This is a genomic window from Streptomyces sp. NPDC057486 (genome assembly GCF_042802415.1).
Taxonomy (GTDB): domain Bacteria; phylum Actinomycetota; class Actinomycetes; order Streptomycetales; family Streptomycetaceae; genus Streptomyces; species Streptomyces yanii.
The window spans coordinates 1-51,591 of sequence record NZ_JBHVEE010000064.1; the positions used below are offsets into that span (position 1 = coordinate 1).

At 67.8% G+C, this 51,591-nt stretch carries 46 protein-coding genes and 10 pseudogenes; 29 read left to right on the forward strand and 27 right to left on the reverse strand.

Features of this window, described 5'->3' with window-relative positions; translation table 11 throughout:
* Positions 1–114: 114 nt before the first annotated feature.
* From ACFU6I_RS26810 to ACFU6I_RS26820, 3 genes are all read right to left on the reverse strand, one after another.
* Positions 115–942 carry a carbohydrate ABC transporter permease gene (locus tag ACFU6I_RS26810; protein WP_384371324.1) on the reverse strand — a complete coding sequence of 276 codons (828 nt, stop codon included), beginning with the start codon at positions 940–942 and terminating at the stop codon, positions 115–117.
* Positions 939–1,748: a carbohydrate ABC transporter permease gene (locus ACFU6I_RS26815; protein ID WP_384371393.1), complete on the reverse strand. Its 810-nt coding sequence runs from the start codon at positions 1,746–1,748 to the stop codon at positions 939–941. Before ACFU6I_RS26815 ends, ACFU6I_RS26810 begins: the two co-directional genes overlap by 4 nt.
* A 185-nt stretch (positions 1,749–1,933) precedes the next feature.
* A complete protein-coding gene (locus tag ACFU6I_RS26820; protein ID WP_384371326.1) occupies positions 1,934–3,223 on the reverse strand; it encodes an ABC transporter substrate-binding protein in 1,290 nt (429 codons plus the stop codon).
* A gap of 129 nt (positions 3,224–3,352) precedes the next feature.
* Here ACFU6I_RS26820 and ACFU6I_RS26825 point away from each other — a divergent pair, with 129 nt between their 5' ends.
* The gene (locus ACFU6I_RS26825; RefSeq protein WP_384371328.1) at positions 3,353–4,564 is read left to right on the forward strand and encodes an ROK family protein; all 1,212 of its coding nucleotides are present in this window, start codon (positions 3,353–3,355) and stop codon (positions 4,562–4,564) included.
* A 34-nt stretch (positions 4,565–4,598) separates the two neighbouring features.
* On the forward strand, positions 4,599–6,752 hold the full coding sequence (locus ACFU6I_RS26830; RefSeq protein WP_384371330.1) for an alpha-galactosidase: 2,154 nt from the start codon (positions 4,599–4,601) through the stop codon (positions 6,750–6,752).
* Between the two features lie 230 nt (positions 6,753–6,982).
* Here the strand turns inward: ACFU6I_RS26830 and ACFU6I_RS26835 are convergent, their stop codons facing one another.
* A complete protein-coding gene (locus ACFU6I_RS26835) occupies positions 6,983–7,474 on the reverse strand; it encodes a hypothetical protein (RefSeq protein ID WP_384371332.1) in 492 nt (163 codons plus the stop codon).
* Between the two features lie 120 nt (positions 7,475–7,594).
* The gene (locus ACFU6I_RS26840) at positions 7,595–8,059 is read right to left on the reverse strand and encodes a phage tail protein (RefSeq protein WP_384371334.1); all 465 of its coding nucleotides are present in this window, start codon (positions 8,057–8,059) and stop codon (positions 7,595–7,597) included.
* Between the two features lie 438 nt (positions 8,060–8,497).
* Here ACFU6I_RS26840 and ACFU6I_RS26845 point away from each other — a divergent pair, with 438 nt between their 5' ends.
* The gene (locus ACFU6I_RS26845) at positions 8,498–9,019 is read left to right on the forward strand and encodes a hypothetical protein (RefSeq protein ID WP_384371336.1); all 522 of its coding nucleotides are present in this window, start codon (positions 8,498–8,500) and stop codon (positions 9,017–9,019) included.
* On the opposite strand, the pseudogene ACFU6I_RS26850 reads toward ACFU6I_RS26845, so the two are convergent.
* Positions 8,981–9,289 (reverse strand): annotated as a pseudogene (locus ACFU6I_RS26850) (transposase); the annotation flags it as partial. The gene ACFU6I_RS26845 and the pseudogene ACFU6I_RS26850 sit on opposite strands and share 39 nt — an antisense overlap.
* A gap of 92 nt (positions 9,290–9,381) precedes the next feature.
* On the opposite strand from ACFU6I_RS26850, the gene ACFU6I_RS26855 reads away from it, so the two are divergent.
* Positions 9,382–9,645 carry a hypothetical protein gene (locus ACFU6I_RS26855; RefSeq protein ID WP_384371338.1) on the forward strand — a complete coding sequence of 88 codons (264 nt, stop codon included), beginning with the start codon at positions 9,382–9,384 and terminating at the stop codon, positions 9,643–9,645.
* A 381-nt stretch (positions 9,646–10,026) separates the two neighbouring features.
* Here ACFU6I_RS26855 and ACFU6I_RS26860 read toward each other — a convergent pair whose 3' ends face one another.
* Both ACFU6I_RS26860 and ACFU6I_RS26865 read right to left on the reverse strand, forming a co-directional pair.
* A complete protein-coding gene (locus tag ACFU6I_RS26860) occupies positions 10,027–10,233 on the reverse strand; it encodes a hypothetical protein (RefSeq protein WP_384371340.1) in 207 nt (68 codons plus the stop codon).
* 115 nt (positions 10,234–10,348) lie between these two features.
* On the reverse strand, positions 10,349–11,029 hold the full coding sequence (locus tag ACFU6I_RS26865; RefSeq protein ID WP_384371342.1) for a transposase: 681 nt from the start codon (positions 11,027–11,029) through the stop codon (positions 10,349–10,351).
* Positions 11,030–11,149: 120 nt separating this feature from the next.
* On the opposite strand from ACFU6I_RS26865, the pseudogene ACFU6I_RS26870 reads away from it, so the two are divergent.
* Positions 11,150–12,574, forward strand: a pseudogene (locus ACFU6I_RS26870) (SpoIIE family protein phosphatase); the annotation flags it as partial.
* A 295-nt stretch (positions 12,575–12,869) separates the two neighbouring features.
* Positions 12,870–13,280 carry an ATP-binding protein gene (locus ACFU6I_RS26875; protein ID WP_384371395.1) on the forward strand — a complete coding sequence of 137 codons (411 nt, stop codon included), beginning with the start codon at positions 12,870–12,872 and terminating at the stop codon, positions 13,278–13,280.
* Between the two features lie 192 nt (positions 13,281–13,472).
* Here the strand turns inward: ACFU6I_RS26875 and ACFU6I_RS26880 are convergent, their stop codons facing one another.
* A complete protein-coding gene (locus tag ACFU6I_RS26880; RefSeq protein ID WP_384371343.1) occupies positions 13,473–14,234 on the reverse strand; it encodes a MerR family transcriptional regulator in 762 nt (253 codons plus the stop codon).
* A gap of 281 nt (positions 14,235–14,515) precedes the next feature.
* Between ACFU6I_RS26880 and ACFU6I_RS26885 the strand changes: the two genes are divergently transcribed.
* Positions 14,516–14,707, forward strand: a complete 192-nt coding sequence (locus ACFU6I_RS26885; RefSeq protein ID WP_345518940.1) for a hypothetical protein — start codon at positions 14,516–14,518, stop codon at positions 14,705–14,707.
* Between the two features lie 170 nt (positions 14,708–14,877).
* On the opposite strand, the gene ACFU6I_RS26890 is transcribed toward ACFU6I_RS26885, so the two are convergent.
* Positions 14,878–15,048, reverse strand: a complete 171-nt coding sequence (locus ACFU6I_RS26890) for a hypothetical protein (protein ID WP_384371345.1) — start codon at positions 15,046–15,048, stop codon at positions 14,878–14,880.
* Between the two features lie 54 nt (positions 15,049–15,102).
* Complete coding sequence (locus tag ACFU6I_RS26895) at positions 15,103–16,398, reverse strand: N-acetylmuramoyl-L-alanine amidase (RefSeq protein ID WP_384371347.1); 1,296 nt, start codon at positions 16,396–16,398, stop codon at positions 15,103–15,105.
* 445 nt (positions 16,399–16,843) lie between these two features.
* On the opposite strand from ACFU6I_RS26895, the gene ACFU6I_RS26900 reads away from it, so the two are divergent.
* The 5 genes from ACFU6I_RS26900 to ACFU6I_RS26920 all read left to right on the forward strand — a co-directional run bounded on the left by ACFU6I_RS26900 (position 16,844) and on the right by ACFU6I_RS26920 (position 20,289).
* A complete protein-coding gene (locus tag ACFU6I_RS26900; RefSeq protein WP_345518944.1) occupies positions 16,844–17,071 on the forward strand; it encodes a hypothetical protein in 228 nt (75 codons plus the stop codon).
* 421 nt (positions 17,072–17,492) lie between these two features.
* On the forward strand, positions 17,493–18,038 hold the full coding sequence (locus ACFU6I_RS26905) for an APC family permease (RefSeq protein ID WP_384371349.1): 546 nt from the start codon (positions 17,493–17,495) through the stop codon (positions 18,036–18,038).
* Positions 18,039–18,191: 153 nt separating this feature from the next.
* On the forward strand, positions 18,192–18,845 hold the full coding sequence (locus tag ACFU6I_RS26910) for an HD domain-containing protein (protein ID WP_384371351.1): 654 nt from the start codon (positions 18,192–18,194) through the stop codon (positions 18,843–18,845).
* Positions 18,833–19,876, forward strand: coding sequence for a GlxA family transcriptional regulator (locus tag ACFU6I_RS26915; RefSeq protein WP_384371352.1), 1,044 nt, complete (start codon positions 18,833–18,835; stop codon positions 19,874–19,876). The genes ACFU6I_RS26910 and ACFU6I_RS26915 overlap by 13 nt, the downstream gene beginning before the upstream one ends.
* Positions 19,870–20,289, forward strand: a complete 420-nt coding sequence (locus tag ACFU6I_RS26920) for a Mov34/MPN/PAD-1 family protein (RefSeq protein WP_384371353.1) — start codon at positions 19,870–19,872, stop codon at positions 20,287–20,289. Before ACFU6I_RS26915 ends, ACFU6I_RS26920 begins: the two co-directional genes overlap by 7 nt.
* A gap of 23 nt (positions 20,290–20,312) precedes the next feature.
* On the opposite strand, the gene ACFU6I_RS26925 is transcribed toward ACFU6I_RS26920, so the two are convergent.
* On the reverse strand, positions 20,313–20,897 hold the full coding sequence (locus ACFU6I_RS26925) for a helix-turn-helix domain-containing protein (RefSeq protein WP_384371355.1): 585 nt from the start codon (positions 20,895–20,897) through the stop codon (positions 20,313–20,315).
* A gap of 122 nt (positions 20,898–21,019) precedes the next feature.
* Between ACFU6I_RS26925 and ACFU6I_RS26930 the strand changes: the two genes are divergently transcribed.
* From ACFU6I_RS26930 to ACFU6I_RS26960, 7 genes and pseudogenes are all read left to right on the forward strand, one after another.
* Positions 21,020–21,856, forward strand: coding sequence for an EamA family transporter (locus ACFU6I_RS26930; protein WP_384371357.1), 837 nt, complete (start codon positions 21,020–21,022; stop codon positions 21,854–21,856).
* A 43-nt stretch (positions 21,857–21,899) separates the two neighbouring features.
* Entirely contained in the window at positions 21,900–22,547 is a 648-nt protein-coding gene (locus tag ACFU6I_RS26935; protein ID WP_384371359.1) for an FMN-binding negative transcriptional regulator, read from the forward strand.
* 41 nt (positions 22,548–22,588) lie between these two features.
* Positions 22,589–23,296 carry a B3/4 domain-containing protein gene (locus tag ACFU6I_RS26940; RefSeq protein ID WP_384371361.1) on the forward strand — a complete coding sequence of 236 codons (708 nt, stop codon included), beginning with the start codon at positions 22,589–22,591 and terminating at the stop codon, positions 23,294–23,296.
* A 257-nt stretch (positions 23,297–23,553) separates the two neighbouring features.
* Positions 23,554–24,078, forward strand: a complete 525-nt coding sequence (locus ACFU6I_RS26945; RefSeq protein WP_384371363.1) for a helix-turn-helix domain-containing protein — start codon at positions 23,554–23,556, stop codon at positions 24,076–24,078.
* A gap of 1,039 nt (positions 24,079–25,117) precedes the next feature.
* Complete coding sequence (locus ACFU6I_RS26950; RefSeq protein ID WP_384371365.1) at positions 25,118–25,627, forward strand: hypothetical protein; 510 nt, start codon at positions 25,118–25,120, stop codon at positions 25,625–25,627.
* Positions 25,628–25,703: 76 nt separating this feature from the next.
* Complete coding sequence (locus ACFU6I_RS26955) at positions 25,704–27,041, forward strand: flavin monoamine oxidase family protein (protein ID WP_384371367.1); 1,338 nt, start codon at positions 25,704–25,706, stop codon at positions 27,039–27,041.
* A 116-nt stretch (positions 27,042–27,157) separates the two neighbouring features.
* Positions 27,158–27,295, forward strand: a pseudogene (locus tag ACFU6I_RS26960) (translocation protein TolB); the annotation flags it as partial.
* Between the two features lie 14 nt (positions 27,296–27,309).
* Here ACFU6I_RS26960 and ACFU6I_RS26965 read toward each other — a convergent pair.
* Together ACFU6I_RS26965 and ACFU6I_RS26970 are read right to left on the reverse strand one after the other, a co-directional pair.
* Positions 27,310–27,654, reverse strand: a complete 345-nt coding sequence (locus ACFU6I_RS26965) for a hypothetical protein (protein ID WP_384371369.1) — start codon at positions 27,652–27,654, stop codon at positions 27,310–27,312.
* A gap of 509 nt (positions 27,655–28,163) precedes the next feature.
* A pseudogene (locus ACFU6I_RS26970) lies at positions 28,164–28,436 on the reverse strand (integrase core domain-containing protein); the annotation flags it as partial.
* Between the two features lie 49 nt (positions 28,437–28,485).
* Between ACFU6I_RS26970 and ACFU6I_RS26975 the strand changes: the two are divergent.
* Positions 28,486–28,659 carry a hypothetical protein gene (locus ACFU6I_RS26975; protein ID WP_384371371.1) on the forward strand — a complete coding sequence of 58 codons (174 nt, stop codon included), beginning with the start codon at positions 28,486–28,488 and terminating at the stop codon, positions 28,657–28,659.
* Positions 28,660–29,501: 842 nt separating this feature from the next.
* Here ACFU6I_RS26975 and ACFU6I_RS26980 read toward each other — a convergent pair.
* Positions 29,502–29,816: pseudogene (locus ACFU6I_RS26980) on the reverse strand (transposase); the annotation flags it as partial.
* A gap of 739 nt (positions 29,817–30,555) precedes the next feature.
* Positions 30,556–30,831 carry a hypothetical protein gene (locus ACFU6I_RS26985; protein WP_384371372.1) on the reverse strand — a complete coding sequence of 92 codons (276 nt, stop codon included), beginning with the start codon at positions 30,829–30,831 and terminating at the stop codon, positions 30,556–30,558.
* 226 nt (positions 30,832–31,057) lie between these two features.
* On the opposite strand from ACFU6I_RS26985, the gene ACFU6I_RS26990 reads away from it, so the two are divergent.
* The 4 genes from ACFU6I_RS26990 to ACFU6I_RS27005 all read left to right on the forward strand — a co-directional run bounded on the left by ACFU6I_RS26990 (position 31,058) and on the right by ACFU6I_RS27005 (position 34,588).
* Positions 31,058–31,447: a transposase gene (locus ACFU6I_RS26990; RefSeq protein WP_384371373.1), complete on the forward strand. Its 390-nt coding sequence runs from the start codon at positions 31,058–31,060 to the stop codon at positions 31,445–31,447.
* Positions 31,448–31,464: 17 nt separating this feature from the next.
* Positions 31,465–32,472 (forward strand): IS3 family transposase, encoded by a 1,008-nt coding sequence (locus ACFU6I_RS26995; RefSeq protein ID WP_384371375.1) that lies wholly within the window; start codon positions 31,465–31,467, stop codon positions 32,470–32,472.
* Positions 32,473–33,059: 587 nt separating this feature from the next.
* Positions 33,060–33,641: an NUDIX domain-containing protein gene (locus ACFU6I_RS27000; protein ID WP_384371377.1), complete on the forward strand. Its 582-nt coding sequence runs from the start codon at positions 33,060–33,062 to the stop codon at positions 33,639–33,641.
* Positions 33,642–33,781: 140 nt separating this feature from the next.
* The gene (locus ACFU6I_RS27005; protein WP_384371397.1) at positions 33,782–34,588 is read left to right on the forward strand and encodes a transposase family protein; all 807 of its coding nucleotides are present in this window, start codon (positions 33,782–33,784) and stop codon (positions 34,586–34,588) included.
* A gap of 34 nt (positions 34,589–34,622) precedes the next feature.
* Here the strand turns inward: ACFU6I_RS27005 and ACFU6I_RS27010 are convergent, their stop codons facing one another.
* The 3 genes and pseudogenes from ACFU6I_RS27010 to ACFU6I_RS27020 form a co-directional block, all read right to left on the reverse strand.
* A complete protein-coding gene (locus tag ACFU6I_RS27010; protein ID WP_384051172.1) occupies positions 34,623–34,787 on the reverse strand; it encodes a hypothetical protein in 165 nt (54 codons plus the stop codon).
* Positions 34,788–34,859: 72 nt separating this feature from the next.
* A pseudogene (locus ACFU6I_RS27015) lies at positions 34,860–35,212 on the reverse strand (transposase); the annotation flags it as partial.
* Between the two features lie 160 nt (positions 35,213–35,372).
* Positions 35,373–36,761, reverse strand: coding sequence for an IS4 family transposase (locus ACFU6I_RS27020; RefSeq protein WP_384371379.1), 1,389 nt, complete (start codon positions 36,759–36,761; stop codon positions 35,373–35,375).
* A 390-nt stretch (positions 36,762–37,151) separates the two neighbouring features.
* On the opposite strand from ACFU6I_RS27020, the gene tcmP reads away from it, so the two are divergent.
* Positions 37,152–38,279 carry a three-Cys-motif partner protein TcmP gene (tcmP, locus tag ACFU6I_RS27025; RefSeq protein ID WP_384371381.1) on the forward strand — a complete coding sequence of 376 codons (1,128 nt, stop codon included), beginning with the start codon at positions 37,152–37,154 and terminating at the stop codon, positions 38,277–38,279.
* 25 nt (positions 38,280–38,304) lie between these two features.
* Here the strand turns inward: tcmP and ACFU6I_RS27030 are convergent, their stop codons facing one another.
* Complete coding sequence (locus ACFU6I_RS27030) at positions 38,305–39,114, reverse strand: DUF5131 family protein (protein WP_384371382.1); 810 nt, start codon at positions 39,112–39,114, stop codon at positions 38,305–38,307.
* Between the two features lie 236 nt (positions 39,115–39,350).
* On the opposite strand from ACFU6I_RS27030, the gene ACFU6I_RS27035 reads away from it, so the two are divergent.
* Entirely contained in the window at positions 39,351–39,776 is a 426-nt protein-coding gene (locus ACFU6I_RS27035) for a hypothetical protein (protein ID WP_384371383.1), read from the forward strand.
* Complete coding sequence (locus tag ACFU6I_RS27040; RefSeq protein WP_384371385.1) at positions 39,724–39,885, forward strand: hypothetical protein; 162 nt, start codon at positions 39,724–39,726, stop codon at positions 39,883–39,885. Before ACFU6I_RS27035 ends, ACFU6I_RS27040 begins: the two co-directional genes overlap by 53 nt.
* A gap of 160 nt (positions 39,886–40,045) precedes the next feature.
* Here ACFU6I_RS27040 and ACFU6I_RS27045 read toward each other — a convergent pair whose 3' ends face one another.
* From ACFU6I_RS27045 to ACFU6I_RS27060, 4 genes and pseudogenes are all read right to left on the reverse strand, one after another.
* On the reverse strand, positions 40,046–40,423 hold the full coding sequence (locus ACFU6I_RS27045) for a zf-HC2 domain-containing protein (protein WP_376669695.1): 378 nt from the start codon (positions 40,421–40,423) through the stop codon (positions 40,046–40,048).
* A gap of 292 nt (positions 40,424–40,715) precedes the next feature.
* A complete protein-coding gene (locus tag ACFU6I_RS27050) occupies positions 40,716–42,851 on the reverse strand; it encodes a SpoIIE family protein phosphatase (RefSeq protein ID WP_384371387.1) in 2,136 nt (711 codons plus the stop codon).
* 722 nt (positions 42,852–43,573) lie between these two features.
* Positions 43,574–44,402, reverse strand: a pseudogene (locus ACFU6I_RS27055) (IS5 family transposase).
* Between the two features lie 191 nt (positions 44,403–44,593).
* Positions 44,594–45,815 (reverse strand): annotated as a pseudogene (locus ACFU6I_RS27060) (IS110 family transposase).
* On the opposite strand from ACFU6I_RS27060, the gene ACFU6I_RS27065 reads away from it, so the two are divergent.
* Positions 45,769–46,284: a hypothetical protein gene (locus ACFU6I_RS27065; protein ID WP_384371389.1), complete on the forward strand. Its 516-nt coding sequence runs from the start codon at positions 45,769–45,771 to the stop codon at positions 46,282–46,284. The pseudogene ACFU6I_RS27060 and the gene ACFU6I_RS27065 overlap by 47 nt on opposite strands.
* Positions 46,285–46,902: 618 nt before the next feature.
* Complete coding sequence (locus tag ACFU6I_RS27070; RefSeq protein ID WP_384371391.1) at positions 46,903–48,930, forward strand: S8 family serine peptidase; 2,028 nt, start codon at positions 46,903–46,905, stop codon at positions 48,928–48,930.
* A gap of 242 nt (positions 48,931–49,172) precedes the next feature.
* On the opposite strand, the gene ACFU6I_RS27075 is transcribed toward ACFU6I_RS27070, so the two are convergent.
* The 3 genes and pseudogenes from ACFU6I_RS27075 to ACFU6I_RS27085 all read right to left on the reverse strand — a co-directional run bounded on the left by ACFU6I_RS27075 (position 49,173) and on the right by ACFU6I_RS27085 (position 50,577).
* Positions 49,173–49,451, reverse strand: coding sequence for a hypothetical protein (locus tag ACFU6I_RS27075; RefSeq protein WP_384371399.1), 279 nt, complete (start codon positions 49,449–49,451; stop codon positions 49,173–49,175).
* 43 nt (positions 49,452–49,494) lie between these two features.
* A pseudogene (locus ACFU6I_RS27080) lies at positions 49,495–49,572 on the reverse strand (transposase); the annotation flags it as partial.
* A 54-nt stretch (positions 49,573–49,626) separates the two neighbouring features.
* A pseudogene (locus ACFU6I_RS27085) lies at positions 49,627–50,577 on the reverse strand (integrase core domain-containing protein).
* Between the last annotated feature and the right edge of the window lie 1,014 nt (positions 50,578–51,591).

Here is a 51,591-nt window from a genome sequence, read left to right on the forward strand (position 1 = left end):
CGCGAAGTACAGCTCTGCGCGGGGTGTGCTGGGAAGCCGTGCTCTTTGAGAACTGCATGATGGTGCTCCTGTCATCTTTGACGGAAACTGCGCTGCACCGGCCGCTTGTGCCGGTCAGCCCTTTGTGGCGCCACCGGTCAGGCCACGGACGAAGTGCTTCTGGAACGCGAGGTAGAAGGCCAGGACGGGCAGTGTGGCCAGCAGCATGAAGGCGAACACCGCCCCGAAGTCCTGCTGGTAGGGGCCGATGGAGCGGAAGATCCCGACGGTGACGGTGTTCCCGGCGCCCGGGCCCAGGACGAGGAGCGGGGTCAGGAAGTCGTTCCAGACCCAGACCCCGACGAAGATCAGCACGCTGGCCGAGGCCGGCCGCAGGAGCGGGAAGACAACCTGCCAGAAGATCCGGATCCGGCCGGCACCGTCGACCGCTGCGGCCTCTTCGAGTTCGCGCGGGATCGAGCGGATGAAGCCCATGAAGACGAACACCGCGAACGGCAGGTAGTACCCGACGTTGACCAGCACCGCGCCCGGCATCGTGTGCATCAGCCCGATGGCGTTGAGGATCCGTGTGATCGGAAGCATGATCACTGCGGGCGGGATCATCAGGCCGGTCAGCATGACGCCGAGGACGGCACGGCTCCACCAGCGGCCCGACCGCACGAGATGGTAGGCCGACATCGCGGCCAGCACGGTGGTGATCAGGATCGACAGGGTGGTCAGTATGACGGAGTTGACGAGGCCGTACCAGAACAGCCCGTCAGGCCGCTGGAGCACCTGCACGATGTTGTCGAGGGTCGGCGGAACCGGGAGCGCGAGCGGCGATCCGACGACCTTGGCACTGGTTTTGAAAGCGTTGACCAGCGCCACGTAGAGCGGCAGACAGAAGACGGCCGCCACGCCAGTGGCCAACAGCGGCCGCATCCACGGCGTTCGGGAGTTCACAGGTTCACCTCTCGTCGTTGCAGGAGCTTGAGCGTGGTCACGCTCGCGACCGAGACGACGACGAGCATGATCCCGGCCATCGCGGACGCCACTCCCGGGCGTTGCTCGGAGAAGGCGGTGCGGATCACCTCGAAAGCGACGGTGGCCGTTCCGTCGGTGCCGGGGCCGCCGTTGGTGAGCACGGCGATCTGGTCGTAGACCTTGAACGCGCTGATCATCAGCATCACGGTGTTGATCGTCAGCGCGGGCGCGAGCATCGGCCAGGTGATCGCGCGGAACTGCTGCCAGGGGCCGGCGCCGTCGAGGCTCGCCGCCTCATCGAGCTCGACAGGGATCCCCGCAAGCCCGGCGAGGTAGACCACGACAGCGAAGCCGAGCAACTGCCAGACCATGATCCCGGAGACGGAGTAGATCGCGTACGACGGATCCGTGAGCCAGCCCGGCGGGCTCTTGACCCCCAGCGAGACGAGGGTGCTGTTCAGCAGGCCGTCGTCCGCCAGGATCGAGCGCCCGATCACCGACACCACCACGGCGGAAAGGATCACCGGTGTGAAGTAGACGCCGCGCAGCAGGCTGTAGAGCCGACCCTGCCGGCGCAGCAGCAGGGCGATCGCGAGACCGAGCAGGTTCGTCAACAGCACCACGATCACCGTGATCACCACGGTGTTCCACAAGGAGTGCCGGAACTCCTCGTCCCCGAGGAGGGAACCGTAGTTGTCCAGGCCCACGAAAGAGGTGTTCGGGCGGGTGGCGCGCTCATCGGTCATCCCGATGCAGAGGGTCCAGAGGATGGGTGCCAGGACCATCGCGGTGAAGACCGTGAGGGTCGGCAGGACGAAGACAGCGAAGGCTCCCACCGACGGCCATGTCCAGGTGCGACGCCTGCGCGGCCCACCCGTGCGTCCGGACGGGGCCGCAGTGGGCTCCTGCCGGCCGGGCCGCGGGATTCCTCCAGCGGCAACGTCCCCCGTCCGGGAGCGCAGGGGGTGCGTCACTTCGAGAGCTCCTTGAACTGCTTGTTCAGCGTCGCGACGAACTTGCCCACGTCCGCACGGCCGTTGAGGAGATCGTTCAGTGCCCCGTCGACCTTGGGTATGAAGCCCGACGGCAGAGCCGGGACGCCGCCCTCGTTACCGAAGCTCGGAGTCACGGTTCCGCTGGACTGGGCCGTGTTGTAGAGATCGAGGGTGGTGTTGTACAGCGGCGGCAGGCCGGACGGCGGCTTGTAGCCCTTGAGGGCGACGAACAAGCCGTCGTACCTCGCCCCGCCGTCGGCGTTCAGCTTGGAGAACGCGATGGCCCACTTCTTGGCCTTGGCGACGTCGGCGGCCTTGGCACTCACCGACAGCCCGCCGCCGGTGTACACAGGCAAGACGAACGAGCCGTCCTGCGTGGGCATGGGGAAGACGCCGATCTGCTTCTGCTGCGCCTTGTCCGGGGCCGCCGGGAACCACGAGCCCATCGGATACATCGCGCCCTTGCCCGCGAGGAACGCCTCCTGCGCCTGTGCGTAGGTGGCCGACAGGTTGTCGACGTTCTCCTTGCCCGCCAGCGCCTTCATCTTGGTCGCCGCGTTGACGAACAGCGGGTCGCTGAAGTCGGTCTTTCCTGCGACCAGCTCGTCGAGCCACTTCGGGTCCTTGGCGTAGACCTCGTCGGCCACCAGCTGGGAGAAGGTCCATCGCGGGCCGAGGCCGTCCGGAGCACCGCCGCCGATGACGAACGGCTTGATCCCCGCCGCCTTCAGCTTGCCGACCGCGGCGAGCAGGTCGTCCCATTTCTTCGGAGGAGTGGTGATGCCCGCCTTCTCGAAGGCCGCCTTGCGGTAGTAGATCTGCCAGGTCTGCGAGTTGGTGGGAAGCTGGTAGATCTTGCCGTTGAAGCTGTTCGCGGTCGGGCTGACCCAGTCCGCCAGTTGCTTCTTGCTGAACTGAGCGAGCTTGCCGCCTTCCGCCAGTCCGGCAGGGTCGATCGCGACCATGATGTCGGGAAGTGCGCCGGTCGAGTCGAGCTGGCGCGCGTACTCGTTGCGCTGCTCGGCACTCGGCGCAACGAGTTTCTTGATCTTCACCCCCGGCACCTTGGCGCTGGTCCTGGCGATGATGTCGTCCCAGTAGGAGGCGGTGAGGTTGGGGGTCTCGAAGGTGAGCAGGCTCAGCGTCACGTCACCGCCCGAACTGTTCCCGTCTCCGCCTTCGCTCCCGCCGCCGACGGCACAGCCTGTCAGTGCGACCAGGCCCAATGCCGCGGCCATCGCGACCCAGTTGGCCCGCTTGCTCATCGAACCCCTGCTTTCCTTGCTGGTCGAACCCACCGGGGGCGTCGTTCGACGCAATTAGGTTAAGTAAGTTTCTTGTCAATATTGCTGTCGGGGCGTCAATTTAGATAGCGTGACGCTGTGAGTCAAGACATGCGTAAAACCCAGCGCAGCGCGGCTCCCGCAGGCCGTGCGGGCGATGCCCACCTGTTGCGCAAGCTCAACCTCGCAGCCACGGTGCGGGCCTTCCTCGACGCCGCGTCGCTGACGGTCAGCGACGTGCGTAAGATCGTCGGAGTCTCCCGCCCCACCGCCGAGGAACTGGTGGCGACGCTGCTGGACCAGGGCTTCGTCCGTGAGGCGCTCGACCGTCCCAACGGCGAGCGGTCCGCGGGACGGCCGGCCCGGCGCTACGAGGTCGTGGCCGAGAACTTCGCCGTCGTCGGAGTCGACATCGGCGCCCACAAGGTGGCCGTGGTCGTCTGCGACCTGCGCGGGAACGTCGTGGCGGTGCGCAGACGCAGCGTCGACTCCGGCCTCGGGCCGGCCGGGCGCATCGGGGCGGCGGCTCGTCTGGTCGAGACGACCGTCCGGCAGACCGGGACAAGCTGGGAACACATCCGCTCGGTGGCCTGCGGCATCACCGGCGTGGCGGCCAACGGCTCGGAGGTCAAGGACATCCGCACCGTTCCTGCGGGCCAGGACCTGGACGTCTACTCGCTCCCGGGCTTCGACAAGATCGACGTGGTCTCGGAGGTATCGAGGCGCTTCAAGCGCGACGTGCTGGTCTCCAACGACATCTACCTCGCAGCGGTGGCCGAGCAGTGGCAGGGCGCCGCCGCCGAGGCGCGCGACCTCGTCTACATGCACGCCGGCCGCCGCCTCGGGGCCGCGATCGTCATCAACGGGCAGATCCACAACGGACGCCACGGCCTAGCGGCGTCCGTCGGCTCCATGAAGATCCTGGGGTGGGCCGACGCGATGGCGCAACTCGACCACGAGAGCCGCAAGCTCGCGGGCTCGACCGCCGAGGAGTCCACCAGCGACGACGTCCGGGCGCTCTTCGAAGCGGCCGCGAACGGCGACCGCACTGCGGTGCGCACCGTCGACCGCGTCGCCGAGGCCCTCGCCCTGGGCGCCTCCGTCCTGGTCCACGCCGTCGACCCCGACCTCGTCGTGCTCGGCGGCGGCCTGACCCGCGCGGGGGACGTGCTCACCGGTCCGTTCGAGCGGCACCTGGCCACGACCTCCCTCAACTCGCCGGAGTTCCGCGTGTCCCTGCTCGGCGACGAGTCCGTCGCCCTCGGCGCCGCCCGGCTGGCCCTCGACGATCTCAAGGCGCGCCTGCTCGCAGTGCAGGCCTGATCCGCCCCCTCTCACCGCACCAAGGAGTCACCGAATGATCGAGCCCGGACGCGTTGCCGTGCCCGCGCCCACCGCCCCCGTGTCCCTCTCCGGCCTCGGCGGGACCGAGACCACAACGATGGTCCTGCTGCCGCGGGCGGACGGCCTGCCCGACATCGGGTGGATGGGGCTTTCCCTGGCGGCGACGGACGTCCGGTCCCTGACGATCCCCGCCTCGGTCGAGACCACGGCCTGGAACTCCTGGCTGATCGGCTCACCGGTCAGCGTGCTCCCGGAGCACGCGCGCGGCTACCTCGGACGGCCCGCACTGCTCGGTCACCGGATCGGCCCCGAAGGCCCGCGGAGCGACTGGTCCACCGCTTTCGGTCCCGGCGCAATGCGGTGCGACGACGGCTCGCTCGTGGTCCAGGCCACCGACAAGGCAGCAGGCCTCGAACTGCGCTTCGAGGCCGAAGCCGTCCCGGGGGGAGGGCTCCGCCTCCGGCACCTGTTGACCAACGCCGGCACCGGCCCCTATGTGGTCGACGCGCTCGACGTGGTAATCCCCGTTCCGACCGGCGCGGGCGAGATCCTCGACTTCACCGGGCGATGGGCCCGCGAGCGGCAGCCCCAGCGCCGTGCCCTCGCGGACGGGCAGTGGGTCCGGGAGCACCGCCGCGGCATGCGCATCCTCGACGGCACCGGCCTGATCGTGGTCGGCACCCCTGGCTTCGGATACGGCGACGGCGAGGTGCTCGGTGTCCACCTCGCCTGGAGCGGCAACCACCGGTATACCGTCGAGCAGCTCAGCTCCGGCACCGCCGTCGTCCGGGCCGGCGAGTTGCTGCACCCGGGCGAGTTGGTGCTCGCTGAGGGCGAAACGTACGCGATGCCCTGGGTGCACGTGGCCGCGTCCGCGCGCGGGCTCGACGGCCTGGCGGACGCGACCCATCAGTACATCCGGTCGCTCGCCGCCCATCCGTCCTCGCCCGCACCCGTCATGTTCAACCCGTGGGAGGCGGTCTACCTCGACCACGACCTCGACACACTGACCGCGCTGGTCGACATCTCGGCCAGGTTGGGCGCCGAGCGCTTCGTGCTCGACGACGGGTGGTTCGCGGGCCGCACCTCCCTCGACGACGGCCTGGGCGACTGGACCCCCGACCCGGCGGTGTGGCCGGACGGGCTGGCACCCCTTGTGGACCGGGTGCACGAGAAGGGGATGGAGTTCGGACTCTGGTGGGAGCCCGAGGCCGTCAATCCGAACTCCGCGGTCTACCGCGACCACCCCGACTGGATCCTGCGCACGGGCGACCGGTCGCCCGTGCTGGAACGCAACTGCTACCTGCTCGATCTCAGCCGGGAGGAGGTGCGGACACACCTGCTCGACGCATTCGGCCGCCTTGCGGCGGCGCACCGGATCGACTTCGTCAAGTGGGACCACAACCGCGACCAGATCGACGGCGGTGACTCACACGGCTCCGGCCGGCCCGCGTCACGGCGGCAGACCCTCGCCTTCCGCGAACTCCTCGACGAACTGGCCCGCCGCCATCCCGGCATCTCGTGGGAGAGCTGTGCCTCGGGAGGCGGCAGGATCGACCTGGACGTACTCGAACGCGTCCAGAGCACCTGGACCTCCGACGTCACCGATCCGCTGTCCCGCCAGCCGATCCAGCACTGGACCGCCCAGCTCGCCCCGCTGGAGTACCTCGGCGCTCATGTCGCCGCGCCGGTCTCCCACCAGACCGGCCGGACCAGCACTCTGGACCTGCGCGCGGCCACGGCCTTCTTCGGCCAGTTCGGCGTCCAGTGGGACCTCACAAAGGTGCCGGCCCACGAGGTGGACCGCCTCGCGTGCTGGATCGACCTCTACAAGCAGCACCGCACACTCCTGCACACAGGCCGACTGACACGCGTCGAACTGCCCGACGGCCTGCTCGCCCACGGAGTGGTCGCCCGCGACCGGTCGGAGGCGCTCTTCTCCTACGCCCAGCTCGACGAGATCGTGCCCGTGCCACCACGGCTCCGCATCCCAGGACTCGACCCGGACCGCACCTACCGCGCCTCGCTCGTCACTCCAACCGACCCGTCAGTGACCTGGGAAATCACGGGCATCCAGGCCTCCGGCGCCGCGCTGGGAGCACTCGGGCTACCGGGTCCCGCGCGAGCACCCCAGAGCGCGGCACTGGTCCACCTGCGCGCCCTCTGATCGGGCCATCGCACCTCGGGACCGCATGACGTTGCGCATGCGCCACCCGCTTCACAAGTCGTGGTGCTGACCCGGCTCCCGGATGCCATCCGGGAGCCGGGCCAGATCCGAGAACTGCAGCTCGATCCTCATCCGAGGGCGCGTGTGTACTGCTCACGCCCGCATCGGCCGCCGTCGGATCACCCCGCAGCACCGCAGGATGCTGCAGAACCGGGTCCCCTCCCCCTCGGTCAGTGCTTGTAGCCGGCGCCCTGCTTGGCATAGCCGTGGGTGCGGCGGATCGTTTCGTCGATGTCCAGGTAGGCCACCGTTGCCGCTCCGGGGAGGAGCGGGGTGTGGGAGGCGAGTTGCGGCAGCAACCGGCGGGCGACCGCGTGCAGTTGCTTCACATGCCCGTGCGTGAATGCGCGCAGGAACGACCCGAGGGTGGAGGGTGCGCGGACCCCGCCGAAGAGGCGTTCCATCGCGCCGTGCCGCAACCGGTCCATATCCGCGATGCTGTCCGCACCCGCCACCATCCCCGTGACCAAGGCCATGACCTTCGCGGCGGGAAACGCCCCCACCCCGTCGGCCGTGACCGGCATACGCACCCGCTCAGCGATCAGGCTCGGCAGCCCGCACCGTTCGGCCAGGCGCACCAGCGGCTCCAGGGAGCCGTACGCCACCAGAGTCGGGTCATCGAACGCGGACAGGACCGCTGCGGGGGCATGGGAAGATTGCATGTAGATGCCTTGCTGTACTTGCCGGATGGAACCCTAGAGAAGTCCCATCCTCGCAGGTCACGAGGCATCTTTTTGTTTCCGGGCGTCACGTTCCGCAGACGTCAACCGGTGCATCCGAGCTCAGTATTCGCCCTTGATCACGAAGAAGGAGCCGCGGATCACGCCGGCCAGCTTTGACTTTTGACGCGCGAACTTGAAGCGCGAAGCCAACTCCTCGGGAACCTCCATGCCCTCTGAGAGCTTGAACCCGACTGCGCGCTTCGCCCCTTCTTCGATGCCGTACATCACGTTGACTGACAGGCCGGACTCGTAGAACACGTAGGCCATCCGAAAACCGTCCACCTCGAAGGAAGTCACCTCGAGCGGGCGGGCGGAGAAGACGATCTCGCGCTCCTGGGCGAGGATGCGGTTCACCCAGTCGAGCGTCTCGGGTGCCTCGCTTGCCGGGCTGACGGTGAAGACGTGATCGTACTTGTTCTTGTAATAGCGCGCCTCGTTGGCGCGTAGCCCAGCGAGAGACTCCGCGATCGGGGACGATTCCAAGCCGACGGTGGACACATTCACGAAGTCGACGACGTACGGCATGGACCCCTCCTGATGACGATCTATCAAGCCAACTGTAGTGCCACTCTCGTCGGGCGCACCTGGGGGACACGATGTCTGGAGGGGGACGAGAAGGGGACCAGAGGATCTACCGCTGAACCCATCGGCAACAGCCTCTCCCGGCCCGCATACGCGTCCCGCACGGCACATCGCTCCGTGCGGGACGCCACCGGCTCCCAGGTATCCCTCGCCCGCAGCACGGCTGTGCCTGGCAGTACCAACTCCCTGCAATTGCTCCGCCGTCGCGACCTTCACCACCCCAGCGCCAGCAACGCCAGACCCCGCGCCCTAGCCCTGTCTGATAAATGATCAAGCTGTGGGCGAGCGAAGTCGTCAGCTGCGTGGCCACAACGGCAGCCGCAGCCGCGAAAGGTCAGGCCCGTCAAACGGACGACATCGGCGCGTGAAAGGCTGAGCCGCATGACCAGTGAAGCCGATGAACAACGTCGAGACCTGTTCCTCCGAGACGGCCTGGAGGCAGCAGACGTGGTACGTGTTCACCGTGAGGCGCTTCGTGTCCTGCGAGACAGCATCGAGACGGCTCACGTTGATGCCTACAGCGATATCGCCTGGCCACGGGAAGTGGCGCCCGCGTACGAGCAGGTGTTGTCGATGGCCGCCAACGAGGTGGCCGAGGGCGTCCGGTCTGCGAAAGGTGATCCTGGCATGGGGATTGACGTCGATGTTCGCGACGACGTGCAGTTCGACGTGCTTCTGGCCTTGGCTCCCTACACGATTCATGCCGAGGCGTGGCAACAGGGTCGAGAAATCTTCAGCGCCAGCGACACGGGCACAGCCCTGTGGATCGCTGTCACATCAGAGCAAGAGGTTCGGCTCATGTCACGGCTCGATGCGCTGGGAGTCTCGCAAACGGCGTTCACGACTCAACCTCGCAGGCGGCGAAGTCTGTTCGCCCGGTGGTCGCGGCACCAGATCGCGTAGCCACAAGATGAGCGAACTCAGCTGCAGTCCCGCCTGGTAGCGGGTGGCGAGCTTGTCGAACCGTGTGGCGACGGCCCTGAACTGTTTGAGCCGGTTGAAGCAGCGTTCCACGACGTTTCGGTGCTTGCATGCCTCCCGGTCGAAGGCGGGGCGGCGGCCGCCGGCGCTGCCCTTTCGACGCCGGTTGCCGACCTGGTCGGAGCGTTCGGGGATGGTGGCCTTGATGCCACGGTGCCTGAGCGCGGCCCGGATAGCCCGGGAGGAGTACGCCTACTAACGACTCCTTCACCGTGTGCGTTGACACCTTGCCCTGCGCGGGGATTGCCGCCGACGGGGTCGCCTGGACCAATCGCTCCGCGACCGTGCAAGGCTACGTGGAAGACCTCGACGACGACGGCTCCAGCACGACCGTCTACTTCGAGGCCTACGCCGGAACCACCAAGATCGCCAGCACAACCAGGACCGCCTCCACCCACAACAGGGTGTCCTACAGTTTCCCTATCGGTGATCCTGACCTGGTCGGCGGCTTCGACCGCCTGAAGATCCAGATCTGCCTGCGCTCCACCTTCGCGTGTAGCAACCCCGTCGACGCGCACCGGGACTACTACGCCGAGCAGCTGAGCTGACCACCTAGGAACACCAGGGCCGAGTGGACACCGAATCCGCAAGGCAGGTCCGGGCAACCTCGCCGTCCACCGTCCGGACCTACCTTGCAGATCGCAGGTCAGCATCCGACTCACCCGCAGGGTTCGAACAGGACGGACACCAGACACCAGCAGGCTGCGGGCCATCCAGGTGACGAACACGCCGCCCGCTCGCGCGTCACCGCCCGGGCACCCCACCCGGCACGGAGAGTGAGTCAGCAGCGCCCAGGCCGACCCTGAAGGGCGCCAGCGTCCTGAAGCTTCCGGGACGGCGCCGTGTCACCGCCCTCCCGGAAGCGACGGCACCCACGACCGGCAGGCGGGCGACCTTCGCCAGCCGCACCGCCGACCGGCCGTGGTTTCTCAGCCCGACTGCGAGATGCCCTGCACGAGCTGGGTCAGGACGCTCAGAATTCCCTGACCGAGGTCTGTCGGGGCAATCAGCACCCCGAGGGCCAGCACGATGACCACGGTGAACTTCTCGTCCAGTCGGCTCCTGGCCTCTGTCCGACGGCGCAGCCGCAGGACAACAATGACTGCGAGCAGTACCGCCACGTTGATCGTCAGCACTCGACCAGTCCTCCAGTCACAGGCAGGCTCCACTCCCAACTCTCTGGTGTAGCCCGAACCGGTCTGCGGAGCGACGGAGTTGTTCGCGGTTGGCGACAGGAGATCCTTCTCTGGCTCAATCCGGCAGACATGAGCCGAATCCAGATGCGAGGTGGAAATTCTTGCTTCGCGTCCACGTGACGTCACAGATCTCGTTCTGCGCACGGTCAGCTCTTGAGTTGGCGCCAGATGCCGAGCAGCGAACTGCACCCCCGTCGCCGTCCACCGCGCGTTGGCCGCCCTTCCGAGGACGCCGGACGTAGGTGGCGCAGCCACCCGTGGATAAGACCGCGCTGCGGCGGGCCAGGACCCAGTGCCCGAAGCCGTTCTCCCAGCAGGGGCGGATCGCGACGCTGGCCCAGTCGTAGATCCGCTCCCCGTACGCGCCCTGCCCGCCCGAGATCCTCTTCCAGCGTTGCCGGGGCAGCGCGGCCATCAGGTGGTCGTCGACGCGTTCCTCGCGCCAGTTCGTCGTGATCACCATGTTGTTGACCTTGGTGGCCATCACGTGCGGGATCGTCCGTTTCTCCAGCCAGAGGCGGGTGTGCTTGACCTGCCCGTACGCCTCGTCCGCGGCCACCGAGGCAAACGGCACACCGGCGTCGACGGCACGCCGCAGCATCATCCTGAAGTGCTCGTTCTCGGTCGCGAACGGCACCGCATCGTCGCTGCCGGCCGCCCGGCAGCGCTCCCGGTCATCGGTCCAGGATGCCGGGAACCCCCAACACCGCTGTCCGACAACCGCAGGGCCCCTCACTCCTGCGGTTCGCAGTCGTGCTGGGGCTTATCGGGTACCCGACGTGGCGTGGCGGTCCATCGGCAACTGTGTCGGGCAGTCTGGGTGGCGGAGGTGATCATTATGTCGGATGAGGACCCGATGTGCCGGACGTCGGCGGGTGGGGCTGCGGGGGACTGGGCGGAAGGGGCAATCTTGGACGCCTTGTTCACCCAGTCACCTGTAGGGCTGCACGTTCTGGACACCGAACTGCGGGTCGTGCGGGTCAACACCGCCACGCGGGCCATGCGTGGGGTGGCGGTCGAAGGCCTGCTCGGACGGTATTTCGCCGAGGCATACGCCGGCCTGCCCGCGCCCGACGAAGTGGAGGAAATGCTCCGTGGTGTGCTGGAAAGCGGCGTGCCCGTGCGCGAGTATCTCCTCCGCACGCGGCTGGAGGCCGAACAGGAGCGGGAAAAAATCCGGTCGGTGTCGGTGTTCCGCCTGCAGAACCTGCAAGGGACGATCCTGGGACTGGCTGTCACGGTGGTCGATGTCACGGAACCGGAGCAGGCGCGTGCCCGGCTGCGAGTCCTGAACGCCGTGCGCGAGCGTGTGGGACGGACCCTGGACGTGATCGCCACCTGCCAGGAGCTGGTGGAGACCCTGGTGCCCGGCTTTGCCGACGTCGCCGCGGTGAACGTCGTAGATGCTGTGGTACGCGGCGAGGAGTCCCCGATAGGGCCACTGGCTCACGATGTTGCTCTGCGCCGTGCCGCCTTCCGCGCCCGCGACGGCCTGCACGTACAGGGCTATTCGGTGGGTGACGTGCGGAGCCTCAACTTGCTGCTCCCCTACGCGCAGGCCATGAGCGACTTCCGTCCCCGTCTCGTGGCCGTGAGTCCCGACAGCCCGTGGCTCGACGCCTCCAGGGCCAGGGAGGTCCGTACAGCCGGAGCGCACACACTCATCGTGGCACCCCTGACTCTGCGCGGAACGACCCTGGGAGTGCTGAACCTCTTCCGAACCGGCGGGTCCGATCCCTACAACGAGGACGATGTCGGCCTTGCTGTCGATGTGGCCGCCCACATCGCCCTGTGTATCGACAACGCCCGCCGATTCACCCGCGAGCACACCATCGCCGCCACGGTCCAGCGCCAGCAGTTCCCCCGCTATCCCGCCTCGGACAGCACCATCGAGACCGCAGATCTGTACGTGCCCGGCGCCGGCGGTGGGGGAGGCTGGTTCGACTCGATTCCCTTGTCCGGCGCCCGCACTGCTCTGGTCGTCGGAGAGGTCACCGGCCTCGGCATCCAAGCCGCCATCACCATGGGACAACTGCGTACCGTCATCCGCTCTCTGGCCGCGCTGGACCTGCAACCCGACGAGCTTCTCGCGCGCCTCAACGACACCGCAGTCTTCCTGGCAGCAGAGCGCGCGGCTCTGCCCCCCGGCGACCCCTTGCACCAGCAACCGTTCTCGGCAAGCTGCGTCTACGCGGTCTACGACCCGGTCACCCGCACGTGCACCTTCGCACGGGCCGGGCACACCACGCCCGTGATCATCTATCCCGACAGCAGCACCGAGGTCCCGGACAGCACCCCCGGGCCTCTCCTGGGCAGCGCGGAAGGTCCCCCCCTTCGCCGCCACCTCCACCGGCCTCCCCCACGGCAGCATCCTCGCCCTCTACACCCCCGCGATCCTGCCCACACCCCCCGCCGATCCCGACAGTGCCCCCGCACTGCTGCACAACGTCCTCGCTCAACCCGGCCGGCCTCTCCAGGACCTGTGCGACGACATCCTCTATACCCTCCTCAGCAAGGCACGCCCCAGCGACGCCGTCCTCCTCCTCGCCCGCGCCCGGCCCTTCCCCGCCCACTTCCTGGCTACCTGGCTCCTCAACCACGACCCCACAGCAGCCGCCACCGCCCGCCGGCACACCCGCCGGACACTCACAGACTGGAACGTGAACGAAGACACCGCTTACGCAGCCGAACTGATCGTCAGCGAACTGGTCACCAACGCGATCCGCTACGGAGCCCCACCCCTGAAACTACGCCTCATCAAGAACCGCACCCTCACCTGCGAAGTCCACGACAACAGTGCTACCTCCCCCCGCCTGCGCCACGCCCGCACAGTCGACGAAGGGGGACGCGGCCTGTTCATCGTCGCTCAACTCGCCCAAAGATGGGGCACCCGCTACACCGCCGACGGCAAGACAGTCTGGAGCGAACAGACCCTCCCCACCCCGGCGTCCCCTCACTCTGAGCCAACAGCCGGATCCGTCCAATAGACGGCGGGAGCAAAGGACCGTCTGCAGAGTGACGGCCACACCTACCCGTCCCCGCCCCGCGATGCCGTCATCGTCGGCCTCACCCGGGCAGCACCTCACCCGGCACCTGCAGGGTCGGGCGAGTGAGCCTGTCGGTGCGACAGTCAGAAGCCCGCTGTTGCGGGCCGGTTCCCGCGGGGCAGCCCGGTCCCTTCAGCTCAGCCGGGTAGCGGCATACGCCTCGATGGCGTTCCGCTGGTACGCGGCCAGACCCGGTGTGATCGCCTCGTATGCGGCGCGCCAGGCGTCGTTGTCCACGCAGGAGCGCCCCATGGCGCGGTACTCCTCGGCGGACACGGCCCGCAGCTGGACCAGGGCCCGGTACTGGGCGTCGATCTCGACCTGCACAGGCTCGGCGTCGGCCGCGTGGCCGGCGGCCATCAGCTCGGCCAGCCGGATCATCTGCGCCGTGCGCTCGCGCTGTCCGGCCTCGACGTCCTGCGGGGTCATCGCGGCGACCCTGCGGGCGACCTCCTCGGCATGCTCGGGGAAGTCACGCAGGCTCTCCCCGTACTGGGAGGGCTGCACGCCCTCGAACAGGTTCTCCGGTCGGTTGATGGCGGTCATGGTTCTGCCGTCCTTCCTGGACTGCTCCAGTTCGGTGATCGTGCGGGAGACGGTGCCGGCCAGGGCGTCGAGCCGGTCCCGCTCGGCGAGCAGCCGCCGGTGGTGGCCACGCAGGGCTTCCACCTCGTCGAGCTGCTCGGCCAGAATCCGGCCGATCTCGGGAAGTCCTACACCCAGCGCCCGCAGTACGAGAATCTGCTGCAGCTGCAGCAGCTGACGCTCCTCGTAGTAGCGGTGGCCGTTGGCTCCGATCCGGGCAGGCGGCAGCAGACCGATCTCGTCGTAGTGCCGCAGGGTCCGGGCGGTCACGCCCGACATCCGAGCAACCTCCGCGATCGGCCAGTCCATCGCCGCCTCCCTCACAAACGCGTCACCGGGCCGGTCTCTCCGGCCCTGCTCAGGACGGTAGAAGCTGCCGCAACGACAACTTCAACCCCGGAACCCAGGCTCACCCGATTCCCGGCTTCGCGAAGATCCACCGTTGACCGTACGGACCCCGTTGAAATCTGCCGGAGCGCCCGTCCGCATAGGATGCGCTCCACGAACTGGTCGTACGGGTGAGGGGTTGGGGACTGAAGATGCTGGGGAGCAGGAAAAAGGAGGGCGGGCTGCCGAGAATCCCGCGGAGCGTGGATCCACGGCGAGCCCGTGTCCTGCCGGTTCCGGCTGAGGCACAGGCCGACGCGCGCATGTTCATGCTGGGTGGCGACACCCTCCGGGCGGTCAAGGTGATCGTGGACACGACGGGCTACGACCTGCGCCAGGCCCGGGACATCGTGTATGCGCTGGTCTACGACATTGAGGTGCCGAGGGGGAGCTGAGCTGAGGCGGGCTCCGTCACAAGATCTCCGGCTGTAGTAGAAGGCGGAAAATTGAGGCATGGCGGAGTCATGGTGAATGACGACAACGCCGCAGATGTGCGTGCCAGACCCCGCGAGCCCGGCATGATCCAAACGAGAGGCCCTAGGCGCACGGAGAGCTGCTGACCGCCCTAAGGCGTCGCCGACTTCGAGGCGCACCGCGAGGGCTTCCTCGACGCCGCCTGGACGGGCTCACGGACGGCGAGTGGCTGGACATCGAAGCGGGCGAGCGGCGAGGACTTCGCCGCGTCCCGGGCCAAGAAGCTGAACCTGCCCGGGATCGCGGCGTTCTTCGGGACCATCGACACCGTACTGGCCCGACGGCGCCCTGAGGTCGGGCGCCGCCGGCGCAGGGCCTACACCCCTTCCTGGACGTCCTGGTCGACCGGGAACTCCTCGAACTGCGTGGCGGGTGCGTCGCTCGCCACGACCCCGTCCGCCGCGAGAGTCACGGGGGGCAGGGTCTCGGCCTCCGGCACGACAAGCTCGCTTTCCAGCCCCGCCTGGCCCTTCAGCCCGCGGAAGTTCTCCTCCACCACACCGCCGAGCGCGGCACACCAGGTGCTCAGGTCCACCCGCCCGGTGACCCGGAGCCCGTGCAGGGCCTGCAGCTTGGCGACCGCGACCCACGTCGCCCGGTCGAAGGTGCCGGTCGCCTTCACGGCGTACAGCTTGGTCGCCAGGATCGACTGGACGCCGAGTACCGCAGACCCGGTGGCACCCATGCCGATCTCCGGGGCCAGCGCCTCCCAGGTCGGCCCGGTCATCGTGCCGTCCGAGGCGGTGGGGAAGCCGTGCGCCGTCTGGAAGGCGCGCACCGCTGCCAGCGTGGCCGGGCCGAAGGCCCCGTCCGCAACGAGGTTGAAGCTCTGGGTGTTCAGCAGGTGCTGCAGCGTACGGACCGTGGCGCCCGCGCAGGAGGTGAACGTGTCGGGCCAGGTGCGGGCCGGGATGGTGCTCGGGTGCTGGCCGAGGCGCTTGGCGACGTGCAGGCGCAACAGCGGGAAGGTGGAGTAGAACTTCGCACCGGGGCACTGGGTGTTGTTCCAGTCCCAGTGGCCGGTGATGTTCTGGGCGCCGAAGCCGTACTGGGTGCAGATGGTGGTGGAGAGCTGAACCAGCGACCACCACAGCTTGCCGGTGGGCAGCTCGTCGATGTAGGTACCTTCGTTCTCGATACCGATCGACTGGGTGTTCTGGCCGACGGCGTGCGCGCTGACCATCTGGTATCCGCCGTCCTCGAGCGCGTCCAGGCTGCCGTGCCGGCCTTCCAGCACATGGCCGCCGCGGCTGATGCTGAAGTGGTTTCCGGTGTCCGACCAGCCGTTCTTGTCCATGTGGATGTACTGGACCCGCTCAGCGCAGGCGATGGCCGCCTCCATGGAGAAGTCCATGGTGTTCGGGAACGCCATGTGGTGCACCACGATCCGCCGGGTGGAGCCCGTACGGGTCGTCAGCTCCCCGGCGGGCGGCCGGGCACCCCACTCGTCGCAGCTCATGATGTATGCGGTGTCGGACAGGTCGGCCGGAGCGGCGGCCGAGGCACCGCTCGCACCGGCCAGCTGGCCGGCCCCGAGACCAGCGACGGCGGCTGCGCCGGCGCCGGCCCGCAGGGCATTGCGCCGGGATATGTACACGGGCTCGAAAGACATGAGACGTTCCTCTCCAGGGCTGTCCGGGGTCTCTCGCCGCTACGCCACGCTACTCCGTGTACGCCAGCAGGCAGCCTTCCTTCTAACCCGTTGGCTGCCCCAATGTCCAGGATTTTCAGGATCGTTGACTATCAACACGAAGTCCTGACACCGTAGTTCGGTCTCGTCCACGGACGACGTACGGGACCGGGCTGCTCACCAAGGTGTCCGCCACGAACCAGATTGGGGGCCCAGTCGGCGACGGCTTTCGCCATGGGCTACCAAGATCCGGGCCATTCCCGGACCAACTTCCCCATGTGCTCCGTCAACAAGCCATACTCCCTGGTCAAGCAAGGCGCGGACGTGGAACACCGGCGTCCTCCTCCACCACGGCGCTTCAGCTCGCGGGACTCGTGGCGCTCCCGTTGTGTGCCACGCTGTGGCGGCTATCAAAGGGGAGGATGAGATGACTGAGAAGCTGCTGACGAACAAGCAGGCGCTCGCCGCAGTGATCCAGGCGCTGGGCGGCATATGGGACACGCAGCGTGCCGTACTGGCCCTGCGCGTCGCCGGGTACGAGCCGACAAGCGATGAGGCCGCGGGCAAGGAGGCCCGCCGCCGCCTGCGCGACCTCGCCGATGACGGAGTGATCGTGAGGCCGGATCCGGACCAGGCCGTTTACCGGCTGGCGTGATCGGGTCTTCCAAGCCCCGCCGCTTTACTCGTGGGCGGCGGGGGCATTGGGTCTGTGCGCCTCCTAACGTACGGTCAACACTGGCCTACGGCTCGCGCCCCGGGGCCCTCCGGTCGGCTCGCACATGTGCGAGAGGTGCGAAATCCGCCGCGCTCGCGGTCGTCGCGGTCGTCGCGGTCGTCATCGGGCACTACATCCGCTCATGCAGGGGGTCGAGTAGGGCTGCGGCGGATCGGAGCGTTCTGCGGGGTCTCGCACGGAGCTTGTCGGCGGCGAGTGCAGGTCCCAGCCCGTGCCCGGTCCGCGCAGAGCGGTATGCTGGTCCAGCAACGCGCGGCCCTGCCCGTAGGAGAGACGGGCCCCTGTGTCCTGCACCGGCCAGGGCACTTCGTCAGCACCAACGGGTGCGGGGGCAGTTCCAGTGGCCCCCGCCGGACGAGCCGCCCCCAGAACCTGCCGAGCCGTCCGGCAGGCCGTTCGGGAAGGTGCTATCGCGGTTCCGGTCGCCGGGGAACGGGTCGCGGTAGCGATGGGCCGCGACGGAATGCTGCCCCCGGTCTTCCGCAAGGTGGGCGCCGGCAGTGGTACGCCCGTCGGCAACACCCTCATCGTCTGCGCCTTCGTGGGACTGCTCGCCGCGTTCGTGCCACTGGGCTGGCTGGTCGACCTCACGAGCATGGGCGCGCTGGTCGCCTTCGCCGTGGTCTCGGTCGGTGTCATCGTGCTGCGGGTCCGTGAACCCCAGCTGCCTCGCGGCTTCAAGGTCCCCGGCTACCCGGTGGTGCTCGCCCTGTCCTTGCTCTTCTGCGGCTACCTGATCTGGAACCTGCCCTCCGACACGTTCGTGCTGTTCGCCGGCTGGCTGACGCTCGCCCTGCTCGTCTACTTCTGCTACGGCCGCCGGCACTCGAAGCTGGCCCGCGCCGAGGCGATCATCACGCCTCTGGAGCCGTCCCGGACCGCCTGAGCCCCGGAGACGGCCTGGCTGCAGCCGAGGGCGGATGTCCGTATCTGTGGGTTATACGGCCCCACAGACATGGCTGCGGCCGACGGGGCTGAGAAGACTGGGACCTGCCCGTGAACCGGGCGGGTCCCATCAGCGAAAGACAGGTGAGATGCCATGACGGTGACGACAGCCGCGAACATCAGGGCCGGGATGTACGTGCCGGACACCAAGCTGGCGCGTGAGGCAACCGAGTTGGTCCACGAAGCCGCCGGTGAACTGATCTACCACCACTCACGGCGGGTGTATTTCTTCGGCGTGCTTCAGGGCCGCAACCGTGACCTCAGCTTCGATCCCGAGCTGCTGTACATCGCCGCGATGTTCCATGACCTGGGGCTGAGAGAGCAGTTCCGTACGAGCGGTCGCCGCTTCGAGGTCGACGGCGCTGACGAGGCACGCCGCTTCCTGCAGGCACACGAGGTGCCGGAGGACAGCGTGCGCCGGGTATGGACGGCCATCGCCCTGCACACCACCCCGGGGATCCCCGAGTTCATGGAGCCCGAGGTCGCCCTGGTGACCGCGGGCGTCGAGTACGACGTCCTGGGTATCGGCTACGCGGACATCCCCGCCGCCGAGCGTGAGGAGATCGTCGCCCTGCATCCCCGCCCCGACTTCAAGACGCGCATTCTCGGCGCATTCACGGACGGCATCCGTCACAAGCCGGAAACCACCTTCGGCAACGTCAAGGCGGACGTGCTCCAGCACTACCTGCCGGGCTTCGAACGCGGGGACTTCGTCCGCACGATCCTGGACTCGCCGTGGGCCGAGTAGAGCCCACGGCCCGGGGAGCCGGCCACAGCGCGGACCGGATCGTCGTGATCGTGGCCTTCGACCAGGTTCAGCTTCTGGACGTGAGCGGGCCCTTGGAGGTCTTCACCACGGCCAACCGCTACGGCGCCCGGTACGACGTGCGGGTCGTCTCCGCCACCGGCCTCGACGCGCTCACCTCTTGCGGACTGCGGATCGAGGCGAACGCCTCCATCGAGCAGCTCCCCCGGCACGTAGACACACTGCTTGTCCCCGGCCGCAGAGACTGGCAGCACGCCACCGCCGACGACGGCCTGATCTCACTCGTCGACGGCCTCGCCACACGGGCCCGACGGGTGACCTCGGTCTGCGCGGGCGCGTTCCTCCTGGCCCGGACCGGACTGCTCGACGGGCGGCGCGCCACGACCCACTGGGAGCTGGCGCCCGAGCTCGCCACCGCGTACCCGAAGGTACGCGTGGAGCCGGACCCGGTGTTCGTACGTGACGGCCACGTCGTCACCTCCGCCGGAGTCACCGCGGGGATCGACCTGGCCCTCGCCCTGGTCGAGGAGGACCACGGCGCAGATGTCGCGAGGGAGGTAGCCCGCCAGCTCGTCGTCTTCATGGCCCGCCCGGACGGACAGTCGCAGTTCAGCATCCGGATGACCCCGCAGCCGCCCCAACACCCGCTCGTACGCCGCGCGATGGATGAGATCACTACGGACCCGACCCTCCCGCACGGCGTCGACGCGCTCGCCGCGGGGCTCGGCGTCAGCACCCGCCACCTGGCACGCCTCTTCCGGCAGGAGACCGGCATGACGCTCGGGCGGTACGCCGACGCCGTCCGGGTGGAGGCGGCCCAGGTCCTGTTGTCCTCGGGCACCACCTCGGTCGAGGAGGTCGCGCAACAAGCTGGATTCGGGTCGTCGGAGACCATGCGTCGCGTGTTCCAGCAGACCTTCGGCGTCTCCCCCACCGTGTACCGGGCCCGCTTCCGCACCACATCCGCCCCGGCAACCGAACAGGTTGCCCTACCCCTGCCGAGCTCATGCTGACTCTGACCAGAAGCGTCTACGACGAGATCGTCGACCACGCCCTCCGCGATCACCCCATCGAGGTGTGCGGAGTAGTGCTGCGGCGCCCGCACGAAGACCACTCAACGCGTGTCGTGAGGTTTCGCAACACGGCACAGTCGCCGGTGTTGCACGAGGCACACTCGCGCGACCTCTACGAGGCGTACCGGGCCATGGCCGAACGGCAGGAAGAACTGCACGTCGTCTACCACTCCCACACAGCGAGCGGAGCGTACCCGTCGGCGATCGATGTGGAACTGGCGCAGGAGCCGACAGCACACAACCTGATCATTTCCACGGACTCTCGCACCTTCCTCGAGCTGCGTTCCTTCCTCATCACGGATGGCGTGGTGACAGAGGCGGGTGTACGCATCACGGAGAGCGATGGCGAGTAGAGAAGCCATGCGTGCCGCGCAGGTCAGGACGCGGAAGCGGGGCCGGGCGGCAGGTGGACGGTCATGATCAGGTGGCAGGCCTCGATTCCGGCGCCGCGATAGGTGTGGGCGGCGTCGCCATCGAAGGTGGCGGTCTGGCCTGCTTCGACGGGGTGCTCGGTGCCGTCGACGACGAGGACCATGCACCCGGAGGTGACGCTGACGGTTTCCACGACTCCGGCCTGGTGCGGGTGGCTCGGGTATTCCTCGCCCGGTTCCAGCCGCCAGCGCCAGACCTCGACCGGGGCCGGGCCCGAAGTCGTCAGCATGAGCCTTGCCTCACTGCCCCGCTCCCCCTTCCACAGCGGCATCACAGCGTCGGCGGTCACGACACGGACCCGGGCCTCGCTCGGGCCTTCCATCAGAGTCGAGACGGAGACACCAAGGGTGTCGGCCAGCCTGACCAGGGTGGCGAAGTTCGGGTTGCCCTGAGCCTTCTCCAAGCCGACCAGGGCGCCCTTGCTCACCTTGGCGCGCTGACCGAGCTCGTCCAGGGACAGGCCAGCACGGGTGCGAGCCGCCCTCACGTTGCGCGCGAGCGTGCGCAGGGCTGTCTCAGTCTCAGCCATCCGATCACCATCCTCACCAGTGGATCATTCCATTACACCGCTCGGTCGTTTGGTTGACAAATCGCGGTCGATACGTTGTACGGTTTAGTCGTTCCACTGAAATAGTAAGGGATGTACGTACCGTGATCGCTCTGCTGCTGGCCTTGGGCAGCTCACTCGCCTATGGATGCGCCGACTTCCTCGGCGGCCTCGGAGCCCGCAAGGCGCATGTACTGCGTACCGTGCTGATCGCGGCCCCTGCCTCGCTCGCGGTCGAGCTGGCGCTGTGGCCGTTTCTCGGTGCCTCGTTCAGCAGCGGTGCTCTCGCGTGGGGTACCGCGTCCGGTGTCGCTTCCACCGCCGCATTCGCCCCGCTCTACCGCACGCTGGCGATCGGCCCGATGAACGTGCTCTCGCCCATCACGGCCCTGGTCTCCGCAATGCTCCCGGTGAGCGTGGGGCTGCTCCAGGGTGAGCACCTGGACCTGGCCGGGCTCGTGGGCCTGCCGCTCGCACTGGCCGCGGTCGTCCTGGTCAGCGCCGGCCAAGGCGCGGGGTCGGCTCGCCCGTCGCGTACGGCGCTGCTGCTGGCCTTCGGTGCGGGCACGGCGATCGCCCTGCAGCTGATCTTTCTGCATCAGGCGCCCGCCGACAGCGGAGTCGCACCGCTGATCATGGGCCGCGCCGTCTCCTCGGCGCTCACCCTGGCAGCGGTCGGACTGATGCGCCGCAGGCTGGGCACCGAGCGGCCCGCGTACGCGATGTCGGCCACGGCGGGCGGGCTGGACGCGTTGGCGAACCTGCTCTTCCTGCTCGCCGCCCGCAGTGGCGACCTCGCCGTCGTCGCCGTCGTCACCGCTCTCTACCCTGCCAGCACTGTCCTGCTCGCCCGTGGGGTGCTCTCAGAGCGCATCCACCGCGGCCAGCTCGTCGGCCTGGGCACGGCCGCCATCGCCGTCAGCCTCCTCGCCCTCCCCTGACCTCCACCGCACTCCCCGCACCCCACCTCACAAGGAGCCCAGCATGTTCATCCAGCCCTGGGACGCCGGCCTGGACGAAGCCGAGTGGCAGGCCTGGATCGCCGACGGCCACGACTTCGGCCTCCTGAGTGTCAACGGCCTGCTCGGCGAGTCCCCCATCACGGTCCCCACCCACTTCACTAGCGACGGCAACCACCTCCTGATCCACCTCGCCCGCCCCAACCCGGTGTGGGACACCATCGAGTACGACCCGAACGTCACCTTCACGGTCATCGGCGACTACGCCTTCATCCCCGGCCCCTGGCGCGCCAAGCCCGGCACGAACCCCACCGACGGCGTTCCCACCAGCTACTACGCCGCCGTGCAGTTCACCTGTCAGGCCCGGATCGTCGACGACCCCGAGGCCAAGGCCGAGCTGTTGCGCCGCCAGATGGCCCACTTCCAGCCCGACGGGGACCACGGTCCCGTCGCCGTCGACCAGCCGCCGTACGGCCGGATGCTGTCCGGCATCCGCGGCCTGCGTCTCGAAGTGACCGACGTACGGGCCAAGTTCAAGTACGACGACCACAAGCCCGTCGAACACCGCACTGCGGTCGCCGACCACCTCACCACGCGCGGCGAGGGTCTCGACGTGTCCACCGCGCATCAGCAGCGCCGCCGCCTGGACCGCATCGGTCCTTGGAAGCCCTGAACCTCCTCCCGCAACGCAAGCACAGAACGGAAACCCCGCGCATGACTGTCTTCCGCCTCACCCCCGCCGTCACGGAGGCATTCCCCGACACCCTCATCGCCCTGGTCACGGCCACCGGCCTGCGCGGCCACGAGTCGTGGCCCGACACCGCCGCGGCCATGGACGACCTGGAGCAGCAGCTCGCCGAAGGCACCTGGCAGCCCGCCGACGAGACCGACCCGCGCATCGAGGCGTGGCACGCCGCCTACCGTTCCTTCGGCACGAACCCCCGCCGTATCCGCCCCAGCGTCGACGCGCTCGGCCGCCGCTTCGCCAAGAAGGGCACCCTGCCGCGTATCAACCCGGCCGTCGACTCCTACAACTCCGTCTCCGTCCGCCACGGCCTGCCCGCCGGCGCTTTCGACCTCGACCACGTCACCGGCGACGTAGACATCCGCTACGCGGACGGCAGCGAGGAGTTCACCCCTCTTGGTGAACCCGACGCGATCGAGAATCCCAAGCCCGGCGAGATCATCTACACCGACGCCAGCGTCGTGCTGACCCGCCATTGGAACCACCGCGATGCCCACCAGACCTGCGTCACCGAGGACTCCACCCGCGTCGCCTTCGTCCTCGAAACCCTCCACGCCACGCGCGACGGCCACCTCCTCAAGACCGCCGCCACCGAACTCCAGAACCTGCTCGCCCCGCACACCGAGCAGACCACCATCCACTACCTCAGCCCCGGACAGCCCGAGGCAACCGCCTGACCACTCCGCCGCCTCTCCTCAGGCATGCCCCTCGATGGCGCCCCCGCCCATGCTGGTCAGCTCGCGGCGGGGTGCCACCCGGACAGCCCAGATGCAGCCGGTGCCTCGTCCGGCGGCAGTGCGCCAACGACGCGGCGAGGCGAGGTCAGACCATCGGTGCCGCACAGGAACAAGTAGCAGAGAGCAATACCTCTATCCGGGATGTGTTGTGGCAGGCAGATCTGGCAGCGGCAGTGACCCTTGCAGTCGCTCACGGCGTGCGCACGGCGCGGACGACCCGGGGATGGTCCTTGGATGCCCTGGCCTCTCGCTCCGGGGTGAGCAAGGGCATGCTGGTACTCATCGAACAAAACCGCACGAACCCCAGCATCGGCACGCTGTGCCGACTCGCGGACGCGCTGGGGACGACCGTCTCAAATCTGGTCGAGACCTCCGGGACGCCGCTGGCCCGCGTGGTCCGAGCCGGGGAAGGAGTATGCCTGTGGCGCAGCGAGCACAGTCCCGGTCGAGGCGTACTGCTGGTCGGATCCGAGCCGCCGTCGTCACTTGAGATGTGGGACTGGACGATGTACGACGGCGACCATTACGAAGGCGAGCCCCACACCGCGGGCACCACGGAGACGGTGAGCGTCGTACACGGCTCCCTGGAGATCCAAGTGGCTGACGAACCTCTCGTGCTGCACGCGGGAGACTCGGCGGTCTTCGCCGCCGACCAAGCACACACCTACCAGCACACCGGCCAGGGCGAGCTGCGTTTCGTCCTGGCCTTGGCCCAGCCATAGCCTGCCCTGGCCGTCGCACCTGACCACCCCGGGTGAGCACGCCGGGGAGAAGCCGCGGTGAACGCCCTCCCCCACACCTTGACGCCCCGGGTCTGCTGTACGCGGTGGTGGGCGCAGCTGTCCCGTACGAACCGGTCCGCCTGATCGGCGCGTTCATCCCCACCGTGCCCCTGCTCCTGGCCGCCGGCGCGCTCGCCCGCACCAACGAGGTCAGCCTGCTTCTCGTCATCGCCGTCGCCGCCGGAACCCTCGCAGCGGGTGACTTCCTCGCCCACCGCTCCGGTCGCCTCCTGGGCCACCGGCTGCGCACTGGCCGAGTCGGCCGCCGCGTTCCGGCCGCCGCCTGGAATCGGACCGAGCCGCTGATGACGCGTCACGGCGGTCGCGTCGTGTTCCTCACCCGATTCCTGCCGGTGTCTGCGCCCTCGTGCCGCAGTTCGCGGTGCCATGCGTCTCCCCTGCCGCCGTATCGCTCCCTTTCTGTGGGCTGCCCTCAAGGTCGACCGCGGGTACGCCGCCGCGACGTCCCTCCAGCACGCCCTCGCCGCCCCGAACGGCGCGACTCCACAGCCGATCCGACGCGTGATTCACGCTTGGTAACACTTGATTCGAGCATGAAGATGCGCCATGGTGCTTGAAACAGTCGGATGAGTCACTGTTCGAACGGACGGCTCGCCGCCATCAACGCCCGGATCAGCCGAGGAACCCTGCATGCCGCACGACGCGCACCGCACGATCGACTTCTTCGCCGAGGACGCGCTCCCCGCGCCGCGGGTGACTCCGGCCGAAGCGGCGCGCGCGGCCGACTTCTTCGCCGACATGCTCGACCTGGCCCTCAGGCGACTCGGCCACGGCCCCAACCGGTGGCACCGGGCTCGGCGTCGGCGCTTCGCGACGCGGTGCCGAGGTGATTCCCGGTCCGCAGGCAGGCGACCGCGCCGAGCCACCGCCCTCGACCTCGTACACCGACGGGCAGCCCGGAAGGAACGTGGCGTGCAGCGAGACAAGGACAGCGGAGCTGGGATGCGCCAGAAGCCCCATGACGCACGGCAACGTCACCCTCCGCAGGGGAGGTGCCAAACTCATCAACCGGCGGGGTGCGCTGTGGCTCGCGCTGCTCGCTCAACACCCGTCCGTCGAGCAGGGAAAGGGCGAGGCCTTCGTCCTCCTTGCCGAACGTCACGGTCACACGCTCGGCTGCGCTTTCGTCGAGATCCACGCGGGTTACGACGACACCTGGGTGACCAGCACCTGTGTCGCCGAGCTCCACTCGCCCCCCCCACCCCGTCGGCCGGACGCGGCAAGGGCATCAGCGCACTGCTGCTCGACGAGGTGGACGCTGAACTGGCCAGGCTCGACCTCGGCGATCTCCTCGTCGCGACGTTCGCATCCGACACCGGTGACCGGTGCCCGGAGGAGCAACGGGACCGCACCAGGTCTCCACCTACCGCACCTCAGCGACCTGGTGGTCGAGGTCCCGCCCGGGACGGCCGGACACCCCTTCGCTCCGGTCCTCACCGTCCTGAGGGTCCTCGGCCCTGTCGGGTGAACAGCCCGCCGTCGGCGGCACGCCTTCCTCCGCCGCCCTGCAGATCCAATCTTGAGCCCCCTGGAGAAAAGAGAAGATGATGGACACCATCGTCGTCGGCGCGGGTATCGCCGGCATCACCGCAGCCCGGCTGCTGCAGGCCGCGGGACAACATGTGATTGTGCTCGAGGCGCGGGACCGCGTCGGTGGACGGATCTGGACCGACCGCACGGCAGGGTTCTCCGTCGACCGTGGCGCCTCGTGGATTCATGGCCTCATCGACAACCCCCTCACCGGGCTTGCCGCCGAACTCAACATGGAAACAAGCGAGTTCACGGTCGGGGGCTTCCAGGCCGGCGGGCGGCCGATCGCCGACTACGACGAATCGCGACGGCGGCTGGACGACGGCGCGACACGGCAGTGGATCACCGACGTGAACACGGCGGACGGCCTCCTCCAGGAGGTCGTCGAGGCCTCCGGTCCCGGCGAGACCTACGCCACCGTGACCGAACGCGCCCTCGCCGCGACCGGATGGGAACCCGAACGCGCCGAGCGGCTCCGCACGTTCTACCGGCACCGCACGGAGGAGCAGTGCGGCGCGGAGATCGAGCAGGTCGCCGCCCACGCCCTCGACGAGGACGCCATCGAGGGAGACGAGGTGATCTTCCCTGGTGGCTACGACGTGCTTCCCAGGGCTCTCGCGGAAGGCCTCCACGTACGTCTTGGAACGACCGTGACCGCCATCACGAGGTCGACTACCGGGGTGCGAGTCGACACGGAGGGCGAGTCCTTCGACGCCGCCCAGGTGATCGTCACGGTGCCGTTGGGCGTGCTCAAGGCGGGGACGATCGAGTTCACACCCCCTCTGCCCGAAGACATTGCGGGGCCGATCGCCCGCCTCGGAATGGGCGTGTTCAACAAGATCTTCCTTCAGTTCCCGGACCGGTTCTGGGAGGACGGCGTCTACGCGATCCGGAAGCACGGCCGAGCCGGCGTCCCCTGGCACTCCTGGTACGACGTCTCCGTGGTGAGCGGCAAGCCGATGCTGCTGACCTTCGCCGGCGGTGCCTGGGGGCAGAGTATCGAGCAGAAGACCGACGAAGAGGTGGTTGCGTCGGTGCTCGGCTCCCTCCGTGAGATCTACGGCGACTCCGTCCCCGGGCCCGTGGCGCACTGGATCACCCGCTGGGGCAGCGACCCCCTCGCCCTCGGCTCGTACTCCTACATCGCTGCAGGCTCCACGCACGACGACCACGACGCGATGGCGGGACCCGTCGACGGCGTTCTCCACTTCGCGGGGGAAGCGACCTGGGGGTACGACCCGGCCACTGTCCACGGGGCGCTCCAGTCCGGGCATCGTGCGGCCGAGCGGATCCTCGGTTCGCCGATCTCCCTGGCCGGACTCACTCGGGACGTGAACCGATTCACCAAGTGACACGACGTCTTCACCACGTGCTCGATCAGCGTTGGATCGCCGCCTCTAGCGTTCCGGAATATATTACTCCGCTTGCCAGTTGGCAGCGGAACGTCATGGATCCTTTTGGAGTGACAGTGGAACGTCGCATCGTCCTGCGGGGAGCAGTCATAGGCACCGCGGCCGCAGCCTTCGGCGGCACCCTCATGCACGGGGCCGCCTACGCGGCCCCGGCCCAGAACGGCCCCAGCCCCTACGGCCCGCTGGGCGTTGCCTGATGCGGCACTAGCTAGGGCTTGTGGTCCGGCATTGACTCGGGCAGTCCTGTGTACCAGCCCTGGACGGCCAGCCAGAATCCGGCCAGCACTATGGCAACAAGCACGACGCGGCCTGCGTAACTGGCAACGGACGACCTGATCATCCATCGCCGGGGCAGCAACCACGCTGACAATGCGGCTAGCACTCCGACGAGAACGGTCAGCGGAAGCTCCGCGTACAGCACACTCCAGTCCGGTCCAGCCTCGAATCCGGCGCGCGCCCGGAGTTCGGCATCTGCGGCCCATCCCAGCAGCCCGACGAATCCACCGGCCAGGGCTACCCCGGTACCACTCAGTACTTCAACGCGTTCCCTCATGATCATTAAAGACGCTGGCTACTCCGTGAGAGTTCCCGAAGCTGTCCAACCACACCTTCAAGTGCCCGAACGGGCACGGCTGGACAAACAGCGCCGACGGGGGCTGACACGCCGCCACATCTCATCCCCACTGGCCTTCGCCGCGGACCCGCAGCCGCATCGGCTGCTGACGGTTCCCCGTGCGGAGCGCGGGCGGTACGCGCTCGCGGTCGAGGCGGCATAGACGCTTCGGACATAGCTGGGCGCCTCGCCATTGCGGCGGGGCGCCCTTGCTCACGCTCAGGCGTGCAGGACGGCGGCAGTACGGCGGCCAACAAGTAGGCCGAATCACCCCTGCGCCGCCCCACGGCCGCGGTCACCGAAATGTGTCTTGACCTGCACGGACCAGGACAGGACCATACGTACTGCCTGCTTGATCCCTTCAGGACGGCATCCAACGATGGCCGTGGGGGGCATCACATGCACTGGTACAGGGCCTTCCCCCTTGAAGGTGGGCACGCGGTTATTGATCACGCGGCGAGCGTGAGTTCAGCAGTGTGGTGTCGGTGTTCGTATTCGTTGGGGCTGAGGTGGCCGTTGGCGGAGTGCCGGCGGCCGGTGTTGTAGCGGGTCAGCCAGGCGAAGACGGTCCTGCGGCAGGTATCGGAGCCGCCGTAGTCGTGGGCGCCTTGGAGGGTCTCGCGTTTCAGGGAGGCGTGGAAGCTTTCGCAGGCCGCGTTGTCGGCGCTGGTGCCGACCGCGCCCATCGACCTGGTGACCCCGAGTTGGTCGCAGAGGCCGGCCACGTCGGGGATGAGCCGGCTGTTTGAGCGATCCGCAAGCATCAGAGCCGTGTTCACCAGCCTCACCGCCGCCAGCGGCGGAGTGTGCTGTCTACTCGACACCGAGAGCGACGCCTTCCAAATATGCTGGCTGAACGGTCAGCCGATCCAAGACACGGTTCCCGGCGCCCGCTTCGCCGACTACCGTGATCTTGTTGCAGTGTGGCCCGGCCACGACCAGTGAGGAGCATCTCACCACAGACCCATGAGCTACTGGCCGAACGCGGAGGAAGCCGCCGCGTTCGAAGCATTATGAGACGTCGCCCCTGACACAAGGACCAACCCAACTGGGTTGATCCACAGGTCTTGACTATTACTCATCTGCGCTGGCGAGGTGCTGTGTGCGGATAGACAACAAGAACGCAAATGGGGGGGTGGCTGTTGAGTATCGAATCCCTAGAAGCTGCGCTACCGGGGCTGATGGCGCAGCGTCTCGAGGTTCCACGGCGCATCAACTGGCAGATGGTCTTCGACGGGTTGAGGACTGGGCTGCCAGACGACTAAATCACTTTGGCAGAGTCGTACCCTCGGCTGAAGATCGGGCAATTCCTCACTGTGACGTCGCCGGCCCCAGGAAACGAAGCGGGATTCGTCGAGGCGAAGAAAGAGGATCTCGCCGGTGCCGAGGATATGGCGCAGAAGGGAATGTTCGGCGGCTACCCTGTGTTCCCGGAATCGGGAGGGTTGCTGATGTGGGGCAGCTCGATAGACGGGGACGAGTTCCACTGGCGTACAGAAGGGCAGCCCAACGAATGGACAGTCGTTGTGGCTGGGCGGAATGACGACTGGTTCCACTACAAGGGCAGCCTCTCGAGCTATCTCGCCTGGCTGTGCTCCGGGACGGCCGTACCGCATGGGCTCCCTCCGAACTTTCCGGGACCTGAACCCGTAGTCTCCGTCGGCTAAAGGGGCTCAAAATACTGAGGGTGCCTTGAGCGCAAGGGTCCACCCGTAGTGGGTGATGGCGTCGGGGCCTGCTCCCTTCAGGGGGCGGGCCCAGACGGTGGCTTTATTCACGATTATTGATCACAAACTCATTGGGTTCTCGTCCAGGATGCAGCGGACGTGTGGGCCGCCGAAGTAGCCGCGGACGATGTGCGGCTGACGCTGACGTCTGTAGAAGAAGCGGCGTGTCTCCGCGGCGAGTTCGGCCTGATCGCGGGCTCGGTGCTCTTTGGGCAGGCTGTGTTTGAGGTCGGCGTTGACCAGCTCGTCGGGGTTGAGTTCGGGTGAGTACGGGGGTAGGAAGTGCGGCTCGACGTCGTCGGGGTGGGCGGCGAGCCAGTCACGGACCTTCCTGGAACGGTGGGCGGAGTGTCCGTCGACCACGAGATGGACCTTGTGGGCGAGTCACCCGGTCCGGCGTCCTACGGCACGCTACGAGCGGCCAACCCGACCGCGTCCCGCTACCCCCCATACACGTCGGCGGTTCACGTACTTTGTCGAGGACGTCCCGGCTCAGCGGCGAGTCGATGCTCAGGATGCTGAGCCTGAGCTCCTCCTGCTCACGCCCGTCCCTCACACGTGTGGAAGTGCCCAGGTAGATGCACTCCTCACCGAGGCGGACGAACAAATGGATCCGTTGGAGATGATCCGCGTCCCAGAACCGTGAGGCGACAGGCGCCGGGGAGCACAGCCTGAACTCCTTGTTGTTCCATACACAGCTGGTCGTCAGACTGTCTGTGGCATCCGCGACGATCACGGGCTCGGCGTGCGCGAGGACGACGAACCGATCGCGACGGGCTATGACGGGTTCGATGTCAACGCGATGGACCGGTCGTTGATCTACGGCCGGCGGAGGTGGTGCTCATCACGGGCCGGTCGGCCGAGGCTGTTCAGGCCGACCCGCGGCATGGTCACCTGGTCGCGCTGATCGACGAGGGAGAGGCCCTGTGTCTGTCGCTGACAGATTCCCTGCGTGATGCGCTCGCCGACGCCGATCGGGCTTCGCTGCACGGTATCGCCCGCGACTGGGCTGCATCGGGTGTCTTCTCCACGCCCCGGACCCGGACGGCCTCGCCGGCTTCCTCACACAGGCAGTCGACTCGGCGAGCCGGGCGGTTGAGCAAGGGCATCGCCTCTACTGCTGCTGCTGTTGCTGCTGGAACTGGCCGAAGCCGTACCCGGGGTTGTAGTAGCCGTAGCCGGGGTTGTAGTAGCCGTAGCCGTAGCAGCCATCCCACCAGCCGCAGCACTCATCCCACCAGCCGCAGCGGTCGTAGGAGTTGCTGGTCACGGAGGTCGCTCGGGCAGGAGCGGCCGTGGCCGTACCGGCCGCACCGACAGCGGCGCCACCAGCCAGCATCACACCGGCGGCTGCTACAGCGAGGGATCGCTTGATATGAGGTGCTCGCATGAGTCTTTACCTTTCCTTCCACCACCGAAGATCGAAGGTGGATGCCACAACGCATGAGAACCATGCGGTGCGGTTCGCAGAGGTCACCACGTGAAGCGGGAGCACGTCTCGCGGCAGATCGGTTCCCACCCTTCGGGAGACTTGCCGCCCCCTCTCTGACAGCCTTGGCTGAGACGCCCGCTTTGCCGGGTTAGGCTGGAAGGGCGAGACAGGAGTACACCCCGGCATGGCCAGCACCACCCCCCATAGCTCCGGATCGGATCCGGCGCCCCGCCCGAAGCGGCGAACGTTCTCCGCGGAGTACAAGCTGCGGATCGTCGCCGAGTACGACGCCGCCCCGACCGGCGAAAAGGGCGCGATCCTGCGGCGTGAGCGGCTGTACCACTCGCACGTGATCGAGTGGCGCCAGGCCCGCGACGCCGGTGCCCTGGACGCTCTGACCGACCAGCGGACCTCTCCGGCCCGGCCGAAGCAGGCGGCCGAGCAGGCCGAGCTGGAACGACTGCGCAAGAAGGTCGCGCGGCTGGAGAAGGACCTGGCCCGCCGGGACGCGGCCCTCGAGGTCATGGGAAAAGCCAACGCGCTCTTGGAACTGCTCTCCGAGAGCGCGGACTGAAGCACGCTGCCGCACCGGTGATCGATGACGCTTTCTCGGGTGTCCAGGGCCAGTTGGGGACCACGGCGGCCTGCCGGCTGACCGGACGCTCACGCGCCACCCACTACCGCCACATCCACCCGAAGCCGAAGCCCAACCTGCCCCCAAGACCCACGCCCGCCTCGGCCCTCTCACCGGCCGAGCGGGCCGACATCCTGGAGTTGCTGAACCGGCCTGAGTACGTCGACCTGCCACCCGCCCAGATCTGGGCACGTGAGCTGGACGCAGGGAACTACTGGTGCTCCGAGCGGACGATGTACCGGATCCTGTCCGCCGCGGGGCAGAACGGCGAACGCCGCCGCCAGGCCACCCATCCACCCAAGGCGATCCCCGAACTGGTCGCGACCGGGCCGTCGGAAGTGTTCACGTGGGACATCACGCGGCTGCCCGGACCGGCCAAGGGCATCTGGTTCCACGCCTACGTGATCATCGACATCTTCAGCCGCTACATCGTCGGGCACACCGTCGAACTGGCCGAAACGGCCGAACGGGCCGAGGAGTTGATCCGCGAGACCATCGAGCACAACGGCATCGTGCCCCACACCGTCCACGCGGACCGCGGCACGTCGATGACCAGCAAGAAGGTCTCCCAGCTGCTGATCGATCTCGGTGTCACCAGGAGTCATTCCCGACCCCGGGTGAGCAACGACAATCCTTTCAGCGAAAGCCAGTTCCGCACCACCAAGTACGCACCCGACTATCCAGAACGCTTCGGCTCCCTGGCGCACGCCCGGGAGTGGATGGAGGCGTTCATCGGCTACTACAACCACGAGCACCGGCACTCCGGGATCGGCCTGCACACCCCCGCATCCGTCCACTTCGGCACCGCCCAGGAGGTGAGAGACCACAGGGCCGTCGCCCTCGCCGAAGCTTACGAACGCCACCCCGAACGCTTCGCCCGTCGGCCGAAGCCACCCGAAATACCCGGCGAGGTCTGGATCAACGACCCCACCAAACGAACGCAACCCGAACTACAAACCTCATAGCGACGTAAACGTCTCATTTGACTTGACAACTACCGCCCGGGGCGTGCCCGGTTGCGACTCTCACAGCCATCACGCTAGTAGCACATGCCCCCGTCAGCATCTTGAACAGAAATCTACTGAGTCCCGCAAAACCGCAGGTCGGCGGCCGACGACCAGGCCCGATCCTGTGATGTCCGCCCTCGTGCCATCCTTTTCGACGGTGGCGCCCCGGAGGCGCACATCACCCGCATGGAGCATGGGCGGGTGATGGAGAGGCACGGCGATCGGCGAGCCAGGAGCGGGCGCGACGGTTTAGCCCCGTGAGCAGCGCGGCTGGAACTGGTCCATGCTCTCTCCCGGGCGTTGTCACGTTGTTGGGTGTGTGGGTGTCTGACTGTGCGTCGAGGTGTGGTGGGGCCGGGTGCCGGCCTGGGCTCAGGCCGCAGTAAGTCGGCCGGTGACGCCGGTGATCTGCTCCCAGGTGGTTACTGAGGTTTTCTCGACGAAATGATCTTTGTGAAGCCACGTGACCGCAGGGAGCGGGGACCGAACAACCTGCGAGGACGGGAGCTCAGGGCCAACGCGACGCGATCGGCTAGCGTTGGCGCATGCATACGGAGACATCTCAACCGTCGCTGCCCGAACATGAGCTGGTTGCTACCAGCACCACCGTTGTCTACACGAACCGCTGGATGAGCGTCCGCGAGGACAAGACCCTGCGGCATGACGGTGCCGAGGGCATCTACGGTCTGGTGGAGAAGCCCGACTTCGCTCTTGTCATCCCGTACGCCGACGGCGGTTTCCATCTTGTCGAGCAGTACCGGTATACGGTCAAGGGTCGCTACTGGGAGTTCCCGCAAGGCTCCTGGGAGGACAAGCCGGACGCAGACCCACTCGCCCTCGCACGCGGTGAACTTGCCGAGGAGACCGGGCTGACCGCTGGCGCCATGACGCCACTGGGCCACCTGTTCGGGGCATACGGCTACTGCAACCAGGGCTTCCACGTTCTTCTCGCAACGGACCTCACCGCCGGCGAAACCAACCTCGACGAGACAGAGGCGGGCCTGATCAGCCGCTGGTTCTCCGAAACGGAGGTATGGCAGCTCATCGCCCAGGGCCGGTTCAAGGACGCGTCCTCCATCGCCGCCCTGGCCCTCTTCCAGCGCCATCGCGCAGAACTTGGTGAATAACTGACGTCATGGCCATGCTGGGCGAACCGGCAGGGCCCCGGCGGATCGAGCCACGCGGCCGCGGCGGTTGGCAGACGTAAAGCCCCTGGTAGGACAGGTCTCACCACAAGATCATGTCCGTAACCACCAGAGGCTTCACGTTGGTCACCTATGCTGCCACGCTCGACGTCCCGCGCCACGTCGTGGATCACCTGTCCCACCTGCTGGCCGCGCACCGACGGCGCATCGGCACTCCGCGCGGCAGCCGGGTGCTCGGCCCGTTCCGCCAGGCCGTGCTGGTCCTGCGCTGGTTCCGCGAGCGCGGCTGCGTGCACTGCCTGGCCCGCGATGCCGGCGTCTCCCAGGCCACCTGCTACCGCTGCCGCCACGAAGGCATCGACGTCCTCGCCGACCAGGCCCCCGACCTTCACGAGGTCCTGGACCGCTGCCGACGCGACGACATGACCCACATGATCCTCGACGGCACCCTGATCGAATCCGACCGACTCGCCGGCGTCCGCGACAACGGCAACGACCTGTGGTTCAGCCAGAGACACAAGACATTCGGCGGCAACGTCCAGTTCCTGTCAGCCCCGGACGGCACCCCGCTGTGGGTCTCCGACGCCGAACCCGGCTCCACCCCCGACATCACCGCCGCCCGCATCCATGCCCTACCCGCCCTGTACAAAGCCGCAGCCGACGGCCTGCCCACCCAGGCCGACAAGGGCTACATCGGCGCCGGAATCGGCGTCCTCGTCCCCATCCGACGGCCGAAGGGCCGGTCCGAGCGGGCCTTGCACGCCGACACGCAAACCACGAACAGCCTGATCAGAGGCATCCGTGCACTCGGAGAACGCGCCGCCGAGCTCAAGCAGCGCTGGCGCACCCTGCAGTACATCACTATCAGCCCAAGCAGGATGGGCGACATCGCCCGCGCCGCCCTCGTCCTCAACGGAATTTGGAAATGACCACCGTTGAGAAAACGTCACTGACTTCGGCGTATTAGGGTCCGTCCGGTCTGTCGAGAGCGAGGCCCGTCCCGGCGAGGAATCCGCCGAGGATGCCGTGCCGGTACTGCAGCGCCTTGAGCCGCCTGCGGAGCAGAGTCTCCAGCTCGCTGAGGGTGCGGGCGGCCAGGTTGGCCAGGCTCCGTTTGATGTGCCCCATAGGCCCTCGACCGGGTTACGTAAGCGGATGGTCATTTCGGCTCGGTGTTCGGATGCGGTCATCAGGTAGCGTCGGGGGCCGGAAGTGGAGTGAGATGCCGCTGAACGCGGACAGGAACCGCTGGGCCCCGCCCACGCTGCGGAAGCCCTTCATGGCCCGTTCGCGTTGCCTCGTCGGCTGGTGGCTGTTCTCGGCCCGGTTGTTCAATCCCCTATGGGAGCGGTGCTCCACCGAGGGCATGACCTCGCGGTGAGCGGCGTCGCAGGAACGCAGCTTGTCGGTGACGACCACTCGCGGCACCCCGCCCGTCGTCGTCATCAGCCTGCGGAAGAAGCGCCTGGCCGCAGCCGTGTCCGCCGGTCCTGCACGAGGATGTCCAGGACATTGCCGTCCTGGTCGACAGCCCGCCACAGATACTTCTGCTGGTGAAGCCCAGCAGAGCCTGCGCCACGGCAAGGGTGACCAGCTCGGAATCCGTCAGCTGCGGCGGTCGGCCAAGCCATCGGGTACCTCCGATCTCGTCGTCGATCTTCACGTACAGTGCGGTCAGCAGGGCGTCCAGGTTGTTCGTCAACGCCGTTGCGTTTACGTCCGTGAGCGGGTCGAGAGTCCGTGTTCGAAGAACGCGACGGTGCTGTGGACGGTGTAGTTCTGGCTGGTCGTGGGGTGTTCTCCGGCGTTCGGTCCGTACTTGCTGGTGGGGTTCTTGCGGGTGCGGGCCTTGACGCGGTGCCGGTGGCGGGCGGGGTGCAGGGCGTCGAGGACGGCTCGGCCGATGGTGCCGACGAGCTCGGCGGGTCCCGCCGGGGGCAGGATCCCGGTCGCGGTGGTGACGGTGTCGGCGGCGGTGGTCTGCAGGACGGTGAAGCTGATGCGGTCCATGTCCAGGCCGGGCTGGGTGCAGGCGGTGTCGGCGGCGGCGCGGATGAGGGCCTGGTAGGTAGTGAGTAGGGCGTATACCTCCTGGTCGAGGCCGGTCAGGCTGCGGGAGCGCAGGACACGGCCATCCAGCATGGTCGCCTTGATCGAGAAATACGTCGTCTCCGACTGCCACCGCTCGTGGTAGAGATCCACGAGCCCGGCGGCTGGGTGGGCGGCCGGGTCGAGGAGGCTGGTGAGCAGGCGCCACTGCTCGGTGCGGACGGTGCCGTCGGCCAGGGTTGCGGTGACGGACGCCTCGATGACGCGGACGGTCAGCAGGACAGGCAGGACGCCGTAGCCGATCCGGGCCAGGGAGGAGCCGTCACCCAGGTGCCGGAAGGGCGTGGGTATCCGGCGGGCGGAGGAGCGCACCAGAAACTGGGCGCCGGTGGCCTGGACGTCGCGGGCGAAGGTGTTCGCGTGGAAGCCGGCGTCGGCCAGCAGGAGCATCGTGCGGTCCAGGGCGCCCAACAGGCAGCCAGCGTAGGTGAGTTCGCCGTCGGTCTCGGGGCCGAATGCGGCGGCGATCACGGCACGGGTGCCACACTCGACCAGGACCACGAGTCGCAGCAGCGGGTAGCCGAACTCCACGCTCTCGCCCACTCGCTTGGGATAGCGCCAGGTGAGCGCCTCCTCGTCGGGCACGTGCAGCAAGGTCCCGTCCACGGCCACGGTCCGAAGCCCTCGGTAGAACGAACCGGGCTGCCCGAGGTTGGCGACGGGCCCGGCGAGGATCTCGAACAGCCGCCGCAGCGGTGCTGCCCCGACCCGCCGTCGGGCCCTGGACAGCGAGGAGACCGCCGGACGTATCAGCGGCAGTCCCTCCAGCCCCGCCGTCAACTTGCCCCACACGCCTCGATAGGAGCAGTCCTCGAACAGGGCCAGCGCGAGGACAAAGAAGACCACGACCCGGGACGGCAGCAGCCGCAGCCGCTTCTCACGTGACCCGGTCTCCTCGATCACCGCGTCCACCAGTACGAAGTCCACGACCTGGGTCAACTCACCCAAGTGGCCGGGTGCGTACACACCCCCGGCCGCCTCGACCGTGCGCATGATGACAGACTTCTCCTGCAACGGGACTCCCGATGATCTTCTTGCTCGACACAAGCTGATCTATCAGGACGTCCCGTTGCGTCATTCACCAGGGCTTGACCTGCGACTCAAGACTCAAACGCAACGGTGTTGGGTTGTTCGTCACACAACGATCTTGGACGCCCTGTCTGCGTTCCCGGACACGCCGTCAGCATTCGAAATGACTCGTCCAGACCCGTGGCCGCGGTCGTACCACCGTCAAGGGACCACCCTGTGGCCGGAATTGGTGGTCTTGCCGGATCTCTCCAGAGTGTTTCACCATCTGTATTCAGAAGGGAACGTTGAACACGGGGGTGGGCAATGTCCTCGGGGACGAGCGGTAGTTACTGGGCCGACAAAGCGTTGCCCAGCGTGTTCAAGCACGAGCTCCTCAAGGGCTATCTCGCACAGTTCGGAGGGATGACCGGCTCGCGCGCACGCGACAAGCGGGTGGTCTATCTCGACGGTTACGCGGGCGAGGGCCGCTACGAGAACGGTGAGCCGGCCTCGGCCGAGATAGCTCTGCAGATCGCAGCGCATCATCGCGCCCACGGGCTGACGATGGAGTGCTTCTTCGCCGAGTCGGACGTCAAGTCGTATGCCCGGCTGCTCGATGTCGTGCAGCAGTACAGCGCCCGTGGGGTGCTCGCTCGCCACTACCAGGGGGAGATAGGCGATGCCCTCGACAGTCTCGTGCGCCGGGCCGAGCGCGCACCGCTCTTCCTCTTCCTCGACCCGTGCGGTCTCACCCTGCCGCTGGTGCGTCTGGTCGACGTCCTCGCCCGGCAGCGCCCTCGCCATCAGAAGTGGCCGCCGACCGAGCTCCTGATGAACTTCAGCATGATGGCGGTCTGGCGCCTTGGCGGGCATGTCCGCTCCGCGAAGGGCAACTCGAAGTCTCTGCAGCGTTTCGACGACGTGTGCGGCGGCTCCTGGTGGCGCACGTATTTCGCCGATGCCGCTGCCACCCCGCACAAGGAAGCTGTCGCGCAGGACGCCATCGATGCCGTGGCCGCCGAGTACGCGCGCCGCCTGGAGGGGCGCACCGGCATGCTGGTGCAGTCCGTGCCAGTCGCTCACTCGCCGCGCAAACGCGCGGTCTACCGGCTCGTGTTCGCAACGCGCAGCCAGTACGGGCTGTGGGTCTTCGGCGACAATGTCGCCCGGGCCCGGGACGCGTGGTGGACAACCCTGGACGCGCAGGAGGAGGAGAGCACCGGGCAGATGTCCCTCGTCCCCCACCGGCCCGACCCTGCCGAGGTCACGGCCCGGGCCGTACCTGAGATCGCTGCCAACCTCGAGAAGCTGCTCGCACGCACGCGCCGGCCTGTCCGGCTGGTCGATCACACCCTGGAAGTCTTCGGCAACTACTACGGCCAGGTCCCTGAAGCAGCGGCTCGCACCGCGGTCCAGTTCCTTCACGAGCGGGGAAAGACCGGACCCAATGGCGTCGGCAGCCGTCGGGTACGCGAGATCACGGTCAGCCCCGCCGCAGCCTGATCTTCCGCAGGAAGTCCGGACGGGCTCAGACCCCGCTCACGACTCCCGGGTAGTCGCGCACCTGCAGCTCGAGGGGGAACTGTCCGATGTCCTTGTGGGACTTGCTCCAGCGCGAGCCGAGCTGCTTGACGAAGGCCGCCGTGCCTGCGAGCCGTGCCTCCTCGACGATGGCCTCGGCCCAGACCATGTTCATGGGACGCGCGCCGGCTCCCGACTCGCCCCCGACGATCACCCAGTCGATGTTCTTGAGGTCCAGGCCGGTCAGAGGCCCGAGCAGCGGCTCGCAGGACAAGAACTTCACCGCTGCCGGCACCTGCCGCAGATCGTCGACGCGCGGCAGTTCCTTCGCACTCTCCACCGAGACGCCCATCCACAGGTTCGCCGGCCAGTCCAGCCGGTCGGCGACCTGCCGCAGCCGCCGGGCCCGCTTGGTCAGCACCTGATAGGTGTGCTGCGGCGTATTGGCGATCACGTCGAAGACGCGGCGCACGTAGTCGAGCGGCACCCGGGCATGGAACAGGTCGCTCATCGAGTTCACGAACACGGTGCGCGGGCTCTTCCACGCGTACGGCACCGCGAGCGCGTCGGGATGCACGCTGAGCCCGAACCCCGGCCCGGACGTCCGCGGGTCGCCGTCCGCCTGGTACTTGGGCGAGCCCATCGCCTTCAGACGCCTCGCCAGAGTCAGCGCATAGCAGTTGTCACACCCACTGGAGACGCGGTCACATCCTGTCGTCGGGTTCCATGTCGCTTCAGTCCACTCGATCGCGCTGCGCTCACCCACTGGCGGACCCTCCGTCCCCTCAACCCAGCCCCGCCACGACCACACGAACACGGGACGCCGACAGTCCAACGAGCCGTAGCCCCACCGGACATCGGCATTCAACCATCCCCGGCGTCCAGAACGCCTCCCAATCGGATGTCCCCCTGGGAGCCGTCTACGATGCCGAACCCGCGCCTCGCACAGTCGACGACATCATCGCCGACCCCGACCGGCAAGACGCCGACCATGGCGCGGTGCCCGAGCGCCGCCAGGGGCCGAAGGCCCGGTCGAAGTGGTTGTGCGGCTCGGTGACCGACACCGCCGCGCAGGTGGTGTGCGCCGTGTTCAACCGGGCAGAGCACCGCGACCCCGGACACCGCCGTCCCTGGGTCGTCTTGGTCGAAGGTGCCCGCCATCAAATCGACCTCATCAAGGCCGAAGCACGGCAGCGCGGCGTGGACGTCCACATCATCGTCGACCTCATCCACGTGCTCGAATATCTGTGGCGAGCAGCATGGTGCCTGCACGACAGCGGCGATGCCTCCGCCGGGAGCTGGGTCGCCCGTCACGCCCGCGTCCTGCTGGGCGGCTGCGTGCAGCAGACCGCCGCCGCACTCGAGGAAGCCGCCCTCGCCGCCGGAATGCATGGCGCCCAGCGCAAGGGCATCGACGAGGCCGTGAATGAACTACCTGTCCGGCAAGGCCGAGCACCTGCGCTACGACACCGCCCTTGAACGTGGCTGGCCGATCGCCACCGGGATCATCGAGGGAGCATGCCGGCACCTGGTCAAAGGCCGCCTGGACATCACCGGCGCCCGCTGGGGCCTCTCGGGTGCCGCCTGATCGACTGCACCCTCATTGGATCTGCACCCATCCGGGATTATGGCCGACGAGATCCGCAGCCTCGACGGTGACCGAGTCATCGCGATCTTCATGGGTTGCCGTCGGCCTGAGGGCCGGTTTGCATCCGGCCTGGGCACGTCGTCGCTTCCACGAGATCCGCTCACCCGAAGTACGTCGTGGTCTTGCTGACCCATTGGGACAGTGTGATCTGCATGGGCAGGGCCGCCCGGTCCGGGCTGCGGCGACGGGGCGAGGCGTGGCTGCATTCGGCCCGGGTGACCGCGCACATCCGCCGATTTTGGCCTCTGCCGCAGGCCAGGGCGTCGCGGAGAAGGGACAGATGTGCCGCGACGGCTGCGAGGCAGTCATGCTCGTCCCGGCATGTGTCGCAGGTTGCCAGGTGAGACCCCACCGCGCTCGCCTCATCGGGTGCGAGAGTCTTGAGCGCGTATCCTGCCAGCAGTTCACAGAACCTGCGGCATTCCTCGACGGCTGCCTCGTCGCCGTACTCCGTGGTCAGGCAGTGGGCTCCGATCATGGCGAAACCTCCGTTCATAGTCTCACCATCTCCCAGGAACGGCCCCCCGCGCGTCGTCCCCGCGCAGCGATTTACGGCTACCACGGCCGCAGTATCCACCGCGCCGGCCTACGGCCGGGGCGGAACACGGAACACCGTGCCGACGATATCTTCGCCCGACTCAAACAGATCACGCACGTCTGGCAGATCGCCTTCCACCGGCTCCGATCGGCGGTGAGGCATGCTTCACCGAGCCCGGCGGCGTCGGCGGGGCGGAGACTGGAGCCCCGCCGAGCCGGGCGGGCCTCTGGTGTCAGCGGCCGTGTTGTTGAGGCCGGATGAGGAGCAGGGCGATGTCGTCGTTCCGGGGGGCGGACCGTTGAGCGTGGTGGATGAGGGTGTCGGCGAGGGCGTCCAGGGTCTGGCCCTGGGCCTGTGCGAGCTGGGCGGCGAGGTCGGCGGTGGCGTCCTCGATGTCGATGCCGGGGGTTTCGACGAGTCCATCGGTGTACAGGGCAAGCACTGCCCCGGGCGGTAGGGGGACGTCGGTCTCCGGGTAGTCGGCCGCGGGGTCAATGCCGAGCAGGAGCCCGGGCGTCAGCGGAAGGATCTCAGTGTGTAGGTCGGGGTGGCGCAGGAGTGGGGGCGGGTGGCCGGCGGTGGCCAGGCAGGCGCGGTGGCGTGCCAGGTCGAGCTGGACGTAGAGGCAGCTGGTGAACAGGCCGGGGTCGAGGTCGGTGAGCAGGCGGTTGATGCGGGCGAGGACTTGGCCGGGCGATGCGCCGGCGGTGGCGTGGACTGCGGTGCGGACCTGCCCCATGAGGGCGGCGGCGTTCACGTTGTGGCCTTGGACGTCGCCGATTGCTGCGGCGGCAAGGTCGGTGTCGAGATGAATGAGGTCGTAGAAGTCGCCGCCGACGTCGATGCCGTGAGCGGTGGGGAGGTAGCGGGTGGCCACGTCCAAGCCGGGGACGCGGGGCAGTGCCTGGGGCAGCAGGCTGGCTTGCAAGCTGTGGGCGAGAGCTTGATTGGCGTCGTAGAGGCGGGCGCGGTCCAGGGCCTGGGCGATCAGCCCGGCGGTCGAGGTGAGGACAGCTCGTTCCTCGGGCGTGAAGGGATGCGGCCGGTCGTACGCGAGGACCAGCGAGCCGACGGGGCGGCCGGAGGTGATCAGGGGCAGGAAGGCCCAGGCGGCCTTGCCGTCCTGCAGGACGGCGGGGGGATATGCGCGCTTGAGATCCGCAAAGGTGGCGTAGAAGCTGGGGACACCGCTGGTCAGGACACGCACGGCAGGAGTGTCCGAGGCCAGGGGGGCGCCGTCGAAGCGGCCCATGAGTTCGGCGGGGTAGCCGCGGTATCCGATGATCCGCAGCCGGCCCTCCTCGGCGATCATCAGGGCGAGGGCTTGGGCCTCGAAGGCGGTCGGGACCAGGTCATCGATCCGGGCGATCACGTCCATGACCCCGACGGCCTCGGTCAGCGTGGCGGCAAGGTGCATCAGGAGGTGGTGGGCGGTCGACCGACCCGGTGCGGCCGGCGGTGCCGGGTGCAGAACCTCTGACGTCTCCGAGGCAGGGGACGGGGAGGCCGGGGTGATGCGGACGCTGATGCCGCAGACGTTCGGGTACAGGTGGAAGGCCAGCCACCGGTCCGGTGGGCGCAGGACGGTGAAGGAGGTGGCCTCCTGGCTGAGCACCGCGGCCCGGTAGCGGTCTTCGACGACTGGGTCGTCCAGCCACGGCAGGACCTGCCGGGGCAGGACGCCCAGCAGGTCGACGGCGCTGGCACCGAGGAGGTCGGCGGCGGTGGTTGTGATGAAGGTGATCCGGCCGTCAAGGTCCAAGGTGCAGCATCCTCCGGGCAGGCGCTCGGCGAAGTCCGCCGCTGCCGCCTCCTGGGTCGGCCCGCGAGCGCGGGCACGCAGGGGGGCCAGGACCTGCGGCTCGGACCCGGGCAGCATCGGGTGGCCGCTGTCGGCGGCCTGCCGCAGGAGAAGGCCCAGGCGGCGGCAGGAGGTACGGACCGCATTGCGTTCGTGTCGGGTCATCGGCGATGGATGCGAGCTGGGCCACCGCACCACCAGGGCACCCCAGACGGTGGTGCCGGTGGTGATCGGGGCAGCGGCCGCCGAGAAGGGGTAGGGCAGCGCGAGCGCCATCTGCGGGTAGTACCGCGCCATCTCTTCCTGGCCGCCTATCCACACCAGACGCCGCTCGCGCACAGCGTCGGTCGCCGGGGTGCGGGCCGCCAGCGGCACCTGCGTCCAGTGCGCGGCGATCTGCCGGGGAACCCCCCTCAGCACCGCCAGCCGCAGCACCCGCTCGCCCGGCGGCAGCAGGTACACCAGCCCCCCGGAAGCGTCTGTCTCCCGCATGAACTGGTCCAAAGCGGCGCAGAGTAGATGCGTGCCCGAGCCTGTGCCAGTGCCAAAGCCGGCAAGGTCCCTCATACTCTCACCCCCCCGAGCGGCACCAGGCAGGGATCCCTCCAGGCGCCTGAAGCGGCATCTGGCCGCCTCCGCGCTGATGCCCAGGCCAGCACCGATCTGCGCCCAGCTCGCCCCGGTTCGTCGGTCCGCCAACACCGCACAGCGCACCAGCTGCCCGGCCAACCCGGGCACCTCCGCCACCGCGGCAACATGGCAGCCCTCCGCTCCTCGCCCCGGGCGCGAGTCGCTCACCTGCTGGGTTGCGGCCTGCACCTGCGTCAGGAGATCCGCTTCCGCGAACACCAGCGCCTGCCGCGCCTCCGCCGCCGCCTGCCAGCGACGCCTGGCTCGCCAGGCCGCCTGCCGATGCGCCTGACGGCAATACCGCCGACCCGGGCCTGCCGACTCCGGCAGTAGAGCTCCACACCAGCCACACCGATCGTCACCCATACACCGATCGTCGCCCATATAGGGAAAATATGCTCTATTGCCGTGACGACGTGCTGCACACGTCTACCGGGGCGGTGGCGGCCGTACCTATACGTCGGCAGGCATACGTACCGATCATGTCGGCATCAAGATGCCCAAACTGCTGTACTTACTGAGTTTCGCCACGTGATGTCGCTGGAGCGCGTGCCCTGAACTGCAGCGAAGGGCAACCGCGACGCGACATCACGCAAAGATCGTCAGTAGACGCTGCGTAGATCGGCACTCGCTCATGGGCGGCGGTTCGGACGGTTGTCCTAGCGGTGGGTCGTCCACGCCCTGCGGAGCAGGCTACGGACGGTGATGATCGTATCGGCGAGGTCGAAGAACGCGTCGATGACCGCGACACGGCGTTCGTAGCAGCGGGCGAGCCGGTAGAAGGCGCTCTGCCAGGCGTGGGTGCGCTCGACGTGCCACCGCTGGCTCGCCTGGATCGGTACCTTCTCGCCCTTGTGCGCGATGCGGCCGTACAGACTGCGCGCGGCGAGTTCGGCGCGGGTCTTGTCCGAGTCGTAGCCGGCGTCCAGGTGCACGGTGATGGCCTCGGGCAGCGGTCCCAGGTCCACCAGCAGGTCCAGGGTTGGAGCCCGCAGCGGAGAGTCGTGGCGGTTCGCTCCGGCGAGGACCTTGCCGAGCGGGATCCCATAGCCATCCGTCATGCCGGAGCGTTTCAGGCCCTGTTTGCCGCGGTCGACCGGCAAGCGCCCGGCCGCTTCTCCGCCGCCGGGGTCCTTGGTGATGGAGCCGTCGACGGCGATCTGGTCGAGCACGAGCCCGACGATCCGGTCGTAGGACTCAAGCGCGATCTGTTTGAGTCGGGTGAAGACGCTGAGCCGGATCCACTCGTTGCGGCGGTTGCGGATCGTGGTCGCCGAGCAGGTCGCGTCGGAGACCGCCTGGTAGGAGCAGCCAAACCGCAGGAGCTGGAGCAGCTTGTCGAACACGATCCGGTCGCTGATACGGCGGCGGTGGCAACCCAGCGGGTGGGCCGGATCGACCCGCAGGGCGCTTGGGCAGCAGTGCCGCGAATTGATCCCAGAGCGGGTCGGTCAGCCATGATGGAAGGACGGGTACAGATCTCCCCAGTGGTCACAGAGCGCGCAGCTCCATGATCACCGGGGCCTGTTCCCATCTTGTTGCCGGGGCTGCCCACGCCGCCTATCTGCGCGAGCTCTTAGCTTGACTCTGACGCGTAAATAACCGCAGGTGAGTGGGGGTTTCTGGCAGGGGTGTTGGCCCGATCGGGGGTATCTCCGCCGGGCTTTGGTCGCGCTCGGTCATCCAACGGCTTCCATCGGGTCGAGGGTGACCCGGTAGCCGAGTTCGTTCAGCCGGGAGACGGCTCGGCGTGCAGCCCGTTCGGGGTCTCGTTGAGTCAAGTAGCTGCAGCCGAGCTCGTGGTAGGGCACGTGGTCGTGGAGCATGTGCCAGACCGCGGTGATGATCGAGTGCTCGACGGCGACCAGCGCCTTGATCGGACCGCGGCGCGAGGTCAGCCGTTTGTAACGTGCCTGTAGAAACGAGTCCTTGGTCCGTGTTGCTCCGAACGCGGCCGCCCCCAGTGCCCCTTTCAGGTAAGGGCTGCCGGGCCGGACCCGGGTGCTACGGACCCGGCCCGCCGATTCGTGGTGTCCCGGACACAGCCCGGCCCAGGAGGCCAGGTGCTTGGCCGAGGGGAACCGGGACATGTCACCGCCGGTCTCGGCAACGATGACCTCAGCCACCGCCCGGTTCACTCCCGGGATCGTGTCCAGCAGGGCCAGCGCCGGGCGAAAAGGGGTCATCGCCTCCTTGTCGCGGGCCGTCAGCTGGTTGATGGCAACCCGACAGGTGGTCGTACTGCTCAAGGCAGAGGCGAGTCAGGAAGGCATGATGTTCACGGAAGCGGCCGGTCAGTGCCTGGCTCAGCTCGGGAATCTTGCTCCGCATGCGGCGCTTGGCGAGGTCGGCGAGGACACGCGGATCGCGCTGCCCGTCGATCAGGGCCTGGAGCATGGCGCGGCCGGAGACGCCCAACAGGTCGGAGACGATGGCGGAGAGCTTGATGCCGGCGTCCTCCAGGAGCTTCTCCAGGCGCTGAACGATCTGGACGCGTTCGCGGGTGAGTTGGGTGCGGGCCCGGGTGAGATCCCTCAGTTCGCATACCAGTTGCGGAGGTACGAAGGAGGCCCGTACCAGTCCGTGGGAGCCGAGTTGGGCCAGCCAGGCGGCGTCGGAGACGTCGGTCTTGCGGCCCGGCAGGTTCTTCACCTGTCGGGCGTTGACCAGGATGACGTTCAGTTCCTCGATCAGCAGGTAGAAGAAGGGCTTCCAATAGTCGCCGGTCACCTCGATCACCACCAGGGTGACGTCCGCGTCGAGGAGGTGTTCGGGCAGGTCGAGGACGGCGTTGGTGGTGGCGCCGAAGGTCGTGGTCTGCTGGGTGAACGCTCCCTTGCGGCGGGAACTGGGGATGCGGACGCACACCTTGGAGAAGGCCACCTGGTACCTGGCCACCAACCTGCCCCGCCCCGACGCACCCCACGCCTCCACCAGCCCGCACCCGCCCGCCGACCTCGCCGAGATCGTCCGCCTCTACGGCCTGCGGCCATGGATCGAGCAGAGCTACAAGCAGATCAAGGACGAACTCGGCTGGGCCGACTTCCAAGTCCGCTCAGACCGTGCCATCCGCCGCCACCAGACCCTGGTCAACTGCGCCTTCTCCTTCTGCTGGGACCAGTGGTTCGCCCCACCCGGACCGCTGGATGCCACCGCGCCGGACCCGTGCCCCGACGAGGGGCCACAGAGGGGGCCCAGCCGAACCCCACCAGCCCCAACCACCCTGCTGCCCCAGGGCCTTACGCGCCATCCGCTCCTGGCTCACCCCCGCCATCACCCTCACCCGGTGGTGGCGAGCCTGAACGGACAAGGACCCACCCTCCGAACTCCAAGCCCTGATCGACCAAGTCACCACCGGACATGGCAATGACCTATACCGTCGGAGGAACTACCGGTAACCGGCTTGGCCTTGCCGCAGCAGTTGCAGGTGACGGCGTGCGCTTTGGCGTAGCAGGGCCCGCAAACCCGCTGTCCGCCAAGAGGCGATCCCAAACGACGAAGTCGGCCGCACACGGGACACGAGGGCACGACCACCGGCTGCGCTCCCGCCTCGCACAGGGGGCGGCGATGAACCGCAGGACTTCCGGCACCGGCGCCGAGGCACCCTCTCGTGCCTGGCGCCTTACCACCCTGCTCCGGCATCTCGAAGCCCAGCGCAGGTTCCTCATCTGGTCCAGGGCAGGGTGAGTGGTACCTGATGCGGGACGGGACCACCGTCACCGCCGGCCCCGCGTAGGCGTGGAGGCGCAGGCCGATGCCGCTGTCGAGTGCCCTCCGGAGTAATAGTGAGCCCGGGTGGGGGCCACCATCCAGGCTCGACGTGCAGGTGGGCAGTCGCCCGCCTAGCGTGTTGGCGAACGGAAACAACCACGCAGCTTGGCGTGCCACCGGTTCAAACGGGCTTTAGCGACGTGGGTGTCGGCATGGGCAGTGCCGTGGCGCCATGGCTGCCCGGTGCGCGTCTTCCCCACCCCTCAGGGAGTTCGGCATGTCCCGTATCACCATCAACGGCGTCACGGTGGACCCGCTGGCCCAGGCAGCTGACCTGGCCACCGCATCGCTGGTGTCCGAGGACGCCTCCGCGTCCAACTACCTCCTCGTCCAGACCACACACCCACCCACAGCCGAGGAGAAGGAAGAACTCGCGGCGCTTGGGGTGGTGATCCACGAATACGTTCCGGACGACACCTATCTGTGCGGCTTCCGTCCTACGAATCTGGATGCCGTGCGCGCCCTGTCCTTCGTGGCCTGGGCGGACGTGTACTTCAAGGGCTTCAAGATCGCCCAGTCGCTCCGGTCGAAGCGACTCCGTCCGGGGTTCGCCGTGCTGGTCGACCCCATGGAGGCGGTGGGTCCCCAGACCTGGACCGTCGACATTGTGCTGCACGAGGACGTCGAGGTGAGCTCGGACCGGCTCCGGGACCGGATCGCGACGGCAGCCGGTGTCAGCCCCGGCGACGTCGAGCCCGACCGCGACAAGGTACGCATGACCGTCCGGGGGGAGGACCTGCCCGCGCTGGCCGCGCTCGACGAGGTGAAGGAGATCGAAGAAGTCCCGGAGAGGGTACTGTACAACACCGTCTCGGGGAACCTGATGCACGCCCACGTGTTTTTCAACGGCACGAAGTTCCGGGGCGAGGGCCAGATCGTGTGTGTCGCCGACACCGGGTTCGACAAGGGGTCCACCACCAATGTGCACCCCGCCTTCACCGGCCGGGTCAAGCGCCTGGTCGCCCTGGGTCGTACGAGCCCCGCGCGGACGGACGACCCCGACGGGCACGGCACCCACGTGGCGGGCTCCGTCCTCGGCGACGGGACGTCGGCGTCAATGGGCGGAGCCATCACCGGCACAGCACCCGAGGCGAGACTGGTCCTCCAGTCCATGCTGGCCGACGACGGCTCGCTGTCCGGTATCCCGCAGAACCTGCATGACCTGTTCGAGCCGCCCTTCCTGGAGGACGGGGCGCGGATCCACACCAACTCGTGGGGTCCGATCACCCCGGGCCTTCCGTACAACAAGAGCGCGCGCGAGGTCGATCAGTTCGTCTGGGACAACAAGGACTTCGTCATCTGCTTCGCCGCGGGCAACGACGGTACGGACCGCGACGGTGACGGTCATATCAACCTGAAGGCCGTCAGCGGGGAGACCGGGTCCAAGAACATCATCACCGTCGGCGCCAGCGAGGGCGACCGCCCCCAGATCCCCCACACCTATGACGAGCTGAGGCCGCTCTCGTACCCCGCCCCGCCGATCCGCGGCGACAGGATGGCGGACAACCCCGCCGGGATGGCGGCCTTCAGCAGCCGCGGCCCGACCCAGGAGGGGCGGCTCAAGCCCGACATGGTCGCTCCCGGCACGGCGATCCTTTCGACACGCTCGCGGATCGCGCCCGACCACGGTCTCTTCGGCGTCTCCACGGATTCCGCGTTCATGTTCGACAGCGGCACCAGCATGGCCACCCCGCTGGTCGCCGGCTGTGTGGCGGTACTGCGCGAGACGCTGGTGAAGAACGGCACGCCGAAGCCCAGTGCAGCGCTCATCAAGGCCATGCTGATCAACGGTGCCGATGAGCTCAAGGGCCAGTACATCCCCTCCGAGGCGGGCCCCTCCCCCAACAACAACTCGGGCTTCGGCATCGTCAACCTCCAGCGCGCCGTCGTCCTCCCGACCGATGCCGGCCAGGCGGGCTTCACCGACGCCGAGGAACTGGACCAGGGAGAAGAGCGCGCGTTCAGCATCAACATCCCCGAGGGCGCGACCCGTACCCTGAAAGTCACCCTCGTCTGGACGGACCCCCCTGGTCCGGCCCTGCAGAACGACCTCGACCTGATCGTCCGCGCAGGCGGTCAGGAACGCCACGGCAACATGGGCACGGATCCCGGGTTCGACCGCGTCAACAACGTCGAACAAGTGCACTGGCGGGAGATCCCTACCGGGGAGGCCGAAGTCGTCGTCAGCGCCTTCCGGATCACCCAGTTCGCCCAGCCGTACGCCGTCGCCTGGCGCATCCTCTGACTCGTATACGGGCAATGTCTCGGCCGGCCGGGGCGGGACGTGATCACGGGTCGGGTGCTATCCGCCTTCAGGTCAGGACAATCGCATCCATCAAAGACGCGGGTTCCTGGTCCGGGTTCAGCGCGTACAGCGCCTGGTCCAAGCTTGACTCTGACGCGTAAATAACTGCAGGTGGAGGGGGTTTCGGGCAAGGGTGTGGGCCCGGTCGGGGGTCATCTCCGCCGGGCTTCGGCCGTGCTCGGTCATCCAGCGGCCTCCATCGGGTCGAGGGTGACCCGGTAGCCGATTTCGTTCAGCCAGGACACGGATCGACGTGCGGCCCGTTCGGGATCTCGTTGGGTCAAGTAGCTGCCGCCGAGCTCGTGGTAGGGCATGGGGTCGTGGAGCATGTGCCAGACCGCGATGGTGATCGAGTGTTCGATGACGACCAGCGCCTTGATCAGACCACGGCGCAAGGTCCGCCGTTTGTAGCGTGCCTGCAGGAACGAGTCCTTGGTCCGTGTCGCTCCGAACGCGGCCATCCCCAGCGCGGCCCGCCGATTCGTGGTATCCCGGACACAGCCCGGCCCAGGAGGCCAGGTGCTTGGCCGAGGGGAACCGGGACATGTCACCGCCGGTCTCGGCAACGATGGCCTCCGCCATCTGTCCCGCTCGAAAATACGATTCGGTGCTGTGAGCTGCGATGGTGTCGTTTGGTCAGGCGGCGCGGTGATACTGGTTGATCAATCCTCCGAGGATGGGTTGTCGCCGGATCCGGTGGGCCTGGAGGTCGGTGATGACGGTCGGGTTGGACGGTTGGTCGCTGTCCGGGGGTACCTGCTGGCGGGATTGGTGGGGACGGTGTCCGTTGTAGTGCTGGATGTACTCGGTCAGCACTTTCACGGCGTGGGCCTCGTTGTAGATCAGCATGCGGTCGAGAAGCTCGCGGCGGAGGGTGCCCACGACTCGCTCGCAGATCGCGTTCGCTTTGGGCGCCCGTGGTGGGCTGAGCAGAATCTCCACGCCGTCGGCCTCGAAGGCGGCGTCGAAGGCACGGGTGTACTTGCTGTCCCGGTCCCGGAGGAGGAAACGCAGCGAGTCGATGCGGCGATCCAGGATCGCGGCGAGGTTCCTGGCCTGCTGGACGGTGCATTGCGCGGTGGGATGGGCGGTGACGCGGGCGAGGTGGAGGCGCCGGGTGCCGTGGATGACGGCCAGGGCGTAGAGGCGCTTGAGTGACACGGTGTCGAGGTGGAGCAAGTCGGCGGCGATGATGCCGTGGGCCTGGGCGGTGAGGAACTGGCGCCAGGTCGGCCCGGAGCACTGCGGGGCGGGGTCGATGCCAGCGGCATGCAGGATGTCCCGGACTGTGGACGGGGCGACCGGGTAGCCCAGGCTGGCGAGTTCGCCCTGAATCCGGCGGTGACCCCAGGTGCGGTTCGCGGGCCAGGCGCAGAATGAGCTGCTTGACGGCGGGCGCGGTGGAGGGTCGGCCGGGCGGCTGCTTTGGGTGAACGCCCACTTGCGGGCGAGGAGTTGACGGTGCCAGGCCAGCAGTGCGGTGGTGGGGGTGACCGCGAAGACCTGGCGCCGGCGTTCGCGCGGGATCAGCCGTGAGAGTGCGGCGAGCCAGATCCGGTCGGCGGGCTCGTAGCAGACCCGGGCGATCTACCGGCGCAGCACCGCGCTCTCATGCCGGAGCACGAGAACTTCCGCATCCTTGGCCATACAGCTGCGCAGTACGGCAGCGGGCACGGTAATCAGATTCCGGACGAGCGTGGCGACGACCGACAGCGACATCCGCAGATCGCCGCAGGCCAGTCGAGGCCTTGTCGCCAGAATCAGCAAACGTGCAGGCCACAGCCGCGAAATCGTAATTTCGAGCGGGACACGTTGATATAGGTCACCCCGGCGGCCGCACGCTTCTTCACGATCTCGTTGATCGTTCTGCCGGACAGGTGCAGCCCCCGCACCGTGGCGTTGCTGCGCCCCTTCAGGTTGCCCTTCGTCGACAGGGCTCGGAAGAGAGGACGGGTCGGGTTGTTGGCGTCGAGTCCCCCGCTACCGTTCGCCCCATCAGGAGACCACACCCGTGTCTCAGCAGTACCCGCACAGCTACGACACGGCCGGCGACATTCTCTCCAGCGGCAGCTACTGATCCGTCCCACGCTGGCCCCGAACCGGCGTACTGGTCCGGGGCCAGCTGTGTTCCCGCAGTCTCCGGACTAGAGAACTCCGCGTCAGCCATACCCTGTGCGGTGGCCGACGGGGCTGTGTGCCGCGTGTGGCGTTATGGCGCAGCCGTGCTCACCCCCGAAACATGCCCGAAATACCCATATGGCAATCGAAATCCAATGGGCCCTGGCACTTAGGAGGAGGCATGAGGCATAGGGCACTCCTGGGTTTTCGTCCACTTACAGCCGTCGATCGTGCAGCTAAGACGGTTCACCATCTTGCAGTTCGCCGACGGTGAGGCACACGGTTTAGCGTCCACAGCTGCGGACGCGGAGCTGCTGGGTATCGCTACCCCACCCACCGCCAGAAAGGCGGCGGCAATCGAAGCCACAGCCCATCGCGTAGTTTTCCTGAGCAATGCTCAAGACCTGTGGATCGGGGCTCGGGTGGCACGCGAGGGGCGTACCTTCCCGAGTGATCGATTGAAGGTCACCGAGTAGGCCGGCG

Bases quoted from the DNA above. Each gene is read 5' to 3' on its own strand.
- ACFU6I_RS26815 (WP_384371393.1), bottom strand. From the start codon at position 1,748: ATGGTCCTGGCACCCATCCTCTGGACCCTCTGCATCGGGATGACCGAT.
- ACFU6I_RS26820 (WP_384371326.1), bottom strand. From the start codon at position 3,223: ATGAGCAAGCGGGCCAACTGGGTCGCGATGGCCGCGGCATTGGGCCTG.
- ACFU6I_RS26825 (WP_384371328.1), top strand. From the start codon at position 3,353: ATGCGTAAAACCCAGCGCAGCGCGGCTCCCGCAGGCCGTGCGGGCGAT.
- ACFU6I_RS26830 (WP_384371330.1), top strand. From the start codon at position 4,599: ATGATCGAGCCCGGACGCGTTGCCGTGCCCGCGCCCACCGCCCCCGTG.
- ACFU6I_RS26835 (WP_384371332.1), bottom strand. From the start codon at position 7,474: ATGCAATCTTCCCATGCCCCCGCAGCGGTCCTGTCCGCGTTCGATGAC.
- ACFU6I_RS26840 (WP_384371334.1), bottom strand. From the start codon at position 8,059: ATGCCGTACGTCGTCGACTTCGTGAATGTGTCCACCGTCGGCTTGGAA.
- ACFU6I_RS26845 (WP_384371336.1), top strand. From the start codon at position 8,498: ATGACCAGTGAAGCCGATGAACAACGTCGAGACCTGTTCCTCCGAGAC.
- ACFU6I_RS26880 (WP_384371343.1), bottom strand. From the start codon at position 14,234: ATGGACTGGCCGATCGCGGAGGTTGCTCGGATGTCGGGCGTGACCGCC.
- ACFU6I_RS26890 (WP_384371345.1), bottom strand. From the start codon at position 15,048: ATGGTCCCGAAGAACGCCGCGATCCCGGGCAGGTTCAGCTTCTTGGCC.
- ACFU6I_RS26895 (WP_384371347.1), bottom strand. From the start codon at position 16,398: ATGTCTTTCGAGCCCGTGTACATATCCCGGCGCAATGCCCTGCGGGCC.
- ACFU6I_RS26900 (WP_345518944.1), top strand. From the start codon at position 16,844: ATGACTGAGAAGCTGCTGACGAACAAGCAGGCGCTCGCCGCAGTGATC.
- ACFU6I_RS26910 (WP_384371351.1), top strand. From the start codon at position 18,192: ATGACGGTGACGACAGCCGCGAACATCAGGGCCGGGATGTACGTGCCG.
- ACFU6I_RS26920 (WP_384371353.1), top strand. From the start codon at position 19,870: ATGCTGACTCTGACCAGAAGCGTCTACGACGAGATCGTCGACCACGCC.
- ACFU6I_RS26925 (WP_384371355.1), bottom strand. From the start codon at position 20,897: ATGGCTGAGACTGAGACAGCCCTGCGCACGCTCGCGCGCAACGTGAGG.
- ACFU6I_RS26935 (WP_384371359.1), top strand. From the start codon at position 21,900: ATGTTCATCCAGCCCTGGGACGCCGGCCTGGACGAAGCCGAGTGGCAG.
- ACFU6I_RS26940 (WP_384371361.1), top strand. From the start codon at position 22,589: ATGACTGTCTTCCGCCTCACCCCCGCCGTCACGGAGGCATTCCCCGAC.
- ACFU6I_RS26950 (WP_384371365.1), top strand. From the start codon at position 25,118: ATGACGCACGGCAACGTCACCCTCCGCAGGGGAGGTGCCAAACTCATC.
- ACFU6I_RS26955 (WP_384371367.1), top strand. From the start codon at position 25,704: ATGATGGACACCATCGTCGTCGGCGCGGGTATCGCCGGCATCACCGCA.
- ACFU6I_RS26965 (WP_384371369.1), bottom strand. From the start codon at position 27,654: ATGAGGGAACGCGTTGAAGTACTGAGTGGTACCGGGGTAGCCCTGGCC.
- ACFU6I_RS26985 (WP_384371372.1), bottom strand. From the start codon at position 30,831: ATGCGAGCACCTCATATCAAGCGATCCCTCGCTGTAGCAGCCGCCGGT.
- ACFU6I_RS26990 (WP_384371373.1), top strand. From the start codon at position 31,058: ATGGCCAGCACCACCCCCCATAGCTCCGGATCGGATCCGGCGCCCCGC.
- ACFU6I_RS27000 (WP_384371377.1), top strand. From the start codon at position 33,060: ATGCATACGGAGACATCTCAACCGTCGCTGCCCGAACATGAGCTGGTT.
- ACFU6I_RS27010 (WP_384051172.1), bottom strand. From the start codon at position 34,787: ATGGGGCACATCAAACGGAGCCTGGCCAACCTGGCCGCCCGCACCCTC.
- ACFU6I_RS27020 (WP_384371379.1), bottom strand. From the start codon at position 36,761: ATGCGCACGGTCGAGGCGGCCGGGGGTGTGTACGCACCCGGCCACTTG.
- ACFU6I_RS27040 (WP_384371385.1), top strand. From the start codon at position 39,724: ATGAACTACCTGTCCGGCAAGGCCGAGCACCTGCGCTACGACACCGCC.
- ACFU6I_RS27045 (WP_376669695.1), bottom strand. From the start codon at position 40,423: ATGATCGGAGCCCACTGCCTGACCACGGAGTACGGCGACGAGGCAGCC.
- ACFU6I_RS27050 (WP_384371387.1), bottom strand. From the start codon at position 42,851: ATGAGGGACCTTGCCGGCTTTGGCACTGGCACAGGCTCGGGCACGCAT.
- ACFU6I_RS27065 (WP_384371389.1), top strand. From the start codon at position 45,769: ATGCGGACGCACACCTTGGAGAAGGCCACCTGGTACCTGGCCACCAAC.
- ACFU6I_RS27070 (WP_384371391.1), top strand. From the start codon at position 46,903: ATGTCCCGTATCACCATCAACGGCGTCACGGTGGACCCGCTGGCCCAG.
- ACFU6I_RS27075 (WP_384371399.1), bottom strand. From the start codon at position 49,451: ATGGCCGCGTTCGGAGCGACACGGACCAAGGACTCGTTCCTGCAGGCA.